This is a genomic window from Pseudomonas sp. RIT288 (genome assembly GCF_000631985.1).
In the GTDB taxonomy this organism is placed as follows: domain Bacteria; phylum Pseudomonadota; class Gammaproteobacteria; order Pseudomonadales; family Pseudomonadaceae; genus Aquipseudomonas.
The window spans coordinates 398,821-454,777 of sequence record NZ_JFYN01000001.1 but is presented as its reverse complement, the minus strand read 5'-3'; the positions used below and the strand labels follow the sequence as shown (position 1 = coordinate 454,777).

Here is a 55,957-nt window from a genome sequence, read left to right as displayed (position 1 = left end):
GAACCCATGTCGATCAAACCACCGACGTAGCGGTTGGAGCCGACCACCGTGTGCATTTCACCGGCTTGCAGCAGACGGGTTTCGTAGCGATAGCCGAGGCTGCGCAGCTCTTCGGCGTCTTCGGCAAAGCCTTCGAGGTCGGCCGGTTTGTTGGCGAGGTCGCAGTAGCCCCAAGTCAGATCGCACGGGATCTGGAGCCGTTCGACGCGCTGGCGGACGATTTCCACCGCTTCCAGGCCCATCAGTTTCATCTGGCGTACGCCGTCAGTGCCGATGACGTTGCTGAACTGTTCGAGACCGTGGCCGACCCCGCGAATCAACTGTCCGCCGTTACGGCCGCTGGCGCCCCAGCCGATCCGGTGCGCCTCCAGCAACACCACGCTGAGGCCGCGCTCGGCCAGTTCCAGCGCGGTGTTCAACCCGGAGAAGCCGCCGCCGACCACGCACACGTCTGCGCTCAGCTCGCCTTGCAGCACCGGATAGTCGGGCTGCGGCAGGCTGCTGGCGGCATAGTAAGAGGCAACGTGGGGTTGGCTCGCGAAGGTTCGGGCGCGGGCATTCATGGGCATCATCCAACGGCTGGGTGTCGAGAAAATTTGACGGAGCATAAGCCGCACGGCCGAAGACCGGCAACACTGGTCGGCCGTTGCTGTCTCGATCACGGCTTTTGCGGCACAATTGCCACCTATTTCATGTGGGTTACCGTTTCGATGAGTTGCAACCGCCAGACCATTCGCGACCTGCGTCAGCAAATCCCCTCGTTCGAGTGCGTGCCCGGTTGCCACGATTGCTGCGGGCCGGTGACTACTTCGCCAGAAGAAATGTCACGTCTGCCGCGCAAGACCCGCGCCGAACAGGATGCGGCGATGGAAGAGTTGAACTGTGTGCACTTGGGGCCGAATGGCTGCACGGTGTATGAAGAGCGACCGCTGATCTGCCGATTGTTCGGCACCACCAAAACCCTGCCGTGCCCGAACGGGCGGGGGCCGGTGGAGCTGATTCATCCGCGCGTTGAAAAGCAGATCTTCGAGTACATGGCTTCGAATCGGCAGGTGCTGGTTTAACGGGCTCAATCGGAACCGAGTTGACGCCTTCGCGAGCAGGCTCGCTCCCACATTTGAAATGCATTCCCCTGTGGGAGCGAGCCTGCTCGCGAATGCAGCGACGCCAATCTTCAGTCTGGAATGGGAAGGCTCAGACTCTCCTTCACCTCTTCCATCACGATATAGCTCTTCGACTCACGCACATGCGGCAGCTTCAACAGAATGTCGCCCAGCAGTTTGCGGTACGAGGCCATCTCGGAAATCCGCGCCTTCACCAGATAGTCGAAATCCCCTGAAACCAGGTGGCATTCCAGCACATGCGGCAGTTTCAGCACCGCGCGTCGGAACTCTTCGAAAGTGTCGCCTGATTTGTAGTCGAGGCTGATCTCGACGAACACCAGCAGGCTACCCTTCAGATGCTGCGGGTTGAGCCGGGCGTTGTAGCCCATGATGATCCCTTCGCGCTCCAGCCGCCGCACCCGTTCCGTACATGGCGTGGTGGACAGACCGACCTTCTCCCCGAGTTCGGTAAACGATATCCGCCCGTCCGCCTGCAGGATCCGCAAGATGTTGCGGTCGATCTTGTCCAGCTCACGTTTGGTCTGAGTGTTGGTACGCATAGGGGATGCGCCTCCGTGAAAAGGGTTTTTGCCGAGAATTGTCGCCAAATATAGGCGCTTATATAGTGAAATGCACTGGCCATTCTTTTTTACACTGCGCGCATCATTGCTCTAACAACAGACGTACGCGGCCCCGCCGCGATGAGGGATACAAAAATGCGCGTAATGGTCTTGGGTAGCGGCGTCATCGGTACCGCCAGTGCTTACTATCTGGCTCGTGCCGGGTTTGAAGTGGTGGTAGTCGACCGGCAGCCAGCCGTAGCCATGGAGACTAGTTTCGCCAACGCCGGCCAGGTGTCGCCGGGTTATGCCTCGCCGTGGGCCGCGCCGGGTGTGCCGCTCAAGGCCATCAAGTGGTTGCTGCAGCGCCATGCGCCGCTGGCGATCAAAGCCACTGCCGACATCGACCAGTACCTGTGGATGGCGCAGATGCTGCGCAACTGCACCGCCAGCCGTTACGCGGTGAACAAGGAGCGCATGGTGCGTCTGTCCGAGTACAGCCGCGACTGCCTCGACGAACTGCGCGCCGAAACCGGCATCGCCTACGAAGGCCGCAGCCTCGGCACCACCCAACTGTTCCGTACCCAGGCACAGCTCGATGGCGCCGCCAAAGACATCGCCGTGCTGAAAGAGTCCGGCGTGCCGTTTGAAGTCCTCGATCGCGCCGGCATTGCCCGCGTCGAGCCGGCACTGGCCAATGTCACCGACATCCTCGCCGGAGCTCTGCGTCTGCCGAACGACCAGACGGGCGACTGCCAGATGTTCACTACGCGCCTGGCGGAAATGGCCGTGAAACTCGGTGTGGAGTTCCGCTTCGGCCAGGACATTCAGCGGCTCGACTACGCCGGTGACCGCATCAACGGTGTATGGATCGACGGCAAGCTGGAAACCGCCGATCGCTACGTGCTGGCCCTCGGCAGCTACTCGCCGCAACTGCTCAAGCCTTTGGGCATCAAGGCTCCGGTGTATCCGCTCAAGGGTTACTCGCTGACCGTGCCGATCACCAACCCGGCCATGGCCCCGACTTCGACCATTCTCGACGAGACCTACAAGGTCGCGATCACCCGATTCGACAACCGCATCCGCGTCGGCGGCATGGCGGAGATTGCCGGTTTCGACCTGTCGCTGAACCCGCGTCGGCGCGAAACCCTGGAGATGATCGTCAACGACCTTTATCCTCAGGGCGGCAATCTGACCGAGGCGAGCTTCTGGACCGGTCTGCGTCCGACCACCCCGGACGGCACGCCGATCGTGGGCGCCACGCCGTTCAACAACCTGTTCCTCAACACCGGTCACGGCACCCTGGGTTGGACCATGGCGTGCGGTTCCGGTCGTTTGCTGGCCGATCTGATGGCGAAGAAAAAGCCGCAGATCAGCGCCGAAGGCCTCGATATTTCCCGTTACGGCAACAAGCCTCAGGAGTCCGCAAAACATGGCAATCCAGCGCCAGCTCACCAATGAGCGCATGAGTCAGATCGTCACCCACAACGGCACCGTGTATCTGGCCGGACAGGTCGGCGACGACTTCGACGCCGGGGTCGAACAGCAGACCCGCGACGTGCTCGCCAATATCGAGCGTTTGCTGGATCTGGCCGGGACTGACAAGCAGCATCTGCTGTCGGCAACGATCTACCTGAACGACATCGAGGCGCACTTTGCCGGGATGAACTCGGTGTGGGATCAGTGGCTGCCCAAAGGCGCTGCTCCGGCCCGGGCCACCGTCGAAGCGAAGATGGCCAAGCCGAGCATTCTGGTCGAGATCTCCATCGTCGCCGCGTTGCCGTAACCGTTTCAAAGATCCCTCTCCCGGCGCTGTTGGCGGTTCACGTCGTCAGTCGGCGCCGGTTTTTCTTCCCATGACCGCCAAGAAGTCTGCTGCCATGCGTCCTGCCCGTGCCCTGATCGACCTAGAAGCCCTGCGTCACAACTACCGAATTGCCCGCGAAGTCACCGGCGCCAAGGCGCTGGCAGTGATCAAGGCTGATGCCTACGGTCACGGTGCGGTGCGTTGCGCCCAGGCGCTGGAAGCCGAGGCCGACGGGTTTGCCGTCGCCTGCATCGAAGAAGCGCTGGAGCTGCGCGCGGCCGGCATCAAGGCTCCTGTGTTGTTGCTCGAAGGCATCTTCGAAGCTGATGAGCTGGCGCTGATCGTCGAGCATGATTTCTGGACCGTGGTGCATTCGCTGTGGCAGCTCGAAGCGATCGAGCAGGCGGCCTTGAGCAAACCGATCACCGTGTGGCTCAAGCTCGACTCGGGCATGCACCGTGTGGGCCTGCATCCGAAGGATTACGCGGCGGCCTACCAGCGTCTGCTGGCCAGCGGCAAAGTGGCGAAGATCGTGCTGATGAGCCACTTCGCCCGCGCCGATGAACTGCATGAGCAGAGCAGCGCCGATCAAGTCGCAGTGTTTGAGGCTGCCCGTCAGGGCCTCGCCGCCGAGGTCAGCCTGCGCAACTCGCCAGCCGTGCTCGGTTGGCCGCAGATTCACAGCGACTGGGTGCGCCCGGGCATCATGCTCTACGGCGCCACCCCGTTCGAAGAAGTCAACGCCGTGGCCGAGCGCCTGCAACCGGTGATGACCCTCGAATCGAAAGTCATCTGCGTACGTGAGCTGCCCGCCGGCGAGCCGATCGGTTATGGCGCCAAATTCATCACCGACAAGCCGATGCGCATCGGCGTGGTCGCCATGGGGTACGCCGATGGCTACCCGCGTCATGCCCCGACCGGCACGCCGGTGCTGGTTGCCGGCAAACGCAGCCGCCTGCTGGGCCGCGTGTCGATGGACATGCTCTGCATTGACCTCACCGATGTGCCGGAAGCGGACCTCGGTTCGACCGTCGAGCTGTGGGGCAAAAACATCCTCGCCAGTGAAGTCGCACAGTGGGCGGACACCATTCCGTATCAGATCTTCTGCAACCTGCGTCGCGTGCCAAGGCTCTATTCCGAGGGTTGACGCCGCTGCGGGGGCCAAGTGTTGTAAATACTGAACGCTGTCGCCATGATAACGCTCAATATTCTTACAACATCAGGAGGCTCCCGCCTTGGACGTCGGTGAACGACTGCAATCGATCCGCAAGCTCAAAGGGCTTTCCCAGCGTGAACTCGCCAAACGTGCGGGCGTCACCAACAGCACCATTTCGATGATCGAAAAGAACAGCGTCAGCCCTTCGATCAGTTCGCTGAGGAAGGTTCTGGGCGGGATTCCCATGTCCATGGTCGAGTTCTTTTCCGAAGAAATCCTGCAGGAAGTCCCGACCCAGATCGTCTACAAGGCCAACGAGCTGATCGACATCTCCGACGGCGCGGTGACCATGAAACTGGTCGGCCGCGCGCACCCGAGCCGGGCCATCGCGTTTCTCAACGAAATCTACCCGCCGGGCGCCGATACCGGTGAAGAAATGCTCACCCATGAAGGCGAGGAAACCGGGATCCTGGTGGAAGGTCGTCTGGAATTGGTCGTGGGCCTTGAAACTTTTATTCTCGAAGCCGGCGACAGCTACTATTTTGAAAGTACCAAGCCGCATCGTTTTCGTAATCCGTTCGACGCGCCTGCGCGACTAATCAGCGCAGCCACGCCGGCGAATTTTTAAACACAGAGGCGCCAAGCCATGACGGCGAAGGCATCCGCAGAGTTTTTCCACAGCGCGGTATAACCCCTTCGACTATGGGGTTGTTTCAGTGTGGCGGGCTACCCGCTATACTTGCGCCCGCCTGCGAACCGTGGCCGCAGGCGTGAATAGCCACCATTGAGGGTGAACGCGTGAACCTAATTATGAAAATGCTGGCCGCACCAGCAACCGTACTGGCCCTCTGGGCTGTCAGCGCTCAAGCTGCGACGAATGACGACATTGCCAAGCGCCTCGAGCCGGTCGGCCAGGTGTGCGTTCAGGGGCAGGAATGCAAAGGGATGGAAGTGGCTGCGACTGCCGGCGGTGGTGGCGGTGCGAAAACGCCTGATGAAGTGATTGCAAAACATTGCAACGCTTGCCACGGAACCGGCCTGCTGGGCGCACCGAAAATCGGTGACACTGCCGCCTGGAAAGACCGCGCCGATCATCAGGGCGGCCTCGATGGCATCCTCGCCAAAGCCATCACCGGCATCAACGCCATGCCACCAAAAGGCACCTGCGCCGATTGCTCGGATGACGAGTTGAAAGGCGCGATCCAGAAGATGTCCGGCCTGAAATAAGCCGCTCTTCTGACGAAAAAAACCGTCTTCGGACGGTTTTTTTGTGCCTGCGATTCAGTAGCCCTCATCGGAACGCCGCCCGCGCAGCCCTCTCCCGGAGGGCGAGGGGGCCGACCGAGGTGTCTGGCGTCCGACATCGACCAGAAGATTGAGTCGATGATGGATTCAACAAGGCTATTTCAAGTCGGCGCATTTCCCAAATATCCCCCATTCAGTGCCCTCTCCCTCCGGGAGAGGGCCAGGTGAGGGCAACAATTTCGAGTCGGATAAATATTTCAAGAACAGCGCACATTCACTCTGAAGCTGTTCATTGCAGCAAAGTCGAGGCAAGCTCGGTCTACCTCTATTCACGGAACGGGCAGGAGGCTTCAGATGGTGCAGTTGTGTTCGATCGAACAGGCAGTGGACGAGGTGCTCGCACGCCTGCCGGCGCATATCCACATGGGCATGCCGCTGGGGCTGGGCAAGCCGAATCACTTCGTCAACGCGCTGTACCGGCGGATCAAGGGCTTGCCCGAGCGACAACTGACGATGTACACCGCGCTGTGCCTGGGGCGGCCGACGCTGGGCGACGGTCTGCAGAAACGCTTTATCGAACCCTTCGTCGAGCGCGTCTTCGGTGATTACCCCGAATTCGATTTCCTCGCCGATCTGCAGGGTGACAGCCTGCCCGCCAACATCCGTATCGAACAGTTCTTCATGCAGCCCGGCAGCCTGCTCAACAGCGCGCCTGCCCAGCAGGATTACGTCAGCAGCAACTACAGCCACGCCGCCCGTGATATCAATGCCGCCGGCCTCAATCTGGTGGCGCAATTGCTCGCCAGCAGCAGCGAACATCCTGATCGCCTGAGCCTGAGCTGCAACCCGGACATCACCCTCGACCTGTTGCCGATGATCGCCAGGCGCCGCGATGCGGGGGAGACCATCCTGCTGGTCGGTCAGGTGCACACCGATCTGCCGTACATGCCCGGCGATGCCGAAGTCGATATCGACACCTTCGACCTGCTGATCGATGCGAAGGACAGCAGCACGCTGTTTTCCACGCCGAACATGCCGGTGGGCTTTCAGGATCATTTCATCGGCCTGCACGCCAGCACCCTGGTGCGCGACGGCGGTACGTTGCAGATCGGCATCGGCTCGATGGGCGATGCACTGACTGCCGCACTGCTGGCGCGGCAGGCAGATAACGCCGGTTACCAAGCGTTGCTCAATGACATAAACCTCAGCCAGTGGGCGCAACTGATCGAGCGCGAGGGCGGTACCGCACCATTCGCCAAGGGCCTGTATGGCTGCAGCGAAATGTTCGTCAACGGCTTGCTGGTGCTGGCTGATGCCGGAATCATCCGGCGCAAGGTCTACCCCGACGTGCACACTCAGGAGCAGGCCAACGCCGGCACCCTCGATGAAGCGGCGCAGACCGATGGCATCTCGGTGCACGGCGGCTTCTTCCTCGGCCCGCGCAGTTTCTACGAGCGCCTGCATGAGTTGCCGCAGAGCAAGCGCCTCGAGTTCAACATGACCCGCATCAGCTACATCAACGAGCTGTACGGGCAGGAAGAGCTCAAGCGCTTGCAGCGCCTCGATGCGCGGTTCATCAACACCGTGTTCACCATGACGCTGATGGGCGCGGGTGTGGCCGATCAACTGGAAGACGGGCGGGTGCTCAGCGGTGTCGGCGGGCAATACAACTTCGTCGCCCAAGGCCATGCGCTGCACGATGCGCGCTCGATTCTGATCCTGCGCAGCTGGCGCGAGTCCGGCGGCGAGGTCAGCTCGAACATCGTCTGGGAGTACGGCCATTGCACGATTCCACGGCACCTGCGCGACATCGTGGTCACCGAGTACGGTATCGCCGATCTGCGCGGCAAGTCGGATGCGGTGGTGATCGAGTCGTTGCTGAACATCAGCGATTCACGCTTTCAACCGGGGCTGATCGAGCAGGCACAGAAGGTCGGCAAACTGCCGAAGGACTTCCGCCTCGATCCACGTTTTGCCGACAACACCCCGCAACGTTTGCAGGCGATTGCGGCGAAGCATCCGAACCTGTTTCCGGAATATCCGCTGGGCTGTGATTTCACCGCGATCGAGCGGGATCTGCTGCGGGCGCTGAACTGGCTGAAGAGCAAGTTCAAGCTCAGCGAGATATTGGAGCTGGGCAAGGCCGCGCTGGATGCGCCGGAGGCTTCGACGTTCCCCGAACATCTTGAACGTATGCAACTGACCAACCCGCAAGGCCTGAAAGAAGACCTGTTCCAGCGTCTGCTGCTCACCGGCCTCAAAGCCACCGCGCAGTAACCGCCCACCGCAAAACCCACTGTGGGAGCGAGCCTGCTCGCGAATGCTTAGGGTCAGTCAACCAAGATGTCGACTGACCCTAAGCATTCGCGAGCAGGCTCGCTCCCACAGGGGTATTGCGGTGCTGCTGGTTTATTCGATGAAGGTGACGACGCCATCCTTCAGCGATTTCACGCGAGCCAGCGATTCAACGCGGTAGCCCTGCGAATCCAGCTCGGCACGGCCGCCCTGGAACGACTTCTCGATCACGATCCCGAGGCCAGCCACGGTGGCGCCAGCCTGCTTGATGATCGAGATCAGCGCCTGCGAGGCCTTACCGTTGGCCAGGAAGTCGTCGATGATCAGCACGCGGTCGCTGCTGGTCAGGTGCCGTGGAGAGATGGCCACGGTACTTTCGGTCTGCTTGGTGAACGAGTAAACGGTCGCCGACAGCAGGTTTTCCGTCAGGGTCAGGGACTGGTGCTTGCGGGCGAAGATCACCGGCACGCCCAGGTTCAGACCGGTCATGATCGCCGGGGCAATGCCCGAGGCTTCGATGGTGACGATCTTGGTGATGCCCGAGTCCTTGAACAGCGTGGCGAATTCGTCGCCGATCAGCTTCATCAGGGCCGGGTCGATCTGGTGGTTCAGAAAGGCGTCGACTTTCAGGACCTGGTCGGAAAGCACGATGCCTTGTTCGCGGATTTTCTGCTGCAATGCTTCCATGAAGCTGTCCTCGTTCAGCGCTTGTGCGCCCTAAGCTTTAAAAAAGTGGTCAATTCTAGCGCTTTAACATCGCGCGTATATCAGCCAATGCGCTATTGCCGCGCACGGCTTTGACTTCGGTCGGTGTGTCGTCGTTGCCTTCCCACGCCAGATCATCCGGCGGCAGCTCATCGAGGAAGCGGCTTGGCGCGCAGTCGATGATCTCGCCGTACTGTTTGCGCTTGGCGGCGAAGGTGAACGCCAGGGTCTGACGGGCGCGGGTGATGCCCACGTAGGCCAGACGGCGTTCCTCCTCGATGGTGTCGGCTTCGATGCTGGAGCGGTGCGGGAGGATTTCCTCTTCCATGCCCATGATGAACACGTAAGGGAATTCCAGGCCCTTGGACGCATGCAGGGTCATCATCTGCACGCCTTCGGCGCCGTCCTCTTCTTCCTGCTGACGTTCGAGCATGTCGCGCAGGACCAGTTTGCCGATGGCATCCTCGACGGTCATCTCGCCGTCTTCATCTTTTTCCAGGGTGTTCTTCAAGGCCTCGATCAGGAACCAGACGTTGCTCATCCGGTAGTCCGCAGCCTTGTCGCTGGAACTGTTGGTGCGCAGCCAGTTCTCGTAGTCGATGTCCATGACCATGCTGCGCAGGGCCGAGATCGGATCTTCGCCGGCACACTGCTCGCGCACCTTGTCCATGAAGCGCTTGAAGCGCGACAGGCGATCGGTGAAGCGGCTGTCCAGATGCTCGCCCAGACCGATTTCATCGGTGGCGGCGTACATCGAGATCTTGCGTTCGGTGGCGTAGTTGCCGAGTTTTTCCAGGGTGGTCGAGCCGATTTCCCGGCGCGGCACGTTGATCACTCGCAGGAAGGCGTTGTCGTCGTCCGGGTTCACGATCAGACGGAAGTAGGCCATCAGGTCCTTCACTTCCTGGCGGCCGAAGAAGCTGTTGCCGCCGCTCAGGCGGTACGGCACCTGGTGGTGCTGCAACTTCAGTTCGATCAGCTTGGCCTGGTAGTTGCCGCGATAGAGGATCGCGAAATCACTGTACGGGCGATCGGTGCGCAAGTGCAGGCTGAGGATTTCCATGGCCACGCGCTCGGCTTCGGCGTCCTCGTTGCGGCAGCGGATCACGCGGATCTCGTCACCGTGGCCCATCTCACTCCACAGCTGTTTTTTGAATTCGTGCGGGTTGTTCGAGATCAGCACGTTGGCGCAGCGCAGGATGCGGCTGGTGGAGCGATAGTTCTGCTCGAGCATCACCACTTTCAGCGACGGATAATCGTCCTTGAGCAGCATCAGGTTTTCCGGCCGCGCGCCACGCCAGGCGTAGATCGACTGGTCGTCGTCGCCCACCACGGTGAACTGATTGCGCTTGCCGATCAGCATCTTCACCAGCAGGTACTGGCTGGCGTTGGTGTCCTGGTATTCGTCCACCAGCAGGTAGCGCACCTTGTTCTGCCACTTTTCGAGAATGTCGGCGTGCTCTTCGAAGAGCTTTACCGGCAGCAGGATCAGGTCGTCGAAGTCCACCGCGTTGAACGCCTTGAGCGTGCGCTGATAGTGGGTGTAGACGATGGCGGCAGTCTGTTCTTTCGGATTGCGCGCGTTTTCCAGCGCCTGGGCCGGCAGGATCAGGTCGTTTTTCCAGGCGCCGATCATGTTTTTGATCTCGTCGACGCCATCATCGCCCGCGTATTCCTTCTGCATGATGTCGGTCATCAGGGCTTTGACGTCGGTCTCGTCGAAGATCGAGAAACCAGGTTTGTAGCCCAGCCGCGCATGCTCCTTGCGGATGATGTTCAGGCCCAGGTTGTGGAAGGTGCAGACCGTCAGGCCGCGGCCTTCGCCGGCACGCAGCAGGGTGCCGACCCGCTCCTTCATCTCGCGCGCGGCCTTGTTGGTAAAGGTCATGGCGACGATGTACTGGGCGCGGATGCCGCAGTTCTGGATCAGGTGCGCGATCTTGCGGGTGATCACGCTGGTCTTGCCGGAGCCAGCGCCGGCGAGCACCAATAGAGGGCCGCCGACGTAGTTCACGGCTTCTTGCTGCCGGGGATTGAGTCGGGACATACGAAAATTCGGGAGTCGTTGACGAAATGGGCCGGCATTTTAACAGGCTCAGCGATTTGTGCTGCTCTGTCCGACTTGTGACGTACCACGCGATTCAAATTTGCCGGTTTTGTTACTTTCGCGGAGGATGCATGGTGATTTTGCGGCTAATGTTCTCATTCGTGACACAAAATAACGCTCTGATAATCGTTGTCATTGAACATCGCAACGGCATAATGCCCCGCCCACATCATTGCAGAGTCTAGGGAGCTAGCTTGTCTACGCCTGTCGAACCCTTGCGTTTGCTGCTACTGGCCGAAGAGCCAGCGTGGACAGCGTTATTGCGCGAGTGTCTGGCTCCGATGGGGAGCGCGGCGGTACTGATCAGCGCGCCGAGCTGGGAGTCGGTCAGCAGTCTGTTCGAAGACAATCGCCACGCAGTGTTGTTGACCGTTCCCGCGCTGCAGCCGGCCCCGGGTCGTTGCAGCCTGCCGACGGTGTTGTTGCTGGATCACGAACCGGTCACCGCGCCCGTTGGCGTCAGCGACTGGCTGGTGTTCGACGCCCTCGACGCCGACATGCTGCGCCGCTGCCTGCGCCATGTGCGTGAACGCGGCGTCCTCGAAAACACCCTGCAACGCCTCGCTGAACAGGATCCGCTGACCGGCATCGCCAACCGCCAGGGCTTCCAGACCCTGCTCGCGGCGCGCCTGGCGGAAAACGACGGGCGCGGTCTGGCCCTCGGGCACCTCGATCTCGACAACTTCCGCCACGCCAACGATGCCCTCGGTCATCAGGCCGGCGATCGCTTGATCCTGCAAGTCGTTGCGCGGCTGAAAAGCCAGCTGGAGGCCGGTGATCAATTGGCGCGCCTCGGTAGCGACGAATTTGCCCTGCTGATCGACACCCGTCGCGCGCCGCAACGCGCCGAGTGGATGGCTGAACGCATTACCGAAGCCCTCGCTGAACCGTATTGGGTCGATGGCGAAAGCCTGTTGATCGGCTCCAGCCTCGGCATCGCCCATGCCCGCGCTCAAGGTGGCGCCGACCCGCTGATGTGGCATGCGCACATTGCCATGCAGCAGGCCAAGAGCACGCAGGGCTGCACCTTCCATATCTTCAACGAACGCATCAACCGCAACGCACGGAGCATGGCCGACCTCGAAAGCGAGCTGCGTCGGGCCTTGCGCCGCGACGAGCTGGAGCTGCACTACCAGCCACGGCTGAATCTTGCAGACGGGCAGATCGTCGGCCTCGAAGCCTTGGTGCGCTGGCGCCATGGCGAACGTGGTCTGCTGCCGCCGAGCGAATTCGTGCCGCTGGCCGAGCAGAGCGGGCTGATCGTGCCGTTGGGCTACTGGGTGATCTCCCGCGCCCTGCGTGACATGCAGGCGCTGCGCGAGCACGGGCTGCCGGCGCTGCACATGGCGATCAACCTGTCATTCCGCCAGTTTCAGGACAGCCAGTTGTTACCGACACTCAGCCGCCTGATTGCCGAGCGTGGGGTCGAGGCGCAATGGCTGGAATTTGAACTCACCGAAACCGCCGTCATGCGCCGCAGCGATCTGGTCAAGCAGACCATGGACGCCCTCGGCCGCCTCGGCGTGCGCTTCTCGCTGGATGACTTTGGCACCGGTTTCTCGTCGTTCGTGCACCTCAACAGCCTGCCGATCACCTTGCTGAAGATCGACAAAAGCTTTGTCGGCGGCATGGAGCAGCGCGAAGAGAACCGCAAACTGGTGCACGCGATGATCAACCTTGCGCACAACCTGCACCTTGAAGTGGTGGCCGAGGGCGTGGAGACCCCGGAGCAACTGGATCTGCTGCGCGGGTTTGGCTGTGATCAGGTGCAGGGGTATCTGATCAGCCGGCCGTTGCCATTGGCGGAACTGGTGGACTACCTGACCTTCGGCGCCAGCCAGCAAAGTCTGGTTGAGGCCATTTAAAAGATCGCAGCCTGCGGCAGCTCCTGCAGGAAAACGCATTCCAATGTAGGAGCTGCCGCAGGCTGCGATCTTTTGATCTTAATCCGCGCGAACGGCCGCGAATCTCTGTGAATCCGGCTCCAGCCGAATCATCCGCTTCATCTTCCACTCGAACGCCAGGGTCAAACTCACCGCTGCACACGCCAGCCCCAGCGCCAGCCCCCACCAGACGCCGGTCGGCCCCCAGTTCAAATGGAACGCCATCCACCACGCCGCCGGTGCGCCAATCAACCAATAACAAGCGAGGCCGACCAGAAACGTGGTTTTCGCATCCTTGAGCCCGCGGATGCAGCCCATGGCGATCGTCTGCGTGCCGTCAAACAATTCGAACCACGCCGCCACTGCCAACAGGCTCACCGCCAGCCGAATCACCTCGGCGAAGGCCGGATCATTGTGATCGAGGAACAGCCCGACCAGTTGATTCGGCAACAGCCAGAACACCATCGCAAAACCCAGCATCACCACCGCACCGAATACGATGCCGACTCTGCCGGACATCCGCGCATCGTTCAGTTGCCCGGCGCCGTAATGTTGGCCGACGCGCATGGTGATCGCGTAGGACATCCCCGCCGGCACCATGAACGCCACCGAAACGATCTGCAGGGCGATCTGGTGTGCGCCCAGTTGCGTGCTCCCCATGGTGCCCATGCACAGCGCCGCGAAGGCAAACAGGCCGACTTCCACGGCGTAGGTGCCGCCAATCGGCAGGCCGAGGCGCCACAATTCTTTCAGATACTGACGATTTGGCCGCGACAGGCCGGCGCGCAACGGGTAAGCGTCGTAGGCCGGATGCTGGCGGATGTGCCAGGCCAGCGCCAGCGCCATGCAGTTGGCAACGATTGCCGTGACCAGGCCGATGCCGGTCAACCCCAGTTTTGGCAGGCCGAACATGCCGGTAATCAACGCGTAGTTGAGCAGGAAGTTGGCCACGGTGCCGCCGAGGCTGATGACCATCACCGGGGTCGCCCGGCCGATCGCACTGGTAAAGCCGCGCAGGGCCATGAAGCTCAGATAGCCGGGCAGGGCGAAGGGCAGGGCGATGAGGAATTGCCCGGCGGCATGCACGTTGGTTTCGGTCTGGCCGAACAGCAGCAACACCGGTTTCAGATTCCACAACAGCAGCCCGGCGCCCAGCGCCATGAGCCACGCCAGCCACAACCCGGCTTGGGTCAGGCGTGCCGCGCCGATGATATCGCCGGCACCCTGACGGATCGCCACTAGCGTGCCGACCGCGGCGATCACGCCGATGCAGAAAATCGACACGAACGAATAACTCGCCGCGCCCAGTCCGCCACCGGCCAAGGCCTCGGGACTGAGGCGCGCCATCATCAGGGTGTCGGTCAGCACCATCAGCATGTGCGCCAACTGCGAAGCGATCAGCGGCCCGGCCAGCCGCAGGATGGCCCAGAGTTCGGTACGCACAGGATGCTGCATGGTCATCACCACCCATCAATCAGAGGGAACAAGAGAGCGTCGATTCTCGGCGCTTGGAAAGGTTTGCACAAAAGGATAAAAAGGATGGGTGGCATGATTAAAACTCATCATGAGAAGAACTCGCCGGGTTGGCCGGATGCCGCTAAAGGAGCTTTGTGTATGTCCCGTCGTCTTCCTCCCTTGTATGCCCTGCGCGCATTCGAAGCGGCCGCGCGGCACAGCTCGTTCACCCGGGCGGCCGAGGAATTGTCGATCACCCAGAGTGCAGTCAGCCGGCACATCAAGACGCTGGAGGAGCATTTCGCCTGCAAACTGTTTCACCGCAGCGGACGCAACCTGCAACTCACGGAGTCGGCGCGGCTGCTGTTGCCGGGGATTCGCGACGGTTTTGCTGCCCTTGAACGCGCCTGCAACACCTTGCGCGCCGAAGACGACATCCTGCGCATGAAAGCGCCGTCGACCCTGACCATGCGCTGGCTGTTGGCGCGGCTCAGTCGCTTCCGCCATCTGCAACCAGGCAATGAGGTGCAACTGACCAGTGCCTGGATGGATGTGGATTCGGTGGACTTCAACAACGAACCCTTCGACTGTGCCGTGCTGCTCAGTGACGGGCATTTTCCACCGGACTGGGAAGCCAGCCTGTTGTTTCCAGAAGAACTGATACCGGTGGGCGCGCCCAATCTGCTGAATGATCAGCCTTGGGACGTGGCGCGCCTGGCCAGCACCGAGCTGTTGCACCCGACCCCGGATCGGCGCGACTGGCGCAGTTGGCTGGAGCACATGGGCTTGTCCGATCAGGTGTCGCTCAAGGGTGGGCAGGTGTTCGATACTCTCGAACTGGGCATGATTGCCGCCGCCCGAGGTTACGGGGTGTCGATGGGTGATTTGCTGATGGTTGCCGAAGATGTCGCGCAAGGAAGACTGAGCCTGCCATGGCCGACCGCAGTCGCCAGCGGACTGAATTATTACCTGGTGTGGCCAAAAACCCGTCCGGGAGGTGAACGTTTGCGCCGTCTCAGCGACTTCCTGCAAGGCGAAGTGCGCGCCATGGCGTTGCCGGTGGTCAAGCGCTTGAGCTGAAACGTTCGAGTCCGCACAATGCCGGCCTTGTGCCATAACCCTGTTGTCCGCTCAAGTATTCGGATCTACCGCCGAATACGTGCTTGTGGAACCGTCGTGCCGGTTACCACGATTCACCCCCACTATTAGAAAATTATCCGAGCAGCGATCAAGGAGGATCGAAACGTTCGGCCAGGAGCTGTTCATGTCTCAACCTCGCGCTCGGATCGCCTCGCAGCTGGGCCTCGCGCTCGCCGTGATACTGGCGATTGTCATCAGCGGCAGTACTGTCTTTGCTCTGCGTTCGCTGGATACCGCCAACCTCGCCACCCGTGAAGAACACCTCGCCAGTGAAGCGCGGCTGCTGGCCGACCAGTTGAGCACCTTCCACGGCACGCTGCGTGAAAGCACCCAGCGCCTGAGCGGGCTGTTCGAAAAGCGCTTCAGCGCCGGCCTGAGCATTCACCCGGATGCACCGGTGAACGTCGCCGGCACCCAGACCCCGGGCCTGCACCTGGGCAGCGAAGTGCTGAACAACAACTTCAAGGAAGTCGACGAGTTCAAGCAGATGACCGCCGGTGTCGCCACGCTGTTCGTGCGCAGCGGTGAAGACTTCGTGCGGGTCAGCACCTCGTTGACCAAGCAGGACGGCAGTCGCGCTATCGGCACCTTGCTCGATCATGCGCACCCGGCTTATGCGAAATTGATGGCGGGGCAAGGCTACGTCGGCCGCGCGTTGCTGTTTGATCGTTCCTACATGACCCAATACACCCCGGTGCGCGATGGCAGCGGCAAGGTGATTGCGGTGCTGTTCGTCGGCTTCGATTACACCGATGCGCAGAACGCCCAGTTCGACAACCTCAAGCGCTTCCGCATCGGCCAGACCGGTTCGCTGGCGCTGCTGGATGAGCAGAACAAATGGCTGGTGGCCCCGGCGGGCGTCCAGGCCTTGGATCAGGCGGTTACGATAATTGGCGGTCTGGCCAAGACCCCTGGCAAAGGTCAGTTCTGGGGCGACAAGAACGAAGATTTCTACAGTGTTTCGGTACCGTTCGACGGTGGGCCGTGGGCGGTGGTGGCGAGCATGCCGAAAGCCGAGATTCGCGCGGTGACCTGGAGTGTCGGGACGCAACTGGCCATCGGCAGTCTGCTGGCGATGCTGCTGGCGGTGGGTTCGGTGGTGTGGTTGCTGCGCAGTAAACTGGCGCCGCTGAGTGATCTGGTACGTCAGGCTGAAGCGCTGGGCGCGGGTGATCTGAGCGTGCGTCTGAACGTTTCGAGCAACGACGAGATCGGCCAGTTGTCCCGTGCGTTCAACCAGATGAGTCAGGCACTGTCGACCATGGTCGAGCACATCCGTCGCGCCTCCGAAGAGGTCAACAGCCGCGCCCAGGCATTGTCCGGTTTGTCCGGTGGTGCCTACGAAGGCATGGAGCAGCAGTCCGGCGAAATCACCAGCATGGCCGGCGCGGTGGAAGAGTTCAGCGCAACCTCGCTGAACATCGCCGACAACATGGGGGCCACCCAGCGTCTGGCCCAGGAAAACGCCCAGCAGACCCAGATCGGGCGCAGCTCGATGCAAGAGGCGTCGTCCTCGCTGGAGCAAATCGCTGGCGCGCTGAACACCACGGCCACCGTGATCAACACCCTTGGCCAGCGTTCCCAGGAAATCGGCGGCATTGTCAGCGTGATCACCTCGATTGCCGAACAGACCAACCTGCTGGCACTCAACGCGGCCATCGAAGCGGCCCGCGCCGGTGAACAGGGTCGTGGCTTCGCCGTGGTGGCCGATGAGGTACGCAACCTGGCGTCGCGCACCCGTCAGGCCACTGATGAAATCTCCGGGATGATTCACAGCATCCAGCAGGAAACCGGCAACGCCATCAGCACCATGGAACAGGGCAACCTGCTGATGCAGGAAGGCCTGTCGCGCAACGCCAATGTGGCGTCGGCGCTGGCGCGGATCGATGAACAGAGCCGTTCTGCGGGTCAGCAGTTTGCAGCGATCACCACCGCGACGCAGGAACAGAGCAGCACGGCGACGTTGCTCAGCAGCAATCTGCAGAGCATTGCGCTGGCCAACAGCGAGCAGCGTGAGGTTGTGTCGAACCTGGCTGTTACCGCCAAGGAGCTTGAGAAACTGGCTGCGGATTTGCGTTCCGAGGTTGATCGCTTCCGTTGATGTACAGCTGAAATCGCTATCGCGAGCAGGCTCACTCCTACAGGTATATCGGTTGGTCGCAATGTTTGTGATCACTGAAGATCTCTGTAGGAGTGAGCCTGCTCGCGATCGCATCTCTGCCAATCCAGGGTAAAACACTCGAGCTCTTGCTCTTTCATACTTGCTGAAACGTTTCCGCAGCGCTATAAAAATGGCACAACTCCAATAAAGGCTGCTGCCATGACCCCGCTCAAACTCGCCGTTGCCCTCGGCGCACTCTCTGCTGCTTCCCACGCCATGGCCTGGGATTACGTACTCCTCGATGCCAACAAGCCCGCGCAAAACTGGAGCATAACCAGTGAGCAGCTCGGGGTGAAAACCGCCAAACCCTTTTCCGTCAGCCTGCGCACCTTGCACGGTGGGCGACAGGAAGGTGTCAGCATCGTCGATATCGATAACGGCACGATGAAACTCTCGGTGGTGCCGACCCGTGGCATGAATGTCTTGCAAGCGTCGGTCGGTAACGTGCGCATGGGATGGGATTCGCCGGTCAAGGAAGTGGTCAACCCGGCCTTCATCGAACTCAATGGGCGCGGTGGTCTGGGCTGGCTTGAAGGCTTCAACGAGCTGGTGACCCGTTGCGGTTACGAATGGGTCGGCCATCCCGGCATGGACAATGGCGAGTTGCTGACCCTGCACGGCCGCGCCGCCAACATTCCGGCCAGCACTGTCACGCTGCACATCGATGAAAAACCACCCTACGCCATCAGTCTGCGCGGCGAGCTGAAAGAGCAGGCGTTCAAGAAAGTCGACTTCTCGGTTGTGACCGAACTGGTTACCGAGCCCGGCACTGCGCATTTCGCCCTCAACGATACGCTGACCAACAATGGCGATTATCCGAAAGAATACCAGGCGCTGTATCACAGTAACTTCAGCACGCCGTTCCTTGAGCAGGGCGCACGGTTCGCGGCGCCGGTGAAACAGGTCTCGCCCTTCAACGACAAGGCCAAAGCCGAGTTGGCGGACTGGCAGACTTATCGCGGTCCAACCAAGGACTACGACGAAACGGTCTACAACGTCGTGCCCTATGCCGATGCCAAAGGCGAAACCCTGACGGTCTTGCACAACAAGGCTGGCAGCCTCGGTGTCTCTGTTGGCTTCAATACGCAGCAGTTGCCAGTGTTTTCCCTGTGGAAAAACACCGACACCCAAGGGCAGGGCTATGTCACGGGCCTTGAGCCGGGCACCAGTTTTTCCTACAACCGCCGCTATCAACGTCCGCTGAATCTGGTCCCGAGCATTGCGCCAAAGGCCAGTCAACAATTTCAGATCAGCTACAGCCTGCTGGCAGATAAAGGCGCAGTGGATAATGCGTTGAAGCGCGTGAGCGAAATTCAGGCCGGGCGTGAAACTGAAGTACGGCAGACGCCGTTGGTTGATCTGACCGAGCATTAAGGCGTCGCCGGACGATACTGCAGCGCCTCGGCCAGATGCTCACGGCTGATTGCATCGACTTGCTCAAGGTCTGCCAGGGTTCTGGCGACCTTGAGCAAACGATGGGCTGAGCGTAGTGACAAGGTCAGCCGTTCACAGGCTGACTCCAGCCATTTCTCATCGGCTGTGGATAACTGGCAGTGCCGCTTCAGGCCTGGCAGATCGAGGAACGCATTGGCACAACGCTGACGCTTTTGCTGGCGTTCCCGCGCCTCGGCCACCACGGCTGCCGCACTGGCGCTATCCTCGCCAGGCTTCACTGCCGGATTCAATGCCGTCGCTTCCCGCGCCACCGTCAGGTGCAGATCGATCCGATCCAGCAACGGCCCCGATAGCTTGTTGCGGTAACGCTGCACCATGTCCGGCGTGCATGAACACTTGCCGCTCGGCTCGCCAAGATATCCACAGGGACACGGATTCATCGCCGCCACCAACTGGAAGCGCGCCGGAAAACGCACGCGATCCTTGGCTCGGGCAATCACGATATACCCGGATTCCAGCGGCTCGCGCAGCACCTCCAGCACCTTGCGATCAAACTCCGGCAGCTCGTCGAGAAACAGCACACCGTGGTGGGCGAGGGTGATCTCGCCGGGTTGTGGTTTCGAGCTGCCACCGACCAGCGCCGGCCCCGATGCAGAATGGTGCGGTTGACGGAATGGACGCTGCGGCCAATGGGTCAGCGGCACACCGCTGGCGACCGATTGAATCGCCGCGACTTCCAGCGCCTCGCATTCGGAAAGCGGTGGCAGCAGTCCCGGCAAGCGACTTGCCAACAAGGTCTTGCCCGTCCCCGGTGGCCCACTGAACAACAGGTTGTGCGCGCCCGCCGCCGCAATCAGCAGCGCTCGTTTCGCGGCTATCTGACCTTGCACCTCATTGAGGTCGGGATAAGGTTTCGCCGCATGGATAAGCCCGTTCGATACATAAGGCTCGACCGGCGTATGCCCGTTGAAATGCGCCACTGCTTCCAGCAGATGATCCACCGCAAACACCTTCAATCCCGAGGCCAGGCACGCTTCTTCGGCATTCGCCCGCGGCACCACCAGTGCCCGCCCGGCCTTGCGCGCCGCCAGCGCCGCCGGCAACACCCCGCGTACCGGCCGCACAGCGCCGGACAACGCCAATTCACCAAGGCATTCCACATCATCCAGCGTCAGACACGGTACCTGCACACTCGCCGACAGAATCCCCAAGGCAATCGCCAGATCAAAGCGCCCGCCGTCCTTGGGCAAGTCCGCCGGCGCCAGATTCAACGTTATGCGCCGCGCCGGAAACTGCAGCCCGGAATTGATGATCGCGCTGCGCACCCGGTCCTTGCTCTCCTTCACCGCCGCCTCGGGCAGCCCGACCATGGTCAGCGACGGCAGACCGTTGGCCAGATGAACTTCGACGGTGACGGCGGGAGCATCCACGCCTATCTGGGCGCGACTGTGGACGATGGAGAGGGACATGGTCGTTCCTTGAACTGAATCGGGAGCCGCTTCCTGCGGGTTTTTGAAGGGTAGTTGGGGAAGGTCGATCAGGCGGAGGCGAACTTTCACCGGATGTTGCGGGAAGTGGTCAACCAATGTCGAAACGAAAAAAAACCGCCTTGAGGAGACGGTTTCAGTTTGCAGGCTTCGGTGAGGCCAAGGCCTGCGTATCCTTTGCGGACACACTCACGTGTAGTCCCGAAGGTGTTCGTATGCCGGAAAGTGCATCGGAGGTTTGGCCCCACGCAAGGAGGGCCAAAGTATGTCTAAGTTTCTTAAACATATGTGGCGCCTCGTCAGAATCACGTTATGGGCTTTTCGCCTGTACGAGTTTCTGCGAGACCGTTGGAATAATTCGTTGTAGAGGATTGATCTGACGGAAATCGCTCCTGCCTAGGCAGGAGCGGTTTAATTTCTTTCGCAGACTTCAAGGCACTTTGGCTCAGAGTCTGCAGACTTACTCGGTCGGTGGCGTCAGCTTGGCTTCCAGCTCTGCGACTTTGGCCTCAAGGCTTTCGAGGCGAGCGCGAGTACGTGCCAATACAACCATCTGACTATCAAACTCTTCACGGCTCACCAAATCGAGTTTGCTGAACGCACTTTGCAGCAGCATTTTGAACTGGCTTTCGATTTCGGCTTTCGGCAGCGGGGTGTCGCCGCTGAACAGGCGGGAGGCGGTGCCGCTCAGGGCGTCGAGGAAGTCTTTGGGCGCGAGCATGGTGGATGTCCTGGAAACAATGGCCGGCAGTGTATCACGCAGTGTCTATAGTCAATCCCGTGGTCAGGGATGCACGCTTTTCGCGCAGGGGGGCGGACGGCGACGCACCGTTGTTGTGCGTATCCGGATGGCGTTTCGCGCGCATTGCGTTGCGACAGCGGCCAAGGGATTGAAATCAGGGGATTTTGGCGAGATGGCAAGGTTTCTGCTTAGTCACCTTCGACCCATGCACTGATGCAGTCGCTGTGACGAATGCAGTGCAGCAGACGGAGCGGGGAGTTTCGTCGGCAGCGGTTAGCTGGCGTCAGTCGGGCAGGTATGGCCGACGATGCGTTACAAAGCCAGGCACTGCGCTTAGACTTGAGTCGGGTTTGTTTTCCTGGGGCAAGTCCACCAATTCGGGAGAGAGTTTCATGAAGCTAGTCACTGCCATCATCAAGCCGTTCAAGTTGGACGACGTGCGCGAGTCGCTGTCCGAAATCGGCGTGCAGGGCATTACCGTTACTGAAGTCAAAGGCTTCGGCCGGCAGAAGGGTCACACCGAGCTGTATCGCGGCGCGGAATATGTGGTCGATTTTCTGCCCAAGGTGAAAATCGACGTGGCCATCGACGACAAGGATCTGGATCGGGTGATCGAGGCGATCACCAAGGCGGCCAACACCGGCAAGATCGGTGACGGCAAGATCTTCGTGGTCAATCTGGAACAGGCGATCCGCATCCGTACCGGCGAAACCGATACCGACGCGATTTAAGCCGCCACAAACCCCAACGCCCCAGGAGAAAACAATATGACTCTGCGTAAATTCGCAGGGCTAGGAGCCCTGTTGTCCATCGTAATGCCCGGCCTTGCAATGGCGGCAGACGAAGTGGCGGCCCCGGTCCTCAATTCCGGCGACACCGCCTGGATGCTCACCTCGACAGCCCTCGTGCTGTTCATGACCATCCCGGGCCTGGCGCTGTTTTACGGCGGCATGGTTCGCTCGAAAAACATTCTTTCCGTGATGATGCAGTGCTTCGCCATTACCGGTCTGATCAGCATCCTGTGGGTCATTTATGGCTACAGCATTGCGTTCGACACCACCGGCATGGAGCAGGGCGTCGTCAATTTCAACTCGTTCTTCGGCGGCATGGGCAAGGCGTTCCTCGCCGGTGTCACACCTTCGAGCCTGACCGGCCCTGCGGCGCTGTTCCCCGAGGCGGTGTTCATCACCTTCCAGATGACCTTCGCGATCATCACCCCGGCGCTGATTGTCGGTGCATTCGCCGAGCGGATGAAGTTCTCCGCGATGCTGATCTTCATGGGCATCTGGTTCACCCTCGTCTATGCACCGATCGCGCACATGGTCTGGTCCGGCAACGGCGGCCTGATGTGGGACTGGGGCGTGCTGGACTTCGCGGGCGGCACCGTGGTGCATATCAACGCCGGTGTGGCTGGTCTGATTGCCTGCCTGGTATTGGGCAAGCGCAAAGGCTTCCCGACTACCCCGATGGCGCCGCACAACCTCGGTTACACCCTGATGGGCGCGGCGATGCTGTGGGTTGGCTGGTTCGGCTTCAACGCAGGCTCCGCCGCAGCCGCCAACGGCACCGCCGGCATGGCGATGCTGGTCACTCAGATTGCAACCGCTGCAGCGGCTCTGGGCTGGATGTTCGCCGAGTGGATCACTCACGGCAAACCAAGTGCTCTGGGCATCGCCTCGGGTGTGGTTGCCGGTCTGGTGGCGATTACTCCGGCTGCGGGCACCGTTGGCCCGATGGGCGCACTGGTGATCGGTCTGGCGGCAGGCGTGGTGTGCTTCTTCTGCGCCACCACCCTGAAACGCAAACTCGGCTATGACGACTCCCTGGATGCATTCGGCGTACACGGTATCGGCGGTATCCTCGGTGCGATCCTCACCGGTGTGTTCGCTGCACCGTCGCTGGGTGGCTTCGGCACCGTCACCGACATCGCCGCTCAAGTGTGGATTCAGTGCAAAGGTGTCGGCTTCACGGTGATCTACACCGCGATCGTCACCTTCATCATCCTCAAGGTCCTGGACGCCGTTATGGGTCTGCGTGTGACCGAGGAAGAAGAGGCAGTGGGTCTGGACCTGGCTCAACACAACGAACGCGGCTACAACCTGTAAGTACGCGCATCGAAAAAATTTGCCCGGCTTGCCGGGCATTTTTTTGTCTGAAATTTGTCATTCAGGTAGTGGCTGAAAGGATTTTTCGTACGGCTTTGGTCGTGTTTACGACACGCGTTTTTCTGCGGCCAATGGCTTACATCATTGCAGGAATATTAGGGCCTTTGTTTTTTCCCAGAGCGCGCTAGAATGCGCCCCGAACGTGCGGAGAACTGTATGTGGCAACAGACTCTGATAACCCTGCGGGCACGGCCCCGGGGCTTTCATCTGGTAACGGACGAGTTACTCGCCGGCCTGCCTGAACTCAAGGCGTGCCGGGTCGGTCTGTTGCATTTGTGGCTGCAGCATACCTCGGCGTCGTTGACCATCAACGAGAACGCCGATCCGGCGGTCCGTCGCGACTTCGAACGATTTTTCAATCGTCTGATCCCACAAGGAACAGATGGCTATGAGCATAACGACGAAGGCCTGGACGACCTCCCGGCGCACTTCAAGGCCAGCGTACTTGGCTGCCAGATCAGTCTGCCGGTTTCGGCAGGGCGACTGGCTCTGGGCACCTGGCAAGGTGTTTATCTGGGCGAGCACCGTGATCATGGCGGTGCCCGTAAAGTCCTCGCCACCCTGCACGGTGAAGGGGCGTAAACCGTTGGTCACCAGCGGTTACCGATTTTTTTACGGCGACTTTCGACAGTCGCCAAAGCTGGTCTATAACTAATCTGCTTTTCGCAAGTCATGAGGTAGAACATGAGCGACGATGATCTGGAAAACGACGACCTCGAAGTAGGCGACGAAGACGAGGCCGAGGAAGGCCTGGAAGCAGCAGCGGAAGACGTTGCTGACGACGATGGCGGTGACGAAACGCCGGCCCCGGCTGCCAAAGGCAAAGCCAAGGCTGCGGTGTCGGTCGACGAGTTGCCGAGCATCGAAGCCAAGAACAAGGAACGCGACGCCCTGGCCAAGGCCATGGAAGAATTCCTTGCGCGCGGCGGCAAGGTGCAGGAAGTGGAGGCCAACGTGGTCGCCGATCCGCCCAAGAAGCCGGACAACAAGTACGGCAGCCGCCCTATCTGAGGCGTGTCGCTTGCTTGCTGAAAAAGCCCGCCGTCGCTGCGGGCTTTTTCATGCCTGAAACCAAAGCGCTCGTGCACTGCGACATTGTGGCGAGGGAGCTTACTCCCGCTGGGTCGCGAAGCGAGCCCAGTTTTTCAGGGCCATTTTGTTGGCTGGTTTTACGACTGCTGCGCAGCCGAGTGGGAGCAAGCTCCCTCGCCACAAGAAAGCGGTTGTGTGTCAGGCGGAGGTGGCATTCCAGCGGGCGAGCACTGCCGGCAAATCAGTCAGGCTACGGATCTCGGCATCCGGCAGCCGATCGGCTTCCCAGACCTTGCCCGTCGGGTTGAACCAGATCGCGCGCATGCCCGCCTGCTGCGCCCCGGCAATGTCATCGCCCGGATGATCGCCAATGTGCACGGCCGCTTCAGCACTCACTCCGCCACGCTGCAACGCCTCGTGAAACAAACGCGCATCCGGTTTGGCGATACCGATATCTTCGGCGCACAACGCAAACTTGAAGTAATCCGCCAGGCCCAGCCGACGCACGTCGGCGTTGCCGTTGGTGACCACGCCGAGGGCGTAATGGTTGGCGAGGATTTCCAGGGTCGGCTCGACCTCAGGGAACACCTCGATCTGATGCCGTGCATGCAGGAACACTTCGAAGCTCTTGTCCGCCAGATCGGAAGCTTCGCCATGGGCGTAACCCGCTTCCTCCAGCGCGTGGAACAGCACCCGTCGGCGCAACGCGCTGATGCGATGCTTGAGGCCCGGTTCGCTGGCCAGTACCCGCTCGCGAATCGCCCACAAATGCTCCACCGGCACCGCGCCCAGATTCGGTGCGTGTTCGCTCAGCCATTCGCGCAATACCGCTTCGGCACTTACGATCACCGGGGCGGTGTCCCACAGGGTGTCGTCGAGGTCGAAGGTGATCAACTGGATGCTCATGAATCATCGCCTTTGCTGCGTTTGGCCCGTGGGTGGGCGCTGTCGTAGACCGCCGCCAGGTGCTGGAAGTCCAGGTGGGTGTAGATCTGTGTGGTCTTGATGTCCGAGTGGCCGAGCAACTCCTGCACCGCGCGCAGGTCCTGCGAGGATTCCAGCAAGTGGCTGGCGAAGGAGTGACGCAGCATGTGCGGGTGCAGGTTCTGCCCCAGCTCGCGCTCACCGGCCAGTTTCACTCGCACCTGAATCGCCCGTGGGCCGAGGCGCCGACCTTGCTGGCTGACGAACACGGCGTCGTCGACCGGGTTGGTCATGGCCCGCAGCGGCAGCCATTGCTCCAGTGCTTCGCGCGCCTTTTTGCCGACCGGCAGCAGGCGGGTTTTGCTGCCCTTGCCGAGCACCTGGACCATGCCGTCGGCCAGATCCAGCTGATCCAGATTGAGCCCGGTCAGTTCGGACAGGCGCAGGCCCGAGGAATAGAACAGTTCGAGAATCGCCTGATCACGACGGGCGAGAAAATCGTCCTCGACCGCACCTTCCAGCAGTTGCAATGCACGGTCGGTGTCGAGGGTTTTCGGCAAGCGCCGTTCGCCTTTCGGCGGCGCCAGACCGGTCGCCGGGTCGTGGTCGCACAGGCCTTCGCGATTCAGATAGTGATAGAGCCCGCGCACCGCCGAGAGCAATCGGGCAAGGCTGCGTGACGACTGTCCCTGCGCATGCAGGCGGGCGATCAGGCTGCGCAGGCGCTGAATATCCAGCGCCGCCCAACTGCCGATGTTCTGCTTGAGGCACCAGCCGAGGACTTTATCGAGGTCGCGGCGGTAGGCCGACAGAGTGTGCGGCGACACCTGTCGCTCACTGCGCAGGTGTTCGCAGTAAGCGTCCAGTTGCCGTTCCATGATCAGCGTACCGGGCGCAGGGAACTGTTGACCCGTGGCAGCACGCGGCCCATGACTTCGGCGATGTAGCTGAGGAACAGCGTACCGACCGAACTCTTGTAGTGCTGCGGATCACGGCTGGCGATCGCCAGAATGCCGTGGATGCCTTGATGGCTGACGGCGACCACCGCAGTGGAACCGATCTGCTTGCGCTGTTCTTCGCCGAACAGGAAGTCCAGCTCATGTTCACGCAGAGTGCCGCTGACGCTTTTGCCTTCGGTGAGCAGACCGCCGATCGCGGTTTGCGCGTCGGCGTGGGTGACCCAGCGGCCGACCGGTGCCGGGTTGTCGCCGAGCAGGATCAGGCTGACAAAAGGCACCTGAAAGTCCTGGCGCAGGCTGTCTTCGACGCTGATCACCACGTCTTCCAGACTGGCGGCGTCCATCAGGGACAGGATCAGGCGGCGGGTCTTGTCGAACAGCCGGTCGTTGTCGCGGGCGACGTCCATCAACTGCGAGAGGCGATGACGCATCTCGATGTTGCGGTCGCGCAGGATGCTCATCTGCCGTTCGACCAGCGAAACGGTGTCACCGCGCTGGTGGGGAATGCGCATGGCGGGCAGCAGTTCTTCGTGCTCGACGAAGAAGTCCGGATGAGCCTCCAGGTATGCGGCAACCGCTGCCGCCTCCAGGCTCTCGGACGCTGATTCGTCGGACTGTCGGGCGGGTACCTGAGGCTTATCGGTCATGGCTTCTGCTCACTCAAAGACGCACTTGTCCTTCGTATACACGCACTGCCGGGCCGGTCATCAGCACCGGGTGGCCAGGGCCTGCCCATTCAATGGACAGACGCCCGCCGGGCAGGTCGATCAACAGCGGCGAATCCATCCACCCCTGGCTGATGGCCGCAACTGCAGCCGCACAAGCGCCGGTGCCGCAGGCCTGGGTTTCCCCGGCGCCGCGTTCCCAGACGCGTAACTGCGCGCGGTTGCGGTCGATGACCTGGAGGAAACCGACATTGACCCGCGCCGGGAAGCGCGGGTGGTGTTCGATTTTCGGCCCCAGTTCATGTACCGGCGCGTTGTTGATGTCCTGCACGCGCAATACGGCGTGCGGGTTACCCATGGACACGGCGGCCAGTTCGACCGTGGTGCCGTCGACTTCCAGCTGGTAGCTGGTAGCCTGCGCCGGTGCGTCGAACGGAATGTCCGCCGGCACCAGGCGCGGCGCGCCCATGTTCACCCCGATCTGGCCGTCGTTACGCACGTCCAGCTCGATGATGCCGCCCTTGGTCTCGACGCGAATCTGCCGTTTGGCCGTCAGGCGCTTGTCCAGCACGAAGCGGGCGAAGCAGCGTGCACCGTTGCCGCACTGTTCCACTTCCGAGCCATCGGAGTTGAAGATCCGGTAGCGGAAATCCACGTCCGGGTTGCTCGGTGCTTCGACGATCAGCAACTGGTCGAAACCGATACCGGTGTGCCGGTCGCCCCATTGCTTGGCGTGCTTGGGCTGAATATGCGCGTGCTGGCTGACCAGGTCGAGAACCATGAAGTCATTGCCCAGGCCGTGCATTTTGGTAAAACGCAGCAGCATGGGTTACTCCGGCAGCAGGCTTTCGCCGGCAAACAGCTCGGCCACGGTTTCGCGGCGGCGCACTTCAAAAACCTGATCACCGTCTACCAACACTTCAGCGGCACGGCCACGGGTGTTGTAGTTGGAACTCATCACGAAGCCGTAGGCACCGGCCGAATGCACGGCCAGCAGGTCGCCTTCTTCCAGCGCCAGCTCACGATCCTTGGCGAGGAAATCGCCGGTTTCGCAGATCGGGCCGACCACGTCGTACTGGCGTGCGGCAGTGGCGCGCGGCTTGACCGCGGTGACGTCCATCCAGGCCTGATACAGCGCCGGGCGGATCAGGTCGTTCATCGCCGCGTCGACGATGGCGAAATCCTTGTGTTCGGTGTGCTTGAGGTACTCGACCTGGGTCAGCAGCACGCCGGCGTTGGCGACGATGAAGCGGCCCGGTTCGAATACCAGCGCCAGATCACGGCCGTTCAGACGCTCGCGCACAGCCTTGATGTAGTCGCCGGCCAGTGGCGGCTCTTCATCGCGATAACGCACGCCCAGGCCACCACCGAGGTCGATGTGGCGCAGATGGATGCCGCAATCGCCGAGGCGATCGACCAGATCCAGCAGGCGGTCGAGGGCATCGAGGAACGGCGGCAGGGTGGTCAGTTGCGAGCCGATGTGGCAGTCGACACCGATCACTTCCAGGTTCGGCAGGTGCGCGGCACGCACGTACACATCTTCGGCGTCGGCAATCGCGATGCCGAACTTGTTCTCTTTGAGACCGGTGGAAATGTACGGGTGGGTGCCAGCATCGACGTCCGGGTTTACGCGCAGCGAGACCGGTGCGCGAACACCCAGCTCGGCAGCCACGACTTGCAGGCGCTCGAGCTCGTCGGTGGATTCGACGTTGAAGCAGTGCACGCCGACTTCCAGCGCGCGACGCATGTCGTCACGGGTCTTGCCGACGCCGGAGAACACGATCTTGTCGGCGCTGCCGCCAGCGGCCAGCACACGTTCCAGCTCGCCACGGGAAACGATGTCGAAACCGGCGCCGAGACGGGCCAGGACATTCAGCACGCCGAGGTTGGAGTTGGCCTTGACTGCGTAGCAGACCAGGTGCGGCATGCCGGCCAGCGCGTCGGCGTAGGCCAGATATTGGGCTTCGATGTGCGCACGCGAGTAGACATAGGTGGGCGTGCCGAAGCGGTCGGCGATGGCGGACAGCGCCACACCTTCCGCGAACAGCTCCCCGCCACGGTAGTTAAAAGCGTCCATGGCGATCCCTTATTGGTAAACGTCGTGCTTGTGTGCTTTGGACGGCTGCTTCTGCGAAGACTGGGCTTGCTCGGCCGGGTCCTGATTGTCATCCGGCAGGTACAGCGGGCCTTTTTGACCACAGGCCGAAACGAGGCAGGCGACCGCGACGAGCGCAGCAAGGGAAGAGATCAGGCGCTTCATGGCGAAATCCTTGAAAATGCGTTAATTGCGCCGGAGTATACCGGCCACCCGGCAGCTTGCCTATGCGAGGGGGTTCCCGTCCGGCGGGGCTTGTTCAAGGCGGCCCGAATTGCCGCAATCTCTTGTAGGAGTGAGCCTGCTCGCGATTGCGGTGTATCCGCCAGCAATAATGTTGAATGTGCCGGCCATTCGCGAGCAGGCTCACTCCTGCAGGGTTTGGTGTCGGGAGTGGGGCAGGTGCTTGGTCGTTAATCTTTGCAATCGGCCGGCAGCGTCCGTATCTTGCGGCGCTTGAGCCTGATCAGACATTTTTTGAGGTTGCCACAATGAGTTTGTCCGAAGCGCGTTTCCATGATCTGGTCGATGAAACCCAGGAAAAACTGGAAGACATCTTTGATGAAAGCGACCTGGATATCGACCTGGAAAGCTCGGCAGGTGTCTTGACCGTCAAGTTCGAAAACGGCTCGCAGCTGATCTTCAGTCGTCAGGAGCCGCTGCGTCAGCTGTGGCTGGCGGCGGTGTCCGGCGGTTTCCATTTCGACTACGACGAAGAGAGCGAACGCTGGATGTGCGACAAGAGCGAAGAGCAACTGGGCGAAATGCTCGAGCGCATCGTCAAGCAGCAGGCCGGCGTCGAATTCGACTTCGAAGGTCTGTGATTTCGTGACTGATACCGCTCCCGTCCGGCCTCCGAAACCGCTCTACAGCAATGTCAGCCCGGCGGTGCCGTCGCCGTGCACCGGTGTGTGCCGGCTGGATGAGCAGAAGGTCTGCCTGGGCTGTGCGCGGCATGTCGAAGACATTCGTGAATGGCGCTCGGCGGACGATGAGCGACGCCGGGTGATCGTTGCCCAGGCTGCCAGGCGCCGAGCAACCTCCCTGTAGGAGCTGCCGAAGGCTGCGATCTTTTGCTTTTAAAGATTCAAGATCAAAAGATCGCAGCCTGCGGCTGCTCCTACAGGGCTGGCCGGGTGGGTGACTTGTATATTTTTTGAGCTGTGATAGTGTCCGAACACGCCTCAACCCATCGAGGCCTGGTGAAAACCCCGTCTTTTTTGGCGGGGTTTTGCTTTTTTTGTGTGCAGAAGAAAGGAGTCTGCCCGGATCATGACCGCACCTTCCATCACCCTTACCCGTCTGGACGTACAACGTCTGGAGCGCCTGATCGACAGCCTGGATGACACGCTGCCGGGCGTGATCGCGCTGCAAACCGAACTGGACCGCGCCGATACACTGGTCGGTCACGATGAAGTGCCCGCTGATGTCGTGACGATGAATTCCCGTGTGCACTGCCGCGAGGAAGGCAGTGGCAAGGACTATCACCTGACGCTGGTCTATCCCAAGGATGCCAACGCCGATGAAGGCAAGATCTCGATCCTCGCACCGGTCGGCAGCGCGCTGCTGGGCCTGAAGGTCGGTCAGCACATCGACTGGCCGGCTCCGGGTGGCAAGACCCTGAAACTGACCTTGCTGGAAGTTGAATCGCAGCCGGCCAACGGCGGTGAATTCCGCGAGTGACCCCGCCTCAGACTTGTTCGAGCGCCTCGTTCAGGGCGCGCTCCAGGTCAGCCTTGTAGCGCAGATACAGATTGCTTGAACTCTGACCATCACCGAGCAGGCCCGAGAGGTCCAGGTCGGTGATGTAGCAGCGATAGCGCTCGGTTTCGCGGCGCTGCTCGACGATCTCCCGGGCGACCACGCGAAACAGCTGGTCGCCATGTTCCAGCTCGCTGAATTCCCGTTGATTGCAATACAAGGTGACTTGCACTTCGCCCGGTGCAGCTTTGCCGACGATCGCCTGTACGTCGTAGAACGGTTTGTTGACCGGCGTCTGCGGCGCCGGCCGAGCGTCGACCCGTCGCGCGCGCCCGGGGCCTGAAGGTAACAACTGGTAATACAAGGTTTCGAGGCCGACCGCCGGGCTGCCGTCCATCGGCAACAGCGCTTCACGCCGGTACTGGATCGATTGCAGAAAACGCTGCAGCGGCACCAGCAGGCTCTGTTCGTCGTGAAACGGCAGATGCTGTTGCCACAGCGCGTTGAACTCATCCAGCACGTACAGTTCGGCCTGTTGTTCGGTGATCCGGTAGAACACCTGAATTGATTCCGGCTGGCCCATCGGCAGGATCAGCGCGAGGTCGTGATCCTCCAGCGCCATCGGATCCAGGTGCAGCGGGCTGTAGCGCGGCTGTTCTTCACCCAGATAATCGAGCAGCGCCGGCAGGGTGGCGAGAGCGACATGGTTGACCTGTCCCGGCACCAGTTCCAGCACGTGATAGTGCTGTTGCACCTGAATCAGGTAGCGGTGATTGAGTTCGCTGAGCAGCAGGGTCTGCGCGGTGTCGATGACTTCTTCGACGCGCCGGGCAATGAACTGTGCGCGGTTGTGGCAGAAGCAGCGCACCTTCAATGACGGCTGCTGCGGGCCGCGCGGCAGGTTGTTGAGGTAGTCGCGCAGGCAATCGAGCAACGCGTGGGGGCCGTCGAAACGGTTGACCAACACTTCGTTCCAGCTGTTGAGCGTGACCTGATCGAGGGTCAGTACAAGGTTCTCGCGCACCCCGGCGTAACTCAGCGAGTCGGTGCGCTCGGTGGTCATCAGGATATTCAGGTCGCGGTGATGCTTGAGCGGATCGACACCAACGTTGACCAGCATCAGCACTTCGCTCGGCACCGCAGCACGCAGCAGCGGTTCTTCGGCAACGGTCGGCAAGGGCAGGGCGATGCACTGCTGCAGGCTGCCGAGCAGGTTGAACAACTCGAACTCGCTCATGTCGCTGGTGCCGGGGTGCAGCGCCAGTCGGGTGCTGCTGTCGATCACGCCGTTGCGATGGCACCAGGTCAGCAGTTCAAGCAACTCGCGGCTGCGCTTGATCGGCGCGAAGTGCTCCCACTCCAGCGCGTTCAGGCTGCCGTTGTACAAACCCCACTGGGTTTGCCCGGGCTCTTTCTTGTTCGGTGATTGCACCAGCGTCAGGGTGTCTTCGGCCAGATCCGGGGCGATGCCGGGATTGATGAATTCGACCTTGTCGGCCTTGCGCTCGAACGCGGCGTACAGGCGACGACCGAGCACGTTCAGGTCGCGCTTGTTGATCAGGCTGACAGTCTGTTCGCTGCGGGCGAACTGGGTCAGGAAGCGATAGCTGTAGTTCAGCTCATTGACCAGGGCGCGGCGTTCGGCGCTGACCTGGCGGACTTTCCACTGGCTGCGGCTGTCGAGCAAGGCCAGCTGGCGCTGATCCCAATGCCATTCGTGCGCCAGGCGTTCCAGCAGTGAGCGCTGCCAGCTCTGGGTGCGGCTGTTGCCGGTGAGCTTGCGGTTGACCTTGAGGTACAGCGCGCGTCGCACCAGCTCCAGGCGCTCCGGTTCGTTGCGGGCGCTGAGGTATTCTTCGATGCGTCGGTACACCACCATGTACGGATCCAGCTCATCCAGATCCAACTGATTGGCGAACACGGCTTGCTTGTAGCGCAGGCTCAGGCACTGCACGTTCGGGTGTTCGCTGGCGTAGACCTCGGTCAGCAACAACTTGAGCACCGACTTGTAGGGCGATTCGATGCCCTTGAACAATTGCCACAGGCCAGCGCCGATGAACTCGCCCGGCGGAATCGTCGCCAGATGCCCGAGATCAAGCGTCTCGTCGGCGCGAATGAAGCGCTTGGACAGCAGAGTGTGGGTATACAGGTCGTAAGCGCTTTCTTCGTAGACCGGCACCAGCCACCAGATTGGGGTGCGTCCGGCCAGCCAGATCGCGGTGCGATAAAACTCGTCCAGCAGCAGATAGTGCTGAGTGCTGCCGCAGTTTTCGGAGCTGAGCTGGGTGTCGCGTTCGCCTTTGACGAAGCGTGCCGGGTCGATCAGAAAGAAATGCGCCTCGGCGCCTTGGGTCGCGGCCCAGGCTTCGAGGAGCTGGCATTTTTTGCGCAGCTCGGCGAGTTCGTTGTCGCTCAGGTCCGGTGCATGGCAGACCCACACGTCCATGTCGCTCTGATCGGCCTGAGCCAGGGTGCCGAGGCTGCCCATCAGGAACAGACCGTGAATCGGCCGTGGCGGGTTGCTGCCGTGGCGCGGCTTGTAAGAGAACGAACGGGTCAGGCGCTGTGCTTCGGCCAGCGCATTGGCATCCGGCTCGTAGTTGGACAGCCCGGCTGGCGTGCTGCCGGAAACATAACCCGGCAGCAGCGGATGATTGACGTGGAAGAACAGCGGCAGCAGGGTCAGCACGCCTTGCTGGCGGGTCGAGAGACCTTCGAGTGCCCGGCCAAGGCGACCTTCATTGAGTTTGAGAAAACGCGCGCGCAGTTGGCTGAGCACCTTGCGGTCGATTCCCTCGTCCAGATCGGGGCGGATTTCATGGGTGCGGGTCATGTCAGCTCAAACCGGCTCGCAGGCTCGGACGAAGAGGGTCTCGGAATGGGAGGCAGTTTAGCCTTTGCGCAGCGGGACTTTTAAGCTGAATTTGTTTTTTGACGTCAGATTTTTAGCGGGGAGCGTCAGGCGGGCCCGCGGAAATCCCGTGGCAGGAGTTCCCGTGGGCAAAGACGGGAAAAATCAGGCGGTTTCCTGCTCTCTCAGAATGGTCAGTACGGTTTGCACACTTTGCGCGGCATCGCGACCCAGGCTGGTCAGATACCCGCCATCGGGCTGGTCGGTGAGTTCTTTCTCGAAGAGGCGTTTGGCGGCGGCGATATGTTTCGGGGCAGCGGTCTGATGAATTTTCAAACCTTCCTGGGAACTGTCCAGGTTGAAGAGTGCGAGGACTTCCAGTTCGGCAACCAACTCAGGGGTAAGCGACATAAGGACTCCAGACTTTCTAGGAATTGGACGACAGCGTCCCTAAGGTGAACCCGCTTTTGCGGCATGTCCAGTGCTCAGATCAGGGATTTTGTCTTGAGGCGGATTCCAGTGTAGCCGGGGCCGGAGAGATGGCTGGATGGATGGGTGACAAATTGTGTGGGAGCGAGCCTGCTCGCGAAAGCGGTGTGTCATATAGCGTTGTTTTTGCTGATACACGGCATTCGCGAGCAGGCTCGCTCCCACAGGGGGATGTGTTTGGCTTACTGTTTTTCGGGTGGCAGATCGGGCAAATTACGCAGCGCGGTTTCATACCACTCGGTATCGAACGCGCGGTCTTCATCGAGCATGGCGTCAATCTCGTAGGCCAGCACGTGCGCCATCAGGTTGAGGATCTCTTCACGCTCGACACCCACCAGGGTCAGCTTGTTGAAGGTCGCCTTGGCCGCTGGCGGGTTGTCGCTTTCGATCTGGTTCTCGATGGCTTCGATCAACGTCGCCTCGGTGAACTCTTCTTCGTCGTTGTCGATGTCTGTCGGCTCGCTCATGGCAGGCTCCTCAAGGAAAGGCGCCAGTTTACCCGCATTCAGCGGCGTGATGCTGCTGGCAGGATCGAGTCCGGCGATCTATAAACAGTGACTGCCCACCCCGCACGGCCTGGAGGCTATGTGATGTTCAAGCTCTACGGATTCGCTGTCAGCAACTACTACAACATGGTCAAGCTGGCGCTGCTGGAAAAAGGTCTGGCGTTCGAAGAGGTGACGTTCTATCCGACGCAGACCCCGCAATCGCTGGCGATCAGCCCGCGCGGCAAAGTACCGGTGCTGGGCGTCGAAGCGGGTTTCATCAACGAAACCGCGATCATCCTCGAATACCTCGAGCAGACCCAGCAAGGCACGCCGCTGCTGCCGAGCGATCCCTTCGAGCGTGCGCAGGTATTGGCGATTGCCAAGGAAATCGAGTTGTACATCGAGCTGCCGGGGCGCGCCTGTTATGGCGAGGCGTTCTTCGGCTCGCCGGTGCCGGAGGCGATCAAGGAGAAAACCAAAGCCGAGTTGCTGCTGGGTTTCGCGGCGCTGGGTCGACACGGCAAATTCGCCCCGTACGTGGCGGGCGACAGCCTGAGCATCGCGGATCTGTACTTCCTGTACAGCGTGCCGCTGGCCTGTGCGGTCGGGCAGAAGCTGTTCGGGATCGATTTGCTGGCGGAGATGCCGAAAGCCAAGGCGCTGCTGGAGCGGCTTGAGCAGAATCCGCATGTGCAGAAGATTGCTGCGGACAAAGAGGTAGCGATGCCGGCGTTTTTGGCGATGATCGCTGCCAAAAAGTGAATTTTATAGCGCTCTGAAAGAAGCCTTCGCGAGCAGGCTCGCTCCCACAGGGGATTTTTGTCGGCCACGAATTTTGTGTTTAACAAAAATCCAAATGTGGGAGCGAGCCTGCTCGCGAAGCTTTTGACCTTTAGCGGCTGGCGATGAGGGCCTGGCCACGAACCACCGCTGCCTTGACCTGTGCCGGCGCAGTCCCGCCAATGTGGTCACGGGCATTCACCGAGCCTTCCAGAGTCAGCACGGCGAACACATCCTGCTCGATCTGGTCGCTGAACTGGCGCAGTTCTTCCAGGCTCATTTCGGCCAGATCCTTGCCGGTATCCACGCCGTACTTCACCGCGTGACCGACGATTTCGTGGCAGTCACGGAACGGCAGGCCACGGCGTACAAGGTAGTCCGCCAGATCGGTCGCGGTGGAGAACCCGCGCAGGGCTGCCTCACGCATGATCGCGTGCTTCGGCTTGATCGCCGGGATCATGTCGGCAAAGGCGCGCAGCGAATCGCGCAGGGTGTCGGCGGCGTCGAACAGCGGTTCCTTGTCTTCCTGGTTGTCCTTGTTGTAGGCCAGTGGCTGGCCTTTCATCAGGGTCAGCAGGCCCATCAGTGCGCCGAACACGCGGCCAGTCTTGCCGCGTACCAGCTCCGGCACGTCCGGGTTTTTCTTTTGCGGCATGATGGAGCTGCCGGTGCAGAACCGATCCGGCAGATCGATGAACTGGAACTGCGCGCTGGTCCACAGCACCAGCTCTTCGGAGAAACGCGACAAGTGCATCATCGCGATGCTCGCGGCCGAGCAGAATTCGATGGCGAAATCGCGATCGGAAACGTTGTCCAGCGAGTTGCCGCCCACGGCGTCGAAGCCCAGCAGCTGCGCGGTGTATTCGCGGTCGATCGGGTAGGTGGTGCCGGCCAGCGCGGCGCTGCCCAGCGGCATGCGGTTGGTGCGCTTGCGGCAGTCGACCAGACGCTCGTAGTCGCGGCTGAGCATTTCGAACCAGGCCAGCATGTGATGCCCGAAGGTCACTGGCTGAGCAGTTTGCAGGTGAGTGAAGCCGGGCATGATGCTCGCCGCTTCACGTTCGGCTTGTTCCAGCAGGCCTTTCTGCAGGCGGGTGATCTCGGCCAGGATCAGGTCGATCTCGTCGCGCAGCCACAGACGGATGTCGGTGGCGACCTGGTCGTTGCGGCTGCGCCCGGTGTGCAGTTTCTTGCCGGTGATGCCGATGCGGTCGGTCAGGCGTGCTTCGATGTTCATGTGCACGTCTTCGAGGTCGACGCGCCAGTCGAACTGGCCGGCCTCGATTTCGCCCTGAATGGTCTTCAGGCCGTCGATGATGCTGTCGCGCTCGGCATCGGTCAGCACGCCGACCTTGGCCAGCATGGTGGCATGGGCGATCGAGCCCATGATGTCGTGGCGATACAGGCGCTGGTCGAAGGTGACGGAGGCGGTGAAGCGGGCGACGAAGGCGTCGACGGGTTCACTGAAGCGGCCGCCCCAGGACTGATTGGTCTTGTCAGTGCTCATGAATTCGCTCGTATCGGCTTGAAGAAAGAAGGCGTGAAACGCTGGCGCGGATAATAACAGGGTTGCCAATCCTGTCGCTGACACCGGTCGATACGTTTTTTTCTCATCTGCTCATTCATAGTCGGCGCTGTCTGCGGAGGATTTGCGCAAGGATATTTTTCGATTGAGCAATATCAGGCCGGCAAGCGTCTACAGTTGGACATAAGGGTCGGCGCGATTGCGGATCGCACAAAGGTCCGGACGCCGACTATAAGAAGAGGGGGTGGGTGGATTGTCCTTTGGCATACCCCGTGCAAAACGCAGGAAACAGCGGGCTTTGAGCGGTACGACCCGGACACTGGCAAATATTGCTGGCCGACGTACGGCACTTTTTGGCGCTCGGGCTAGTCTTAGCGTGGATCGCGGTGACGGATGTCACTTCACCTGTCTACGCTATCCTTGTGCGAGACTCACGCAGGAATCCAGCGCAATATGAATGTCCTGATCGTTGATGACGAACCACTGGCTCGCGAGCGCCTAAGCCGAATGGTAAGCGAGCTCGAGGGTTATACAGTCCTGGAGCCCAGCGCCACGAATGGCGAAGAGGCGTTGGCGCTGATCGACAGCCACAAGCCGGATATCGTACTGATCGATATCCGCATGCCGGGCCTCGATGGCCTGCAGGTGGCTGCCCGTCTGTGCGAACGCGAAACGCCGCCGGCCGTGGTGTTTTGCACCGGCCCCGATGAATTTGCCGTGGAAGCCCTGCAGGCCAGCGCCGTGGGCTATGTGGTGAAACCCGTGCGAACCGAACATCTGCATGACGCCCTGAAACGGGCTGAACGTCCCAGCCGGGCCCAACTCTCGGCCCTGACCCGTCCCGCCGCCGAGAGCGGTAATGGCCCACGCAGTCATATCAGCGCCCGCACCCGCAAAGGCATCGAGCTGATCCCGCTGGATCAGGTGGTCTATTTCATTGCCGATCACAAATACGTGACCTTGCGCCATGAAAGCGGTGAGGTACTTCTGGATGAGCCGCTGAAAGCCCTCGAAGACGAATTCGGCGAGCGTTTCGTGCGCATTCACCGCAACGCGCTGGTCGCCCGCGACCGCATCGAGCGTCTGCAACGCACGCCGCTGGGGCATTTCCAGCTGTTCCTCAAAGGCCTCAATGGTGATGCGCTGATCGTCAGCCGCCGGCATGTGGCCGGTGTGCGCAAGATGATGCAGGGCCTCTGAGTCGGCCTTCGCGCACGTTTTCACTTTCTTCTGCCGGGCATTGCAGGCCAGGGAGGCCACGCCGTTTCTGATTCAAGTCAAAGTGGATTTGGCTGAGCTGTTATTATCCGCCGTATCTATTCAGTACGGATTGATCCATGTCCTCTCGCGAAATCCGCATCGCCACCCGTAAAAGTGCGCTGGCCCTCTGGCAGGCCGAATACGTCAAAGCCCGTCTGGAAGCGGCCCATCCGGGTCTGCTGGTGACGCTGGTGCCTATGGTCAGTCGCGGCGACAAGCTGCTCGACTCGCCGCTGTCGAAAATCGGCGGCAAGGGCCTGTTCGTCAAGGAACTGGAAACCGCGCTGCTGGAAAACGAAGCCGACATCGCCGTGCATTCGATGAAAGACGTGCCGATGGACTTCCCCGAAGGCCTTGGCCTGTTCTGCATCTGCGAGCGCGAAGACCCGCGTGACGCTTTCGTTTCCAATACCTATCAAAGCCTGGATGCGCTGCCTGCCGGCGCCATCGTCGGTACCTCCAGCCTGCGGCGTCAGGCGCAACTGCTGACCCGTCGCCCGGATCTCGAGATTCGTTTCCTGCGTGGCAACGTCAACACTCGTCTGGCCAAGCTCGATGCTGGCGAGTACGACGCGATCATCCTCGCGGCAGCCGGCCTGATCCGCCTCGGCTTCGAAGACCGCATCACCTCAGCCATCAGTGTCGACGACAGCCTGCCGGCCGGTGGTCAGGGCGCGGTCGGTATCGAATGCCGTAGCGCCGACACGCCAATCCACGCTTTGCTCGCACCGTTGCATCACGCCGATACCGCTTCGCGCGTGACCGCTGAACGTGCCCTCAACAAACACCTGAATGGCGGCTGCCAGGTGCCGATCGCCTGCTACGCCGTGCTCGAGGGTGAACAACTGTGGTTGCGTGGTCTGGTGGGCGAGCCGAGCGGCGGCAAGCTGCTCAGCGCCGAAGCGCGTGCGCCGCGTGCCAATGCCGAAGCGTTGGGCGTGCAGGTCGCTGAAGCGTTGCTCAGTCAGGGTGCCGACGACATTCTCAAAGCGGTGTATGGCGAGGCAGGTCACGAGTGACTGGCTGGCGCCTGCTGCTGACGCGCCCTGCAGATGACTGCGCGGCGCTGGCCGGGGTGTTGGCCGGGCAGGGGATTTTCAGCAGTTGCCTGCCGCTTCTGGACATAGCGCCGCTGCCGGTCTCTGACAAGATACGTCAGGTGCTGGCGCGGCTCCCGGGTTGCAGCGCGGTCATCGTGGTCAGCAAACCGGCGGCGCGGATTGCGCTTGATCTGCTGGACGCTCATGGACTTCAGTCGTTGTCGATGCCGTGGTTCAGCGTCGGTGCGGCGACCGCGCAGATTCTTCGCGATCACGGTCTCGACGTACACTTTCCCGCCGACGGCGATGACAGTGAAGCCCTGCTGCAATTGTCGCGTCTGCGCGAAGCGGTCGCCCGGCCCGGCGCGCAGGTGCTGATCCTGCGTGGCGAGGGTGGTCGCGAGTTGCTCGCCGAGCGGCTGCGCGCGCTTGGTGCTAGTGTCGAGTATCTGGAGTTGTATCGGCGTGACCTGCCGGCCTATCCGCCGCAAGAGCTGCCGCGGCGCATTGCAGCGGAACGCTTGAACGGGCTGGTGGTCAGCAGTGGACAGGGTTTCGAGCACTTGCGCCAGATGGCCGGCGATGCCTGGCCTTCAATTGCGCAGTTGCCGTTGTTTGTGCCAAGCCCAAGGGTTGCCGAGCTGGCACATGCCGCCGGGGCCCGAACAGTTGTGGATTGCCGCGGCGCGAGTGCCGCGGCTTTGCTGACGGCGTTACGGGAGCATCCCGTGCCCGTTCTCTAATGCAAAGGATGGATACGTGAGCGAAACAGCCTTGCCTAAAGATGATGTCCAGCCTGTGATTGATGCCCAGGTTGAAACTCCACCGCCGGCCAAAGAGCCGCGCCGAGGCAACGGACTGGCCATTGTCGCCCTGTTGTTCGGCGCTGCCGGCGTGGCGATCGGTGGCTGGGGTGTCTGGCAGGTACGTCACCTGCAGACCAACACCGCACAACAGTCAGGCCAGGTGCAGGCACTGAACGATCAGGCGCAGAGCCTCAAGCTCAACGAACAGCGCCTGACCGAGCGCCTTGCGCAACTGCCCGGTGCCGATGAACTCGCCGAGCGCCAGCGTCTGGTGACGCAACTGCAGGGCGATCAGCAGCGCCTCAATCAACGTCTGGAAACCGTCCTCGGTGCCAGCCGCAAGGATTGGCGTCTGGCCGAGGCCGAGCACCTGCTGCGTCTGGCCAGCCTGCGTCTGTCGGCCTTGCAGGACATCAGCAGCGCCCAGGCGCTGGTGCAGGGCGCCGACGAGATTCTGCGTGAACAGAACGACCCGGGTTCGTTCGCCGCCCGCGAGCAAGTGGCGAAAACCCTCGTCGCGCTGCGCAGCACCGAGCAGCCGGATCGCACCGGTCTGTTCCTGCGCATTGGTGCCTTGCGCGATCAGGTCATTGAACTGACCGAGCTGGCGCCGGAGTACAAGGATCGCGGCGAGTCGCTGCTGGGCCTGACCGCTGACGGCGATGGCGCCAGTCGCTGGGCGCAGTGGTGGGATCAGGTGTCGCGTTACATCCGCATCGATTTCAATGCCGACAAGAATGTGAAGCCACTGCTGGCCGGGCAAAGTCTGAGCCAGGTGCGTCTGGCCCTGAGTCTCGCACTGGAGCAGGCGCAATGGGCTGCGCTCAATGGCCAGGCGCCGGTCTACACCCAGGCGATGACCGAAGCGCGGGACGTCCTCAAGGGCAATTTCAATCCGGATAATCCGCAGAGCAAAATCATGCTCGAACAGGTTGCGGAGTTGAGCCAGCAACCGGTCACCGTCAAGACGCCGGACCTGACCGGCACGCTGAGTGCGGTGCAGGCTTATCTGGAACGCCGTAACGTCAACGCTGAAGAGTCGGTCAAACCGTTCGCCAAACCTGCCGCCAACACCGCGCAGGAGACCACGCCATGAAACGCCTGTATGTGATCGTGTTTCTGGTGATCGCGGCGACAGCGGCGCTGGGCCTGGCGATTGCCGAGCACTCCGGTTACGTGTTGATTGCCTACAAGAGCTTTCGCTATGAATCGAGTCTGTGGGCGGCGCTGGCGCTGATCGCGGTGTTGTGGCTGTTGATCTGGGGCATCAAGGCGTTGGTCGAGCTGGTCATGGCCTCCAGTGGCGTGGTCAATCCGTGGTCGCGACGCAACCGTAGCCGGCGGGTGCAGGTGGCCATCGAACACGGGCAGCTGGATCTGGCCGAAGGCCGCTGGGCCAGCGCGCAACGTCACCTGTCTCGCGCCGCCGAGGCCGAGCGCCAGCCGCTGTTGTATTACCTCGGCGCGGCACGCGCGGCCAACGAGCAAGGCAAGTATGAGGAATGTGATCAGTTGCTTGAGCGTGCGCTGGAGCGCCAGCCGCAGGCCGAGTTGGCGATTGCCTTGAGTCATGCGCAGTTGCAGACCGATCGTGGTGACACCGACGGCGCCCTGGTGACCCTGCAAGCGATGCACGAGCGGCATCCGCATAACGTGCAGACCTTGCGACAGTTGCAGCGCCTGCATCAGCAGCGCGGCGACTGGTCGGCGGTGATTCGCCTGTTGCCGGAGCTGCGCAAGGACAAGGCTTTGCCGCCGGCCGAACTGGCTGAACTGGAACGACGTGCCTGGGGTAACAACCTGTCCCTGGCGGCGCATCGGGACGAGGACGGCAAGGTCGGTCTGCAGTCACTCACTCGTGCCTGGGAGCAGCTGACTTCCGCGCAGCGTCAGGAGCCGGCGCTGGTGCTGGCATACGCTGAACAACTGCGTCAGCTGGGTGCTCAGGTGGAAGCCGAAGAAGTCCTGCGCAGCGCCCTCAAGCGCAAGTACGACAGCCATCTCGCGCGTCAGTATGGCCTGGTGCGCGGCAGCGATCCGGCGCGTCAGTTGCAGGCCGCTGAAGGCTGGCTCAAGGACCATCCGGCGGATCCGAGCCTGTTGCTGACCCTCGGTCGTCTCTGTCTGCAAACCAGCTTGTGGGGCAAGGCACGGGATTATCTGGAAAGCAGTCTGCGGGTGCAGCGTAACCCGGAAGCCTGTGCAGAGCTGGCGCGCCTGCTCGCGCAACTGGGCGATACCGAGCGCAGTAACCAGCTGTTCCAGGAAGGCCTCGGACTGCTGGATGAACGCCTGCTGGCCGCGCCGTTGCCGGTGCCGGTTCACGCCTGAAATCACGGGGGAGGACGCTCCCTCGTGAACGTTCAGTGAGCGAATAATTACCTCCGGCAGGTGTCTTGGGCAAAGTCCTACAGCGCGATACACCTTTTCCTCTCGCGCCTGTCGGGTTTTCCCTACACTTCTGATGAACTGTCGCCATGCACCTGCCTTGAAAGGCTGACAAGCTTTCCTCTACCGTAACTGCCTGTCTCCACTGTTACGGAAAAGCCATGTCGTTGGCCTGTTCACGCTCCTTGTTTTTCACGGCTTTCACTGCAGGCGCACTGGCCCTGGGAGCTTCCTATTATCTCGAATATGCGGTGGGGCTGACGCCCTGCAGTCTGTGCCTGGCGCAACGCTTCTTCATGGCGTTGCTGATGGCCTGTTGCGGGCTGGCAGCGATCCATGGCCCACGGCGTGTCGGCCTGTCGCTCTATTGGGCGACCGGGCTTGGCCTGAGCCTGGGTGGAACCACGGCGGCCTGGCGGCAGGTGCTGTTGCAGAGTGATCCGCTGGTGCAAATGACCCGCTGCGCGCCGGATTCCGAAGCGCTGTTCAGCAACCTGCCGTGGTTGTGTGCAACGGTGCGGATGTTCAAGGGGGGTGTCGATTGCGCGGAAATTTCCTGGACGCTGTTGGATTTGAGCATCCCGGAATGGAGTCTGCTGTTCTTTGTGGCGATGTCGATCCTTGCGGTGTACCAATTGCTGCGTCTGGTCTGGAGCGCTCTGCAACGACCGCTCAGCGGCGAAGCGTCGCACCGGGCGCTGGTCGGGGATTAAACACTTGTATGAACTTTATCTCCTGCGTACCTTGAAGCCATAGGCGTGCGGGCATAATCTGGCCCGCACGTGTCATTGGATTTATGTTGCTCGATGACGCTCTGCCCGGTCCGCCCCCAAGCGATAAAAGCCAGAAGAGGGGCGCGGGTGTAGAGCAGCATGACCCACAAGGGAAGAGAGATCGCCATGCTCGAAAGTTGTCAGAATGCTCAGGAACGCTGGGGTGGAGTTCATCTGCTGATCGACCGCTGGTTGCAAGAGCGTGAAGAACTGATCGGTGCCTACGACAAGCTCGGTGCACAGCCTGAGTCGCTCTCCGAGAGCCGCAAGCCTCTGCAGGAATTCTGCGGTGTGCTGGTCGATTACGTTTCGGCCGGGCACTTCGAGATCTACGAACAGCTGACCGGTGAAGCCAAGGCCTTCAACGACAAGCGTGGTCTGGAGCTCGCCGAAACCCTTTACCCGCGTATCGACGTCATCACCGAAAAACTCCTCGCGTTCAACGACCTTTGCGATGCAGGCAAATGCGTCGCCGAGAAATTCAAGGAGCTGGGTGGCCTGCTGCACGAACGCTTCGAACTGGAAGACTGCCTGATCGAAGTGCTGCACACGGCACACAAGGAAGAAGATACCGCTCAGGCCTGATTGGTTTTCTCAGGCACAAAAAAACGCGATGCGCCGAAAGCGCACCGCGTTTTTTTATGCCGGCGAATCGGCGTCGGTCAGCTCGTTGCACCGCGCAATTCGACTTCAAACACCAACGGTGTGAACGGCGCGATCAGATCGCCCGCACCGTCGGCGCCATAGGCCTGATCCGACGGAATCACCAGTCGCCACTTGGCACCCACCGGCATGTTCTGCAGCGCGGAACGCCAGCCGGCTATCACGCTGTCGAGGCTGAACCATTGCGGCTGAGTGTTCTGGTCGAACACCGTGCCATCCGGCAGGCGACCGACATACAGCACCTGGACTTTCCCGTCCGGGCCGGCCTTGGCACCGGTGCCCGGGGTCAGCTCGGTCAGCAGGATGCCGTCGGCCAGTTCCTTTACGCCAGGCCTGGCTTTTTCGGCGGTGAGAAAACGCTGTTCGTTTTCCATCGCGGCATCACTCGACGGCAGCGATGAGTGTTCGGCGTTCTGCGATTCATGATCGGCGAGGATCTGCTCGATCCGTGCTTCGCTCAGTGCCAGCGGCTTGCCTTGATAGGCCTGCTGCAAACCGTCGACCAGTGCCTGAATCTGCAATTGCGGTACCTCTTGGCGCAAGCGTTCACCGAGGCTGGCGCCGAGGCTATAGGCCAGATCGTGAGCATCGTTCGCGGTGGTTTTCTCGTCGGCGTGGGCCACGGAAAAAATCATCCAGAGGGATAAAAAAAGGTAGCGCGACATGGGCACTCTCCATCCTGAGGTGCGGGCGATTATGCCAGCGCGAAGGTCTGCAACGGTGAACTGCTTTTGTCTTTGTGCAGAACATTTTCGCTTCGTTGCAACGCAACGGTTTCGTTACTGTCAAGATGACCTAGCGGCGGTAACTGCAGAGGTCTAGTATGAGCCGCACTCACGTCAGCCAGGAGGTAAACCATGTCGGCCACCAAGAAGCCTGTAAACACTCCGTTGCACTTACTCCAACAACTCTCGGGCAGCCTGCTCGAGCATTTGGAAAACGCTTGCTCCCAAGCCTTGGCTGATGCTGAAAAACTGCTCGCCAAACTGGAAAAGCAGCGCGGCAAGGCGCAAGAAAAACTGCACAAATCCCGCACCAAATTGCAGGACGCAGCTGCTGCCGGTAAAGCCAAGGCACAGAACAAGGCCAAGGCTGCCGTCAAAGAACTCGAAGACCTGCTCGATGCGCTGAAGGATCGTCAGTCCGACACTCGCGGCTACATTCTGCAACTCAAGCGCGACGCCCAGGAAAGCCTGAAACTGGCCCAGGGTGTCGGTCGCGTGCAAGAGGCCGCCGGCAAGGCGTTGTCTTCCCGCGCTGCCAAACCAGCGGCGGCAAAAGCCCCGGCGAAAACCGCAGCAGCCAAACCAGCGGCAAAACCAGCAGCCAAGGCACCGGCTAAAACAGCCGCCAAACCTGCTGCAAAAACCGCCGTGAAAAAACCGGCTGCGGCGAGCGCTGCGAAACCGGCCGCACGTACTGCCGCTGCCAAACCTGCAGCGGCAAAACCGGTTGCCAAGCCAGCAGCAAAACCTGCTGCGCGCAAAGTCGCTCCGGCAAAAACCGCTGCCGCTAAACCGGCTGCCAAAGTCGCGGTAAAACCGGCTGTCAAACCTGCCGCGAAAACCGCCGCTGCCAAACCGGCAAGCAAGACTGCGGCCAAACCGGTCGCGACAAAACCTGCTGCCAAGGTTGCTGCCAAACCAGCGGCCAAGCCTGCCGCTAAAACCGCTGCCAAACCAGCTAGCAAACCTGCAGCAGCAAAACCTGCAACTGCTGCGGCCAAGCCTGCTGCCAAACCAGTAGCCGCAAAGCCGGCCGCTAAACCAGCCGCCAAGCCAGCAGCAAAACCTGCCGCGAAAAAACCGGCCGTTGCCAAACCCGCTGCCGCCAAACCGGCGACTGCACCGGCTGCCAAGCCAGCCGCTCCGGCGCCGGCCGCTGCACCTGCTCCAGCCGCTTCTACCTCGACCACCACGACTGCGCCAACGCCAGCCGCTGCGTCGAGCGTCAGCAGCAACCCGACCAGCGCTTCCTAAGTGCCGGTTGCCGCGACGCGCAGCACTTGCAGCGCGTCGCGGTTCGGGCTGGCGGTCGATCCCGCCAGACTCTCCAGCCACTGCCCCGACGCTGAGGCGTCATCGTGTGGCCAGTCCTGCGCAACCTGTTCCAGTTGCCACAGCAGGTGCCGTTCGGCTTCCAGCTCCAGCGCTTTCATTTGTTCTCGCAGACCCTTGAGTACCGGATCGTCCTCGGCCAGGGTTTTCCATTGAGTGCGTAATGCACGCAGTGGCTGCACCACCTCCCGATCCCAAGGTCCCACCAGCTCTTTCAGCTGCTCTACGCGCTGTTCGTCACAGGCCGTGCCGTGTTGCTCAAGCCACAGACCACAGAGCAGCAGGCAGACATTGGCCCCCGCCGCTTGCAGTTGCAGGCAGGCAGGTTCCACGCCCGGTCGGGCGTAGGTGGCAAGGGAAAAGCTCCACAGGTCAGAGGACATCGTGCTACTCGCGCCAGTTGTGAGCGAAGCTGGTAGACTCCGCCGCCATTATGATCCGACTTCAGAACCTGACTTTACAGCGTGGCCCGCAACGTCTGCTAGAAGACGCCGAGCTGACCCTGCACGCCGGCCACAAAGCCGGCCTCATCGGTGCCAACGGCGCCGGCAAATCCAGCCTGTTCGCCTTGCTGCGCGGCGAGTTGCACCCGGACTCGGGCGATTGCCTGCTGCCGGCCGACTGGCGGATCGCGCACATGCGCCAGGAGGTCGACACCCTCGAGCGCCTGGCGGTCGACTATGTGCTCGATGGTGACCTGCGTCTACGCGAGGTGCAACGTGACCTCGCCGTGGCCGAAGCAGCCCACGATGGCACGGCTCTGGCCCGTCTGCACGCCGAACTCGACAGCGCCGACGGCTATACCGCCGATGCCCGCGCCCGCAAACTGTTGGCCGGCCTCGGGTTCACCAACGAGCAGATGGATCGTCAGGTAGGAGATTTCTCCGGCGGCTGGCGGATGCGCCTGAACCTGGCGCAGGCCTTGATGTGTCCGTCGGACCTGTTGCTGCTCGACGAACCGACCAACCACCTGGATCTCGACGCGATCATCTGGCTCGAAGAGTGGCTGAAAAGCTACCCGGGCACCTTGCTGCTGATTTCCCACGACCGCGACTTCCTTGATGAAGTGGTCGACCACGTGGCTCATGTCGATCAGCGCAAACTGACCCTGTACCGTGGCGGCTACACCGCGTTCGAACGTGCCCGTGCCGAACGTCTGGCCCAGCAGCAACAGGCCTACGAGAAGCAGCAGGCGCAACGTGCGCACATGGAAAGCTACATCGCCCGCTTCAAGGCCCAGGCCACCAAGGCCCGTCAGGCGCAGAGCCGGATCAAGGCCCTGGAACGCATGGAAGAGCTCTCGGCGGCCCACGTCGACTCGCCGTTCGACTTCGTGTTCCGCGAGTCGACCAAGATCTCCAGCCCGCTGATCGACCTGTCCGATGCGCGTCTGGGTTACGGCGACAAAACCATCCTGGAGAAGGTCAAGCTGCAACTGACCCCGGGGGCGCGGATCGGTCTGCTCGGGCCGAACGGTGCCGGTAAATCGACCCTGATCAAGAACCTCGCCGGCGAGCTTGAACCGCTGGCCGGGCGTCTGACCCGTGGCGAGAACACCGTGGTCGGCTATTTCGCTCAGCATCAGCTCGACTCGCTGGATGCCAAGGCCAGCCCGCTGCTGCATTTGCAGCGTCTGGCGCCGACCGAACGCGAGCAGACCCTGCGCGACTTCCTCGGCGGTTTCGATTTCCGCGGCGCACGCATCGACGAGCCGGTGCTGAATTTTTCCGGTGGCGAGAAGGCCCGTCTGGCGCTGGCATTGATCGCCTGGGAACGACCGAACCTGTTGCTGCTCGACGAACCGACCAACCACCTCGACCTGGAAATGCGCCTGGCGCTGACCATGGCGCTGCAGGAATTCAGCGGCGCGGTATTGGTGGTGTCTCACGATCGGCACTTGCTCAAGAGCACCACCGACAACTTCTACCTGGTCGCTGACGGCAAGGTCGAAGAGTTCGATGGCGACCTCGAAGACTACGCGCGCTGGCTGGTGGAATATCGTCAGCGCAATGCGCCGGTCAGCAACACTCCGGTCAATCCGGACAAGACCGACAAGAAGGCCCAGCGCCAGGCCGCCGCTGCGTTGCGTCAGCAACTGGCACCGCACAAGCGTGAAGCCGACAAGCTTGAAGCTGAACTGGGCAAGCTCCACGAGAAACTCGCCAAGGTCGATGCCAGCCTCGGCGACAGCGACATCTACGAGCCGGCGCGCAAGAACGAATTGCGTGATCTGCTGGCCGAGCAAGCCAAATTGAAAGTGCGCGAAGGCGAGCTTGAAGAGGCGTGGATGGAAGCGCTCGAGACGCTGGAAAGCATGCAGGCGGAGCTGGAGGCGCTGTCCTGATGGAAGCGTTCAAGCTGCCGCTGCCGGCGATGTGGGTCGAGCCGATCTGGCTCGGCGTGCAGATTCTGCTGATCCTGCTGGCCGGTTACCTGACCCAGCGCTTCGTTGCCAAAGGCCTGACCCGTCTGGGTGAGCGCTACCCGTTTCCGCCGCAGTTGCTGATGCCGCTGCGTGGCGGTCTGCGCTGGCTGATCATGGGCAGTGCGCTGATCTTTGTGCTGGAGCGGCTCGGGGTGTCGGCCACGGTGTTGTGGACGGCGCTGTCGGGTTTCGTCGCGGTGGCGGCGGTGGCGTTCTTCGCGATGTGGAGTGTGCTGTCGAACCTGCTTTGCGCGATTCTGATCTTCACCGTCGGCCCGTTCCGCCTCGGCGATGTGGTCGAGCTGGTAGACACTACCGACAAGCCGGGTGTCAAAGGCCGGGTGGTGGCGATCAATCTGCTCTACACCACGTTGATCGAAGCTGAGGAACTGGGGACTGGCAGCGCCATGGTGCAAGTGCCGAACAGCCTGTTCTTCCAGCGTTCGGTGCGGCGTTGGCGCGGCAGTGATGTGTTTCCTTCCAGCGGGTTCGAGAAGTAGTTTTTCCAAGCAAGATCAAAAGATCGCAGCCTTCGGCAGCTCCTACATGGAATTGATGTTCACCTGTAGGAGCTGCCGCAGGCTGCGATCTTTTGCTTTTAGGCCCAAACCGCATTAGCTTTGACGTCTGTCACGATTCAGAGTCGAGGTGTGCGATGGAGCTTCAAACATGGCTGGCATTCTTTGCCGCCTGCTGGGTGATCAGTCTGTCCCCGGGTGCTGGCGCCATTGCGTCGATGTCCAGCGGTCTGCAATACGGTTTCTGGCGCGGTTACTGGAACGCCCTGGGCTTGCAAGTCGGCCTGGCGGTACAGATTGCGATCGTCGGCGCCGGCGTCGGCGCGATCCTCACTGCCTCGGCCACCGCGTTCTACGCGATCAAATGGTTTGGTGTGGCGTATCTGGTCTATCTGGCGATCAAGCAATGGCGTGCACTGCCGATGGACATGAGCGACGACGCAGCGGTACGGCCGATCGGCAAGCCGCTGGCGCTGGTGTTCCGTGGTTTTCTGGTGAACATCAGCAACCCCAAGGCGCTGGTGTTCATGCTCGCGGTGCTGCCGCAATTCATCAATCCGCACGCACCGTTGCTGATCCAGTACCTGGTGATCGGCGTGACCATGATCTGCGTCGATCTGATTGTCATGGCCGGCTACACCGGACTGGCGTCGAAGGTGCTGCGCCTGTTGCGTACACCGAAGCAGCAGAAGCGCATGAACCGCACGTTTGCCGGGCTGTTCATCGGCGCCGCTGCGTTTATGGCGACGCTGCGTAAAGCGGCGGTCTAAAAGCTTCGGCCACAAAAAAGGCGACCTCTTGAGGTCGCCTTTTTCGTTGCTGACGATACATCCAGCTGTGGCCAGGGAGCTTTTGTGGTGAGGGGATTTATCCTCGATGGCTCGCGAAGCGAACCCCTCTTGATCTTGAAAGAAAGGGCCGCTTCGCAGCCCATCGGGGATGAATCCCCTCACCACAGGGTTATTCACTCAGTCGGTCAGTGCAAAATCACCGGCGCGGTATCACGCGGCAGATTGTTGCGCTGCTGCGCCTCACGCGGCTGCTCGTAACCTCCGCCACCGAGCTGCATGCTCAGTTGCCCGGCCACGTCCTCACCCAGCGCTTTCGATACTTCACGCACCACGCGAGGGCGATTCAGCGAGATCTTGATGTCGCGGCCATTCACCAGTTTGGTGTCCTGCGCTTCGCCCATCGCCGTGAAGGCCGAAGTGATCTCGTAGGTCTTGGTGTTGATCAGACTGAAATCCGCCACCAGCGTCAGGCCCAGCACCGCCGAATAGCTGTCGGTGTGCGCCAGCTCGTTCATGTCTTGGGTAAAGTCGATGTCCGACACGGTGCCGAACAGCACGTAGTCGGCGCCTTTGAAGCTGCCGGCCTTGATCCGCTTGATCACGTCATAGACGTCACCCTTGGACGACGCGGTGTACGGCGTGCCCTGCACCAGCTGGAACATTCCGGTACGCAGGATTTCACCCTTGATGTCGCCGGTGAATTTACGCAGTTCACCCTGTTCGATGTAGCTGGTGGTTGCTTCCAGCTCGTTGTAGTTCGAGGAACCACTGGAGCTGTAATAACCCTCGCGGTAATTGTTCTGCGCCGAAACGATGTGGATGTACTGTTCCACACGCTCCTGATACGCCAGATCTGTCACCGCGACTTTCGGGGCCGCTTGCACGCTGAACGCGCAAGCCAGGGCCATCATGCCAATCCATGCGCGCATCAATTAACGCTCCGTGGTTTTGCGGATCTCTTTTTCGTCCATCCACTCGGCCAGACCGCTTTCGACGTCGATCAGTTGCAGGCTGAATTTGTAGAAGACGTCCTTATAGTCGCTGCTGCGCTTGACGATCGAGCTGATCGAGCCTTCCAGACGATATTTGGCGGCGATCATGTTGCCAGTCTTGGCCACGGTGCTCTTCTTGTACAGGCCGCTCTGGTTTTGCAGCTTGAGCTGATCGACCTGGCTCTGCATCGCGGTGTTGTCGCTGGCGAAGCGGGCGGTGCCGGACTTCATCAGTTGAGTCTTGATGCTGGTGGTGATTTCGCGGGTATCGATGTACTCGCTGGTCTTGTTCTTCACATCGTAGACCTGCACCACCGGGCGGCCCTGCAGAATGCCGGACTGGGCCAGCGAGCGGGTCATCGATTCGGCGATCATTTGCAGGTCGGTCGAGCCGAATTCGTTGGTCACGGTTTCAACCGCTTTGGTGTCGCCGTAGCTGATGTTCTTGCTACCCAGGGTCGGCGAGGTGTTGGCGCAACCGGAAGCCAGCAGGGCGAGGACAGCGATCAGGGAAAAGCGTGCAAACATGGGAATGCTCTCTAAAACAGGAATAGGGTGGCGGACTTAAGGCGTCTTGAGTTCGAGACGAAAATCCACGGCTTTCGGGGTCGGGGCGATGCCCTGGATGAAGCTGGTCTGGGCGCCGTACATCATCTGGCTTTTCCAGACTTCTTCCTCGGCGACCGGGAAACCTTCCGCACCGAGCCAGGCGAAGCGGTAGTAGAACGTCTTGTTGCTGTTGAGGGTGTTGGTCAACTGCACATTGACGGTCATGAAGCCGTTCTCGCGGGCGACGCGCATGGCGCCGACCGCGATGTGTTTCTGCGGGCCCATGGCCACGACCTTGCTCGCGGCGCTGCCCGGCTCCGGTGGTGGCGGGGTGGCGCAGCCGCTGGCCAGGATGGCGAGGGCGGCAACGGCGATGAGTTTGAAGCGCATGCAAAGACTCCGTTCTTAAGGTTGTTTGAGGCTGGCGACGTTGGTCGCAGCAGCGCTCGGGATCACGTGGGCGGCGAGACCGCCAGCGAACACCTGATTGCCCACGGCACGCAGGCTGATCACTTGATAACGCTGATCGACGGTGACCTTGACCAGCGAACCGCCGACGGCGCTCGGCAGACTGACTTGGTGCTCGCCTTTCTTCAAGCGCAGACGCACCACTTGGGTGTTGTCCGGCAGGGTGCGCCACGTACGGGTATCGGCACCTTCCAGCACAGCTGAAGAAATACCCACGGCGAGGCCGGCCAGCGGGTTGGTTTCGTTGATCTGCTTCTGCGCCACGCCTTTGGTGATTGCGCGCACGGTGGTGCGCAGGATGATCCCCGGCATGTCATCGCGCAGAGCGCGGCGGGACATGGCGGTGGTGCTGTTGAGGGCGGTCAGGTTGACTTGCTGACCATCGACGCCAATCTGCGCGAACGGTGCAGTGGAGGTGTCAGGCTTGATGATCGGGAACGACAGTGGAGTGATCACCACGTTGTTGGAGATCGGCAATGGCAGTGGCACGCGGATCGAATCACGCGAGGGTGCCAGACCGCTTTGCACCACGATCAGGATGTCGCTGTCGTCGGACTTGCTCGGCTTGTCGAGGTTGACCAGCGCCTGTTCCAGCAGAGGGGTGTTCGGGCGCAGTTCGGCCGCCTTGCGGTAGCCCGGTGCAGCCAGGTCTTTCTCGCCCAGGGCTTCGTAGACGAAACCGGCCAGGTAATGGCTGAACGCACTCTGGTAGCTGTTTTTCAGGCTGACCACTTCCGGCGCGTCGAGGCTGGCAACCGGGTAGCCTTGCAGATCCTTGTACTGAGTCTTGATGCCTTCTTTCTCGGCCTCTTCCTCGCTCTTGAGGTATTCCTTGTCGCGCAGGTCGGCGATCACCGCTTCACGTTCGTGAGTTTTCTTGATCGCGGTGCGGGCGCCGTCGAAGTCATTGACGGCCAGCAGATTGAGGGCCATCTGCGTGGTCAACATGACTTTTTCGTAGTCGTAGCCTTCGTAGCGACGCACCTTGTCGTTGACCAGGAAGCTGCCGAACTGAGCCAGGTATTTACCGGTGTCGAGCTTGACCGAATCTTCCCACTGGCCAACCACCTGGTCGGCGCTGGTCCAGGCGTTCTGGCTGCCGGACAGGTCGCCCTTGGCGCGCAGCAACTCACCTTTCTCGAAGTAATAGAGCAGGTCTTTGTCGGGGCCGGTGTTGTGCTTTTCCAGCAGGCTCAGCGCGGCGTCGACGTTGCCGGTGGCCAGTTGCTGGTTGGTCTGGGCCAGTTCCGAATCGTAGCTGCGGAACGCCGAACAGCCGGACAGCAGAGTGACAGCGCTGAGCGCGATCAAGGTGGGAGTGCGCAATGCCATGGGGGTACTTCTTCCCTGAGCTAGTAACTGCATCAGCCGCCGGTGCTGGTCGGGCTGGTGTGACCCATCGACAGTGGCGCTGGCCTCCTGCCAATTCCTCATAACCAGAGGAGCTTTTATGCCGCATCGCGATAGCGCGGGCGCGGCATTATAAGCGGGCGATACTGGCTATGTAATAGCTTTTTAATTGCACTTGTTGGGTTGGTGCCATTACTTATTTCAGGGCAGATACGCGATTTCCCATCGACATGGCGGATTGAAAAGCGCTGCCGTTGGTGAAAATTCGCTCGCCCAATATGCGCAGGCCGATCATCTGGCGATTCTGGTCGATGCGGATGTTCAGTGGAGCGCCTGACGTGTTCGGCAGGCTGATCTGGTGATCGCCCTTTTTCAGACGCAGGCGCACGACCTGTGTCAGGTTGGGCAGGGTGCGCCAGGTGCGGGTGTCGGCCTGCTCGAAACCATCCCATTGGGTCACGTAGGAGGCCTTGCCCGGATTACGGCGATTGTCGGTGCCCTGAACGTCCGCTGCGAGGAAGGCACGGTAGGTCGTGCGCTGGATAATCCCGGGCATGTCGTCACGCAGCGTGCGCAAAGACATATCGGTGATGCTGTTGACCGCGATCAGCTTTTTCTCGCGACCGTCAATGCGGACCTGATTGAACGGCGCCGTGGAGTTATCCGGCACCATCACCGGGAAGGAAATATTGGCGACGATCACCTGGCCGTCCTTGAGCTGCACCGGATACGGTACGCGTACCGAACTACGGGCCGGAGCCAGGCCGCTTTGTACGATGATCAGCACATCGCTTTCGTCGGCCTTGAGTCCGGGGCTGTCGAGGTCGCGCAATGCCTGTTGGAAAAACGGCATGTCCGGGCGCAGTTCGATGGCCTGACGATAACCGGGCGCCGCGAGGTCTTTTTCGCCGAGTGCCTCATATGTGAAACCGGCGAGGTAGTGACTGAACGCGCTCTGGTAACCGTTTTTCAGGGCAATCACTGCCGGGGATTCGAGCATCACCACCGGATAACCCTGCAGGTCCTTGTAATGCACGCGTGCGCCCTGGGCCTTGGCCGCCTCCTCAATCCTTTCGTATTCCAGCTCCCGTTGCCGGGCGATCAGCGCTTCGCGTTCGTGGGTTTTCTTGATGTCGGCACGGGCGCCGTCGAAGTCATTCACCGCCAATTGGTTGAGGGCCATTTGCGTGGTCAGCATGACCTTTTCATAGTCATAGCCATCGTAGCGTCGCAGCTTGTCATTGATGATGCCGCCCCAGTGATCGCCCATCGCCGCGAGCAACTTGTCGCCGGTGGTCTCGATCGTGTCCTGGCGCTGGATGATCATCTGCTCGGCGCTGCGCCAGGTTGTCTGGCTCTGTGGCAGTGCGCCGCCGGCGCTGAGTACGGCGCCTTTTTCGAAGTAGTAGAGCAGGTCTTTATCCGGGTCGGGGTTGTGCGCTTCGATCAGCGTCAGGGCGCCGTCGATGTTGCCGGCCTTGAACTGGTCAGTGGTCTGTTGCAGTTCCAGGTCATAGTTGCGGTACGCGGCGCAGCCGCTCAGTTGCACTACAGCGGCTATCAACAGGGGCAGCAGCAAACGATGGCGCATGAAGAGGGTCATCCTTGAGCGGGAAATGCGACGAGGTGGCGCATTATAAGGGGCAATAGTGGCCAAGTGATGCATCGTTCTTGGGTGCCGATTGCACAGATCATCGGCACCCCGCAGCGGATTTACCGATGGGATGGGCGGGAGGTTTGGGCTAGCCTTGCTGGACTGACGCCTAATCAATTTCGGGATTTCAATGAATCAACTGCTGGCCATGCGCGCGTTTCGTTGCATTGTCGAGTGTCGCGGGTTCAGCGCCGCTGCCGAGCGCCTCGACACCACTCACTCGACCATCTCCCGCCAGTTGCAGCAGCTGGAAAGCGAGCTGGGCACGCGGCTGATCAACCGCAACACCCGGGGGTTCAACCTGACCACGGCGGGGCAGCAGTATTACGCAGCGTGCGTGGACATTCTCGAACGCCTCGATCAAGCCGCACTGGCGGTGGGGCAGGCCCATGAAAGCCCCAGCGGTGTGCTGCGCATCAGTGCACCGATGGTGATTGGTACGCTGGAACTGGCGAGCTGGTTGCCGGCGTTTCAGCAGCGCTATCCGGAGATTGAAGTGGACCTGTCCTGCGATGACCGTTTTGTCGATCTGATCGCCGAGGGTTTCGATGTGGCTTTGCGCATCTGCGGACCCTTGGCCGATTCATCCATGGTGGCGCGGTTGCTGACTGTCTCGGACGTGCTGCTGGTGGCTTCGCCTGTGTATGTGGCGCGCAATGGTCTGGTGCGCCAGGTGCGCGAACTCGCCGAGCATCAGTTGCTGGCGTTTGCCGGTGGCAGTGACTGGGCGCTGACCGACGCGCGTGGACTCACCACCAGCGTGCGCGTGCAGGGCCGGTTCAAGGCCGACTCGATCAGTTCGCTGCACGCCGCCGCGTTGGCCGGAGTCGGCATCGCCGCGTTCACCCGGGCCACGGTGCAGGAGGATCTGCTCAGTGGTTGGCTGGTGCAAATCCTGCCCAACTACAGCCTCGGGCGGCGCCACTATTACGCGCTCTATCCGCATGCCCGGCACGTCGCGTTGAAGGTGCAGGTGTTCGTCGAGTTCATGCTTGAGCACTACCGCAACACCGCCGCAGCGTTGCGTTAAAACGCCACCAGGCGTCGACAAAGCTTGAGTGAAAGGCGTTCGAAGTGAACAATATGTAACTTCGCATTTCCATTTGAGACTCATTCATGACTGCCGCGTCCCGTTTCCTGGCCTGGCTGGTGTTCCCTGTGTTTGCCCTGAGCAGTTTCAACCTGCTGGCCGACACCGTGGAAGGCGCGCCGCAGGCGCTGCACCTGCTTGATTACATCAGCGCCGACTACCCGCCGACGGTAGAGGCGGGCAAGGTCGTCGACGACGGCGAATACCGCGAGCAACTG

At 61.1% G+C, this 55,957-nt stretch carries 56 protein-coding genes (2 of these 56 running past the window's edge); 32 read left to right on the top strand and 24 right to left on the bottom strand.

The features are described 5' to 3' along the window. Positions 1–563, bottom strand: the start of a protein-coding gene (locus BW33_RS02055) for an NAD(P)/FAD-dependent oxidoreductase (protein WP_047596770.1). It extends 748 nt beyond the left edge of the window; only the first 563 of its 1,311 coding nucleotides appear in the window; it begins with the start codon at positions 561–563; the stop codon falls past the left edge of the window. Positions 564–710: 147 nt separating this feature from the next. Here BW33_RS02055 and BW33_RS02050 point away from each other — a divergent pair, with 147 nt between their 5' ends. Continuing rightward, on the top strand, positions 711–1,064 hold the full coding sequence (locus BW33_RS02050; protein ID WP_047596769.1) for a YkgJ family cysteine cluster protein: 354 nt from the start codon (positions 711–713) through the stop codon (positions 1,062–1,064). Between the two features lie 110 nt (positions 1,065–1,174). On the opposite strand, the gene BW33_RS02045 is transcribed toward BW33_RS02050, so the two are convergent. Beyond that, complete coding sequence (locus BW33_RS02045; RefSeq protein ID WP_003177284.1) at positions 1,175–1,663, bottom strand: Lrp/AsnC ligand binding domain-containing protein; 489 nt, start codon at positions 1,661–1,663, stop codon at positions 1,175–1,177. Between the two features lie 156 nt (positions 1,664–1,819). Here BW33_RS02045 and dadA point away from each other — a divergent pair, with 156 nt between their 5' ends. From dadA to BW33_RS02015, 6 genes are all read left to right on the top strand, one after another. Then, complete coding sequence (dadA, locus tag BW33_RS02040) at positions 1,820–3,124, top strand: D-amino acid dehydrogenase (protein WP_047596768.1); 1,305 nt, start codon at positions 1,820–1,822, stop codon at positions 3,122–3,124. Beyond that, a complete protein-coding gene (locus tag BW33_RS02035) occupies positions 3,096–3,449 on the top strand; it encodes a RidA family protein (protein WP_047596766.1) in 354 nt (117 codons plus the stop codon). The genes dadA and BW33_RS02035 overlap by 29 nt, the downstream gene beginning before the upstream one ends. 94 nt (positions 3,450–3,543) lie before the next feature. Next, positions 3,544–4,617: an alanine racemase gene (gene alr / locus BW33_RS02030; RefSeq protein ID WP_047596764.1), complete on the top strand. Its 1,074-nt coding sequence runs from the start codon at positions 3,544–3,546 to the stop codon at positions 4,615–4,617. Positions 4,618–4,705: 88 nt separating this feature from the next. Further along, the gene (locus BW33_RS02025; protein ID WP_007920393.1) at positions 4,706–5,254 is read left to right on the top strand and encodes a cupin domain-containing protein; all 549 of its coding nucleotides are present in this window, start codon (positions 4,706–4,708) and stop codon (positions 5,252–5,254) included. 182 nt (positions 5,255–5,436) lie between these two features. Further along, a complete protein-coding gene (locus BW33_RS02020; protein ID WP_047596762.1) occupies positions 5,437–5,853 on the top strand; it encodes a c-type cytochrome in 417 nt (138 codons plus the stop codon). A gap of 372 nt (positions 5,854–6,225) precedes the next feature. After that, positions 6,226–8,148, top strand: a complete 1,923-nt coding sequence (locus BW33_RS02015; protein ID WP_047596761.1) for an acetyl-CoA hydrolase/transferase C-terminal domain-containing protein — start codon at positions 6,226–6,228, stop codon at positions 8,146–8,148. A gap of 132 nt (positions 8,149–8,280) precedes the next feature. On the opposite strand, the gene BW33_RS02010 is transcribed toward BW33_RS02015, so the two are convergent. Together BW33_RS02010 and rep are read right to left on the bottom strand one after the other, a co-directional pair. Continuing rightward, positions 8,281–8,853, bottom strand: coding sequence for a xanthine phosphoribosyltransferase (locus BW33_RS02010; RefSeq protein ID WP_047596759.1), 573 nt, complete (start codon positions 8,851–8,853; stop codon positions 8,281–8,283). Positions 8,854–8,908: 55 nt separating this feature from the next. Next, positions 8,909–10,918 carry a DNA helicase Rep gene (rep, locus tag BW33_RS02005; protein ID WP_047596756.1) on the bottom strand — a complete coding sequence of 670 codons (2,010 nt, stop codon included), beginning with the start codon at positions 10,916–10,918 and terminating at the stop codon, positions 8,909–8,911. A 254-nt stretch (positions 10,919–11,172) separates the two neighbouring features. On the opposite strand from rep, the gene BW33_RS02000 reads away from it, so the two are divergent. Next, positions 11,173–12,843, top strand: coding sequence for a putative bifunctional diguanylate cyclase/phosphodiesterase (locus tag BW33_RS02000; RefSeq protein WP_047596755.1), 1,671 nt, complete (start codon positions 11,173–11,175; stop codon positions 12,841–12,843). Between the two features lie 78 nt (positions 12,844–12,921). Here BW33_RS02000 and BW33_RS01995 read toward each other — a convergent pair whose 3' ends face one another. Continuing rightward, positions 12,922–14,322 carry a NorM family multidrug efflux MATE transporter gene (locus tag BW33_RS01995; protein WP_177327451.1) on the bottom strand — a complete coding sequence of 467 codons (1,401 nt, stop codon included), beginning with the start codon at positions 14,320–14,322 and terminating at the stop codon, positions 12,922–12,924. A 153-nt stretch (positions 14,323–14,475) separates the two neighbouring features. Between BW33_RS01995 and BW33_RS01990 the strand changes: the two genes are divergently transcribed. The 3 genes from BW33_RS01990 (at position 14,476) to BW33_RS01980 (ending at position 18,991) form a co-directional block, all read left to right on the top strand. Further along, positions 14,476–15,396, top strand: coding sequence for a LysR substrate-binding domain-containing protein (locus tag BW33_RS01990; protein WP_047596753.1), 921 nt, complete (start codon positions 14,476–14,478; stop codon positions 15,394–15,396). Between the two features lie 184 nt (positions 15,397–15,580). Next, positions 15,581–17,557: a methyl-accepting chemotaxis protein gene (locus tag BW33_RS01985; RefSeq protein WP_047596751.1), complete on the top strand. Its 1,977-nt coding sequence runs from the start codon at positions 15,581–15,583 to the stop codon at positions 17,555–17,557. A 219-nt stretch (positions 17,558–17,776) separates the two neighbouring features. After that, complete coding sequence (locus BW33_RS01980) at positions 17,777–18,991, top strand: aldose 1-epimerase family protein (RefSeq protein WP_047596749.1); 1,215 nt, start codon at positions 17,777–17,779, stop codon at positions 18,989–18,991. On the opposite strand, the gene BW33_RS01975 is transcribed toward BW33_RS01980, so the two are convergent. Further along, the gene (locus tag BW33_RS01975; protein WP_047596747.1) at positions 18,988–20,481 is read right to left on the bottom strand and encodes a YifB family Mg chelatase-like AAA ATPase; all 1,494 of its coding nucleotides are present in this window, start codon (positions 20,479–20,481) and stop codon (positions 18,988–18,990) included. The genes BW33_RS01980 and BW33_RS01975 overlap by 4 nt on opposite strands. 478 nt (positions 20,482–20,959) lie before the next feature. Then, entirely contained in the window at positions 20,960–21,220 is a 261-nt protein-coding gene (locus tag BW33_RS01970) for an accessory factor UbiK family protein (RefSeq protein ID WP_047596744.1), read from the bottom strand. Positions 21,221–21,633: 413 nt separating this feature from the next. Here BW33_RS01970 and glnK point away from each other — a divergent pair, with 413 nt between their 5' ends. The 4 genes from glnK to sutA all read left to right on the top strand — a co-directional run bounded on the left by glnK (position 21,634) and on the right by sutA (position 24,417). After that, positions 21,634–21,972, top strand: coding sequence for a P-II family nitrogen regulator (gene glnK, locus BW33_RS01965; RefSeq protein WP_002555808.1), 339 nt, complete (start codon positions 21,634–21,636; stop codon positions 21,970–21,972). Between the two features lie 36 nt (positions 21,973–22,008). After that, a complete protein-coding gene (locus BW33_RS01960) occupies positions 22,009–23,346 on the top strand; it encodes an ammonium transporter (RefSeq protein ID WP_047596743.1) in 1,338 nt (445 codons plus the stop codon). A 216-nt stretch (positions 23,347–23,562) separates the two neighbouring features. Further along, positions 23,563–23,988, top strand: a complete 426-nt coding sequence (locus BW33_RS01955) for a secondary thiamine-phosphate synthase enzyme YjbQ (protein ID WP_003229414.1) — start codon at positions 23,563–23,565, stop codon at positions 23,986–23,988. A 102-nt stretch (positions 23,989–24,090) separates the two neighbouring features. After that, positions 24,091–24,417: a transcriptional regulator SutA gene (gene sutA, locus BW33_RS01950; RefSeq protein WP_047596742.1), complete on the top strand. Its 327-nt coding sequence runs from the start codon at positions 24,091–24,093 to the stop codon at positions 24,415–24,417. Positions 24,418–24,636: 219 nt separating this feature from the next. On the opposite strand, the gene BW33_RS01945 is transcribed toward sutA, so the two are convergent. Genes BW33_RS01945 through lptM form a run of 6 tightly spaced genes read right to left on the bottom strand, consistent with a single transcriptional unit; the run spans position 24,637 to position 29,246 of the window. After that, positions 24,637–25,344, bottom strand: coding sequence for an HAD family hydrolase (locus BW33_RS01945; protein ID WP_047596740.1), 708 nt, complete (start codon positions 25,342–25,344; stop codon positions 24,637–24,639). Further along, positions 25,341–26,240, bottom strand: a complete 900-nt coding sequence (xerC, locus tag BW33_RS01940; RefSeq protein ID WP_047596738.1) for a tyrosine recombinase XerC — start codon at positions 26,238–26,240, stop codon at positions 25,341–25,343. Before xerC ends, BW33_RS01945 begins: the two co-directional genes overlap by 4 nt. A gap of 2 nt (positions 26,241–26,242) precedes the next feature. Continuing rightward, on the bottom strand, positions 26,243–26,968 hold the full coding sequence (locus tag BW33_RS01935; protein ID WP_047596736.1) for a DUF484 family protein: 726 nt from the start codon (positions 26,966–26,968) through the stop codon (positions 26,243–26,245). A gap of 13 nt (positions 26,969–26,981) precedes the next feature. Next, complete coding sequence (gene dapF, locus BW33_RS01930; RefSeq protein WP_047596735.1) at positions 26,982–27,812, bottom strand: diaminopimelate epimerase; 831 nt, start codon at positions 27,810–27,812, stop codon at positions 26,982–26,984. Positions 27,813–27,815: 3 nt separating this feature from the next. Then, a complete protein-coding gene (gene lysA, locus BW33_RS01925) occupies positions 27,816–29,063 on the bottom strand; it encodes a diaminopimelate decarboxylase (RefSeq protein ID WP_047596734.1) in 1,248 nt (415 codons plus the stop codon). Between the two features lie 9 nt (positions 29,064–29,072). Continuing rightward, entirely contained in the window at positions 29,073–29,246 is a 174-nt protein-coding gene (gene lptM / locus BW33_RS28180) for an LPS translocon maturation chaperone LptM (protein ID WP_047596733.1), read from the bottom strand. 326 nt (positions 29,247–29,572) lie between these two features. Here lptM and cyaY point away from each other — a divergent pair, with 326 nt between their 5' ends. From cyaY to rnk, 3 genes are all read left to right on the top strand, one after another. Then, complete coding sequence (gene cyaY / locus BW33_RS01915; protein WP_047596732.1) at positions 29,573–29,905, top strand: iron donor protein CyaY; 333 nt, start codon at positions 29,573–29,575, stop codon at positions 29,903–29,905. A 4-nt stretch (positions 29,906–29,909) separates the two neighbouring features. After that, a complete protein-coding gene (locus tag BW33_RS28170; RefSeq protein WP_081794155.1) occupies positions 29,910–30,131 on the top strand; it encodes a DUF1289 domain-containing protein in 222 nt (73 codons plus the stop codon). A 222-nt stretch (positions 30,132–30,353) separates the two neighbouring features. Then, positions 30,354–30,764: a nucleoside diphosphate kinase regulator gene (gene rnk / locus BW33_RS01910; protein ID WP_047596730.1), complete on the top strand. Its 411-nt coding sequence runs from the start codon at positions 30,354–30,356 to the stop codon at positions 30,762–30,764. 7 nt (positions 30,765–30,771) lie between these two features. On the opposite strand, the gene BW33_RS01905 is transcribed toward rnk, so the two are convergent. The 3 genes from BW33_RS01905 to BW33_RS01895 form a co-directional block, all read right to left on the bottom strand. After that, positions 30,772–33,615: a class I adenylate cyclase gene (locus tag BW33_RS01905; protein WP_047596729.1), complete on the bottom strand. Its 2,844-nt coding sequence runs from the start codon at positions 33,613–33,615 to the stop codon at positions 30,772–30,774. A 183-nt stretch (positions 33,616–33,798) separates the two neighbouring features. Then, on the bottom strand, positions 33,799–34,044 hold the full coding sequence (locus BW33_RS01900) for a TIGR02647 family protein (protein WP_047596728.1): 246 nt from the start codon (positions 34,042–34,044) through the stop codon (positions 33,799–33,801). A 260-nt stretch (positions 34,045–34,304) separates the two neighbouring features. Next, positions 34,305–34,589, bottom strand: a complete 285-nt coding sequence (locus BW33_RS01895; RefSeq protein ID WP_047596727.1) for a hypothetical protein — start codon at positions 34,587–34,589, stop codon at positions 34,305–34,307. A 123-nt stretch (positions 34,590–34,712) separates the two neighbouring features. Here BW33_RS01895 and BW33_RS01890 point away from each other — a divergent pair, with 123 nt between their 5' ends. Continuing rightward, positions 34,713–35,372, top strand: a complete 660-nt coding sequence (locus BW33_RS01890) for a glutathione S-transferase family protein (RefSeq protein WP_047596726.1) — start codon at positions 34,713–34,715, stop codon at positions 35,370–35,372. Between the two features lie 130 nt (positions 35,373–35,502). Here BW33_RS01890 and argH read toward each other — a convergent pair whose 3' ends face one another. Beyond that, entirely contained in the window at positions 35,503–36,897 is a 1,395-nt protein-coding gene (argH, locus tag BW33_RS01885) for an argininosuccinate lyase (RefSeq protein ID WP_027610449.1), read from the bottom strand. Between the two features lie 471 nt (positions 36,898–37,368). On the opposite strand from argH, the gene BW33_RS01880 reads away from it, so the two are divergent. From BW33_RS01880 to BW33_RS01850, 7 genes are all read left to right on the top strand, one after another. Next, positions 37,369–38,115, top strand: a complete 747-nt coding sequence (locus BW33_RS01880; RefSeq protein WP_047596724.1) for a LytR/AlgR family response regulator transcription factor — start codon at positions 37,369–37,371, stop codon at positions 38,113–38,115. Between the two features lie 137 nt (positions 38,116–38,252). Further along, entirely contained in the window at positions 38,253–39,194 is a 942-nt protein-coding gene (gene hemC / locus BW33_RS01875) for a hydroxymethylbilane synthase (protein ID WP_047596723.1), read from the top strand. Then, entirely contained in the window at positions 39,191–39,958 is a 768-nt protein-coding gene (locus BW33_RS01870) for a uroporphyrinogen-III synthase (protein WP_047596722.1), read from the top strand. Before hemC ends, BW33_RS01870 begins: the two co-directional genes overlap by 4 nt. 16 nt (positions 39,959–39,974) lie before the next feature. After that, complete coding sequence (locus tag BW33_RS01865) at positions 39,975–41,117, top strand: uroporphyrinogen-III C-methyltransferase (protein ID WP_047596721.1); 1,143 nt, start codon at positions 39,975–39,977, stop codon at positions 41,115–41,117. After that, positions 41,114–42,352 (top strand): heme biosynthesis protein HemY, encoded by a 1,239-nt coding sequence (locus tag BW33_RS01860; protein ID WP_047596720.1) that lies wholly within the window; start codon positions 41,114–41,116, stop codon positions 42,350–42,352. Before BW33_RS01865 ends, BW33_RS01860 begins: the two co-directional genes overlap by 4 nt. 218 nt (positions 42,353–42,570) lie before the next feature. Beyond that, positions 42,571–43,122, top strand: coding sequence for a disulfide bond formation protein B (locus tag BW33_RS01855; protein WP_047596719.1), 552 nt, complete (start codon positions 42,571–42,573; stop codon positions 43,120–43,122). 186 nt (positions 43,123–43,308) lie between these two features. Then, on the top strand, positions 43,309–43,767 hold the full coding sequence (locus tag BW33_RS01850) for an Rsd/AlgQ family anti-sigma factor (protein ID WP_047596718.1): 459 nt from the start codon (positions 43,309–43,311) through the stop codon (positions 43,765–43,767). Between the two features lie 77 nt (positions 43,768–43,844). Here the strand turns inward: BW33_RS01850 and BW33_RS01845 are convergent, their stop codons facing one another. Then, a complete protein-coding gene (locus tag BW33_RS01845) occupies positions 43,845–44,510 on the bottom strand; it encodes an FKBP-type peptidyl-prolyl cis-trans isomerase (RefSeq protein ID WP_047596716.1) in 666 nt (221 codons plus the stop codon). Between the two features lie 192 nt (positions 44,511–44,702). Here BW33_RS01845 and BW33_RS01840 point away from each other — a divergent pair, with 192 nt between their 5' ends. Continuing rightward, entirely contained in the window at positions 44,703–45,824 is a 1,122-nt protein-coding gene (locus BW33_RS01840) for an AlgP family protein (protein WP_047596715.1), read from the top strand. Here BW33_RS01840 and BW33_RS01835 read toward each other — a convergent pair. Next, complete coding sequence (locus BW33_RS01835) at positions 45,821–46,285, bottom strand: TIGR02444 family protein (protein ID WP_047596714.1); 465 nt, start codon at positions 46,283–46,285, stop codon at positions 45,821–45,823. The genes BW33_RS01840 and BW33_RS01835 overlap by 4 nt on opposite strands. Before the next feature lie 50 nt (positions 46,286–46,335). Here BW33_RS01835 and BW33_RS01830 point away from each other — a divergent pair, with 50 nt between their 5' ends. The 3 genes from BW33_RS01830 to BW33_RS01820 all read left to right on the top strand — a co-directional run bounded on the left by BW33_RS01830 (position 46,336) and on the right by BW33_RS01820 (position 49,615). Continuing rightward, entirely contained in the window at positions 46,336–48,246 is a 1,911-nt protein-coding gene (locus tag BW33_RS01830; protein WP_047596713.1) for an ATP-binding cassette domain-containing protein, read from the top strand. Then, complete coding sequence (locus BW33_RS01825) at positions 48,246–48,827, top strand: mechanosensitive ion channel family protein (RefSeq protein WP_047596712.1); 582 nt, start codon at positions 48,246–48,248, stop codon at positions 48,825–48,827. Before BW33_RS01830 ends, BW33_RS01825 begins: the two co-directional genes overlap by 1 nt. A 155-nt stretch (positions 48,828–48,982) precedes the next feature. After that, positions 48,983–49,615: a LysE family transporter gene (locus BW33_RS01820; RefSeq protein ID WP_047596711.1), complete on the top strand. Its 633-nt coding sequence runs from the start codon at positions 48,983–48,985 to the stop codon at positions 49,613–49,615. Positions 49,616–49,821: 206 nt separating this feature from the next. On the opposite strand, the gene BW33_RS01815 is transcribed toward BW33_RS01820, so the two are convergent. The 5 genes from BW33_RS01815 to BW33_RS01795 all read right to left on the bottom strand — a co-directional run bounded on the left by BW33_RS01815 (position 49,822) and on the right by BW33_RS01795 (position 54,586). Beyond that, on the bottom strand, positions 49,822–50,565 hold the full coding sequence (locus BW33_RS01815; RefSeq protein WP_047297243.1) for a hypothetical protein: 744 nt from the start codon (positions 50,563–50,565) through the stop codon (positions 49,822–49,824). Positions 50,566–50,568: 3 nt separating this feature from the next. Next, a complete protein-coding gene (gene lpoB / locus BW33_RS01810) occupies positions 50,569–51,156 on the bottom strand; it encodes a penicillin-binding protein activator LpoB (protein ID WP_003229365.1) in 588 nt (195 codons plus the stop codon). 36 nt (positions 51,157–51,192) lie between these two features. After that, on the bottom strand, positions 51,193–51,567 hold the full coding sequence (locus BW33_RS01805) for a YcfL family protein (RefSeq protein WP_047596710.1): 375 nt from the start codon (positions 51,565–51,567) through the stop codon (positions 51,193–51,195). Positions 51,568–51,582: 15 nt separating this feature from the next. Continuing rightward, complete coding sequence (locus tag BW33_RS01800) at positions 51,583–52,977, bottom strand: COG3014 family protein (RefSeq protein WP_047596709.1); 1,395 nt, start codon at positions 52,975–52,977, stop codon at positions 51,583–51,585. A 214-nt stretch (positions 52,978–53,191) separates the two neighbouring features. Then, positions 53,192–54,586: a COG3014 family protein gene (locus tag BW33_RS01795; protein ID WP_047596708.1), complete on the bottom strand. Its 1,395-nt coding sequence runs from the start codon at positions 54,584–54,586 to the stop codon at positions 53,192–53,194. A gap of 193 nt (positions 54,587–54,779) precedes the next feature. Here BW33_RS01795 and BW33_RS01790 point away from each other — a divergent pair, with 193 nt between their 5' ends. Together BW33_RS01790 and BW33_RS01785 are read left to right on the top strand one after the other, a co-directional pair. Then, positions 54,780–55,679 (top strand): LysR family transcriptional regulator, encoded by a 900-nt coding sequence (locus BW33_RS01790; RefSeq protein ID WP_047596707.1) that lies wholly within the window; start codon positions 54,780–54,782, stop codon positions 55,677–55,679. Between the two features lie 86 nt (positions 55,680–55,765). Further along, positions 55,766–55,957, top strand: the beginning of a protein-coding gene (locus BW33_RS01785) for an FTR1 family protein (protein WP_047596706.1). The gene runs 1,707 nt beyond the window's last position; the window shows 192 of its 1,899 coding nt (coding positions 1–192); it begins with the start codon at positions 55,766–55,768; its stop codon lies beyond the right edge, outside the window.

Coding starts and splice junctions, on each gene's coding strand:
- BW33_RS02050 (WP_047596769.1), top strand. CDS start 711: ATGAGTTGCAACCGCCAGACCATTCGCGACCTGCGTCAGCAAATCCCC.
- BW33_RS02045 (WP_003177284.1), bottom strand. CDS start 1,663: ATGCGTACCAACACTCAGACCAAACGTGAGCTGGACAAGATCGACCGC.
- dadA (WP_047596768.1), top strand. CDS start 1,820: ATGCGCGTAATGGTCTTGGGTAGCGGCGTCATCGGTACCGCCAGTGCT.
- BW33_RS02035 (WP_047596766.1), top strand. CDS start 3,096: ATGGCAATCCAGCGCCAGCTCACCAATGAGCGCATGAGTCAGATCGTC.
- alr (WP_047596764.1), top strand. CDS start 3,544: ATGCGTCCTGCCCGTGCCCTGATCGACCTAGAAGCCCTGCGTCACAAC.
- BW33_RS02020 (WP_047596762.1), top strand. CDS start 5,437: ATGAAAATGCTGGCCGCACCAGCAACCGTACTGGCCCTCTGGGCTGTC.
- BW33_RS02015 (WP_047596761.1), top strand. CDS start 6,226: ATGGTGCAGTTGTGTTCGATCGAACAGGCAGTGGACGAGGTGCTCGCA.
- BW33_RS02010 (WP_047596759.1), bottom strand. CDS start 8,853: ATGGAAGCATTGCAGCAGAAAATCCGCGAACAAGGCATCGTGCTTTCC.
- rep (WP_047596756.1), bottom strand. CDS start 10,918: ATGTCCCGACTCAATCCCCGGCAGCAAGAAGCCGTGAACTACGTCGGC.
- BW33_RS01995 (WP_177327451.1), bottom strand. CDS start 14,322: ATGACCATGCAGCATCCTGTGCGTACCGAACTCTGGGCCATCCTGCGG.
- BW33_RS01990 (WP_047596753.1), top strand. CDS start 14,476: ATGTCCCGTCGTCTTCCTCCCTTGTATGCCCTGCGCGCATTCGAAGCG.
- BW33_RS01985 (WP_047596751.1), top strand. CDS start 15,581: ATGTCTCAACCTCGCGCTCGGATCGCCTCGCAGCTGGGCCTCGCGCTC.
- BW33_RS01980 (WP_047596749.1), top strand. CDS start 17,777: ATGACCCCGCTCAAACTCGCCGTTGCCCTCGGCGCACTCTCTGCTGCT.
- BW33_RS01975 (WP_047596747.1), bottom strand. CDS start 20,481: ATGTCCCTCTCCATCGTCCACAGTCGCGCCCAGATAGGCGTGGATGCT.
- BW33_RS01970 (WP_047596744.1), bottom strand. CDS start 21,220: ATGCTCGCGCCCAAAGACTTCCTCGACGCCCTGAGCGGCACCGCCTCC.
- glnK (WP_002555808.1), top strand. CDS start 21,634: ATGAAGCTAGTCACTGCCATCATCAAGCCGTTCAAGTTGGACGACGTG.
- BW33_RS01960 (WP_047596743.1), top strand. CDS start 22,009: ATGACTCTGCGTAAATTCGCAGGGCTAGGAGCCCTGTTGTCCATCGTA.
- BW33_RS01955 (WP_003229414.1), top strand. CDS start 23,563: ATGTGGCAACAGACTCTGATAACCCTGCGGGCACGGCCCCGGGGCTTT.
- sutA (WP_047596742.1), top strand. CDS start 24,091: ATGAGCGACGATGATCTGGAAAACGACGACCTCGAAGTAGGCGACGAA.
- BW33_RS01945 (WP_047596740.1), bottom strand. CDS start 25,344: ATGAGCATCCAGTTGATCACCTTCGACCTCGACGACACCCTGTGGGAC.
- xerC (WP_047596738.1), bottom strand. CDS start 26,240: ATGGAACGGCAACTGGACGCTTACTGCGAACACCTGCGCAGTGAGCGA.
- BW33_RS01935 (WP_047596736.1), bottom strand. CDS start 26,968: ATGACCGATAAGCCTCAGGTACCCGCCCGACAGTCCGACGAATCAGCG.
- dapF (WP_047596735.1), bottom strand. CDS start 27,812: ATGCTGCTGCGTTTTACCAAAATGCACGGCCTGGGCAATGACTTCATG.
- lysA (WP_047596734.1), bottom strand. CDS start 29,063: ATGGACGCTTTTAACTACCGTGGCGGGGAGCTGTTCGCGGAAGGTGTG.
- lptM (WP_047596733.1), bottom strand. CDS start 29,246: ATGAAGCGCCTGATCTCTTCCCTTGCTGCGCTCGTCGCGGTCGCCTGC.
- cyaY (WP_047596732.1), top strand. CDS start 29,573: ATGAGTTTGTCCGAAGCGCGTTTCCATGATCTGGTCGATGAAACCCAG.
- rnk (WP_047596730.1), top strand. CDS start 30,354: ATGACCGCACCTTCCATCACCCTTACCCGTCTGGACGTACAACGTCTG.
- BW33_RS01905 (WP_047596729.1), bottom strand. CDS start 33,615: ATGACCCGCACCCATGAAATCCGCCCCGATCTGGACGAGGGAATCGAC.
- BW33_RS01900 (WP_047596728.1), bottom strand. CDS start 34,044: ATGTCGCTTACCCCTGAGTTGGTTGCCGAACTGGAAGTCCTCGCACTC.
- BW33_RS01895 (WP_047596727.1), bottom strand. CDS start 34,589: ATGAGCGAGCCGACAGACATCGACAACGACGAAGAAGAGTTCACCGAG.
- BW33_RS01890 (WP_047596726.1), top strand. CDS start 34,713: ATGTTCAAGCTCTACGGATTCGCTGTCAGCAACTACTACAACATGGTC.
- argH (WP_027610449.1), bottom strand. CDS start 36,897: ATGAGCACTGACAAGACCAATCAGTCCTGGGGCGGCCGCTTCAGTGAA.
- BW33_RS01880 (WP_047596724.1), top strand. CDS start 37,369: ATGAATGTCCTGATCGTTGATGACGAACCACTGGCTCGCGAGCGCCTA.
- hemC (WP_047596723.1), top strand. CDS start 38,253: ATGTCCTCTCGCGAAATCCGCATCGCCACCCGTAAAAGTGCGCTGGCC.
- BW33_RS01860 (WP_047596720.1), top strand. CDS start 41,114: ATGAAACGCCTGTATGTGATCGTGTTTCTGGTGATCGCGGCGACAGCG.
- BW33_RS01855 (WP_047596719.1), top strand. CDS start 42,571: ATGTCGTTGGCCTGTTCACGCTCCTTGTTTTTCACGGCTTTCACTGCA.
- BW33_RS01850 (WP_047596718.1), top strand. CDS start 43,309: ATGCTCGAAAGTTGTCAGAATGCTCAGGAACGCTGGGGTGGAGTTCAT.
- BW33_RS01845 (WP_047596716.1), bottom strand. CDS start 44,510: ATGTCGCGCTACCTTTTTTTATCCCTCTGGATGATTTTTTCCGTGGCC.
- BW33_RS01840 (WP_047596715.1), top strand. CDS start 44,703: ATGTCGGCCACCAAGAAGCCTGTAAACACTCCGTTGCACTTACTCCAA.
- BW33_RS01835 (WP_047596714.1), bottom strand. CDS start 46,285: ATGTCCTCTGACCTGTGGAGCTTTTCCCTTGCCACCTACGCCCGACCG.
- BW33_RS01830 (WP_047596713.1), top strand. CDS start 46,336: ATGATCCGACTTCAGAACCTGACTTTACAGCGTGGCCCGCAACGTCTG.
- BW33_RS01825 (WP_047596712.1), top strand. CDS start 48,246: ATGGAAGCGTTCAAGCTGCCGCTGCCGGCGATGTGGGTCGAGCCGATC.
- BW33_RS01820 (WP_047596711.1), top strand. CDS start 48,983: ATGGAGCTTCAAACATGGCTGGCATTCTTTGCCGCCTGCTGGGTGATC.
- BW33_RS01815 (WP_047297243.1), bottom strand. CDS start 50,565: ATGCGCGCATGGATTGGCATGATGGCCCTGGCTTGCGCGTTCAGCGTG.
- lpoB (WP_003229365.1), bottom strand. CDS start 51,156: ATGTTTGCACGCTTTTCCCTGATCGCTGTCCTCGCCCTGCTGGCTTCC.
- BW33_RS01805 (WP_047596710.1), bottom strand. CDS start 51,567: ATGCGCTTCAAACTCATCGCCGTTGCCGCCCTCGCCATCCTGGCCAGC.
- BW33_RS01800 (WP_047596709.1), bottom strand. CDS start 52,977: ATGGCATTGCGCACTCCCACCTTGATCGCGCTCAGCGCTGTCACTCTG.
- BW33_RS01795 (WP_047596708.1), bottom strand. CDS start 54,586: ATGCGCCATCGTTTGCTGCTGCCCCTGTTGATAGCCGCTGTAGTGCAA.
- BW33_RS01790 (WP_047596707.1), top strand. CDS start 54,780: ATGAATCAACTGCTGGCCATGCGCGCGTTTCGTTGCATTGTCGAGTGT.